General features: G+C 64.6%; 42 protein-coding genes (1 of these 42 running past the window's edge). 3 read left to right on the top strand and 39 right to left on the bottom strand.

Annotated elements, in window-relative coordinates:
• Positions 1 to 142: 142 nt before the first annotated feature.
• The 12 genes from RFM41_RS28715 to RFM41_RS28660 form a co-directional block, all read right to left on the bottom strand.
• Entirely contained in the window at positions 143 to 1,408 is a 1,266-nt protein-coding gene (locus RFM41_RS28715) for an ABC transporter substrate-binding protein (RefSeq protein WP_320252775.1), read from the bottom strand.
• A gap of 40 nt (positions 1,409 to 1,448) precedes the next feature.
• Positions 1,449 to 2,279 (bottom strand): carbohydrate ABC transporter permease, encoded by an 831-nt coding sequence (locus RFM41_RS28710; protein WP_320252774.1) that lies wholly within the window; start codon positions 2,277 to 2,279, stop codon positions 1,449 to 1,451.
• On the bottom strand, positions 2,276 to 3,196 hold the full coding sequence (locus RFM41_RS28705; protein WP_320252773.1) for a carbohydrate ABC transporter permease: 921 nt from the start codon (positions 3,194 to 3,196) through the stop codon (positions 2,276 to 2,278). The genes RFM41_RS28710 and RFM41_RS28705 overlap by 4 nt, the downstream gene beginning before the upstream one ends.
• A complete protein-coding gene (locus RFM41_RS28700; protein ID WP_320252772.1) occupies positions 3,189 to 4,346 on the bottom strand; it encodes an ABC transporter ATP-binding protein in 1,158 nt (385 codons plus the stop codon). Before RFM41_RS28700 ends, RFM41_RS28705 begins: the two co-directional genes overlap by 8 nt.
• Positions 4,346 to 5,179, bottom strand: a complete 834-nt coding sequence (locus RFM41_RS28695; RefSeq protein WP_320252771.1) for a metallophosphoesterase family protein — start codon at positions 5,177 to 5,179, stop codon at positions 4,346 to 4,348. Before RFM41_RS28695 ends, RFM41_RS28700 begins: the two co-directional genes overlap by 1 nt.
• A 208-nt stretch (positions 5,180 to 5,387) precedes the next feature.
• A complete protein-coding gene (locus tag RFM41_RS28690; RefSeq protein ID WP_040984089.1) occupies positions 5,388 to 5,795 on the bottom strand; it encodes a carboxymuconolactone decarboxylase family protein in 408 nt (135 codons plus the stop codon).
• A gap of 243 nt (positions 5,796 to 6,038) precedes the next feature.
• Positions 6,039 to 7,535, bottom strand: a complete 1,497-nt coding sequence (locus RFM41_RS28685) for a sugar ABC transporter ATP-binding protein (RefSeq protein ID WP_320252770.1) — start codon at positions 7,533 to 7,535, stop codon at positions 6,039 to 6,041.
• The gene (locus RFM41_RS28680; protein WP_320252769.1) at positions 7,535 to 8,590 is read right to left on the bottom strand and encodes an SMP-30/gluconolactonase/LRE family protein; all 1,056 of its coding nucleotides are present in this window, start codon (positions 8,588 to 8,590) and stop codon (positions 7,535 to 7,537) included. Before RFM41_RS28680 ends, RFM41_RS28685 begins: the two co-directional genes overlap by 1 nt.
• Positions 8,587 to 10,710: an ABC transporter permease gene (locus RFM41_RS28675; protein WP_320252768.1), complete on the bottom strand. Its 2,124-nt coding sequence runs from the start codon at positions 10,708 to 10,710 to the stop codon at positions 8,587 to 8,589. Before RFM41_RS28675 ends, RFM41_RS28680 begins: the two co-directional genes overlap by 4 nt.
• 81 nt (positions 10,711 to 10,791) lie before the next feature.
• Positions 10,792 to 11,817: a sugar ABC transporter substrate-binding protein gene (locus RFM41_RS28670; RefSeq protein WP_320252767.1), complete on the bottom strand. Its 1,026-nt coding sequence runs from the start codon at positions 11,815 to 11,817 to the stop codon at positions 10,792 to 10,794.
• Between the two features lie 88 nt (positions 11,818 to 11,905).
• Complete coding sequence (locus RFM41_RS28665; protein WP_320252766.1) at positions 11,906 to 12,892, bottom strand: ABC transporter permease; 987 nt, start codon at positions 12,890 to 12,892, stop codon at positions 11,906 to 11,908.
• 281 nt (positions 12,893 to 13,173) lie between these two features.
• The gene (locus tag RFM41_RS28660) at positions 13,174 to 14,616 is read right to left on the bottom strand and encodes an MFS transporter (RefSeq protein WP_320252779.1); all 1,443 of its coding nucleotides are present in this window, start codon (positions 14,614 to 14,616) and stop codon (positions 13,174 to 13,176) included.
• Positions 14,617 to 14,728: 112 nt separating this feature from the next.
• On the opposite strand from RFM41_RS28660, the gene RFM41_RS28655 reads away from it, so the two are divergent.
• Positions 14,729 to 15,730, top strand: a complete 1,002-nt coding sequence (locus RFM41_RS28655) for an ornithine cyclodeaminase family protein (RefSeq protein WP_320252765.1) — start codon at positions 14,729 to 14,731, stop codon at positions 15,728 to 15,730.
• Positions 15,727 to 17,223 carry an HAL/PAL/TAL family ammonia-lyase gene (locus RFM41_RS28650; protein WP_320252764.1) on the top strand — a complete coding sequence of 499 codons (1,497 nt, stop codon included), beginning with the start codon at positions 15,727 to 15,729 and terminating at the stop codon, positions 17,221 to 17,223. Before RFM41_RS28655 ends, RFM41_RS28650 begins: the two co-directional genes overlap by 4 nt.
• An 18-nt stretch (positions 17,224 to 17,241) precedes the next feature.
• Here RFM41_RS28650 and RFM41_RS28645 read toward each other — a convergent pair whose 3' ends face one another.
• From RFM41_RS28645 to RFM41_RS28580, 14 genes are all read right to left on the bottom strand, one after another.
• Positions 17,242 to 18,045, bottom strand: a complete 804-nt coding sequence (locus RFM41_RS28645) for a 3-methyl-2-oxobutanoate hydroxymethyltransferase (protein ID WP_320252763.1) — start codon at positions 18,043 to 18,045, stop codon at positions 17,242 to 17,244.
• 27 nt (positions 18,046 to 18,072) lie between these two features.
• Positions 18,073 to 18,387, bottom strand: coding sequence for a MocE family 2Fe-2S type ferredoxin (locus RFM41_RS28640; protein ID WP_320252762.1), 315 nt, complete (start codon positions 18,385 to 18,387; stop codon positions 18,073 to 18,075).
• A gap of 28 nt (positions 18,388 to 18,415) precedes the next feature.
• Complete coding sequence (locus RFM41_RS28635; protein ID WP_320252778.1) at positions 18,416 to 19,501, bottom strand: fatty acid desaturase family protein; 1,086 nt, start codon at positions 19,499 to 19,501, stop codon at positions 18,416 to 18,418.
• An 82-nt stretch (positions 19,502 to 19,583) separates the two neighbouring features.
• Positions 19,584 to 20,765 carry an aldose 1-epimerase family protein gene (locus RFM41_RS28630; RefSeq protein WP_320252761.1) on the bottom strand — a complete coding sequence of 394 codons (1,182 nt, stop codon included), beginning with the start codon at positions 20,763 to 20,765 and terminating at the stop codon, positions 19,584 to 19,586.
• A 4-nt stretch (positions 20,766 to 20,769) separates the two neighbouring features.
• Positions 20,770 to 21,546, bottom strand: a complete 777-nt coding sequence (locus RFM41_RS28625; RefSeq protein WP_320252760.1) for an ATP-binding cassette domain-containing protein — start codon at positions 21,544 to 21,546, stop codon at positions 20,770 to 20,772.
• Between the two features lie 2 nt (positions 21,547 to 21,548).
• Positions 21,549 to 22,553 (bottom strand): ABC transporter permease, encoded by a 1,005-nt coding sequence (locus tag RFM41_RS28620; RefSeq protein ID WP_430708740.1) that lies wholly within the window; start codon positions 22,551 to 22,553, stop codon positions 21,549 to 21,551.
• 62 nt (positions 22,554 to 22,615) lie between these two features.
• A complete protein-coding gene (locus RFM41_RS28615) occupies positions 22,616 to 23,560 on the bottom strand; it encodes a sugar ABC transporter substrate-binding protein (RefSeq protein ID WP_320252758.1) in 945 nt (314 codons plus the stop codon).
• Positions 23,561 to 23,628: 68 nt separating this feature from the next.
• The gene (locus RFM41_RS28610; protein ID WP_320252757.1) at positions 23,629 to 24,543 is read right to left on the bottom strand and encodes a sugar phosphate isomerase/epimerase family protein; all 915 of its coding nucleotides are present in this window, start codon (positions 24,541 to 24,543) and stop codon (positions 23,629 to 23,631) included.
• Between the two features lie 26 nt (positions 24,544 to 24,569).
• Positions 24,570 to 25,658, bottom strand: coding sequence for a Gfo/Idh/MocA family protein (locus RFM41_RS28605; RefSeq protein WP_320252756.1), 1,089 nt, complete (start codon positions 25,656 to 25,658; stop codon positions 24,570 to 24,572).
• A 35-nt stretch (positions 25,659 to 25,693) separates the two neighbouring features.
• Positions 25,694 to 26,755: an ABC transporter ATP-binding protein gene (locus RFM41_RS28600; protein ID WP_320252755.1), complete on the bottom strand. Its 1,062-nt coding sequence runs from the start codon at positions 26,753 to 26,755 to the stop codon at positions 25,694 to 25,696.
• Positions 26,756 to 26,758: 3 nt separating this feature from the next.
• Positions 26,759 to 27,844 (bottom strand): ABC transporter ATP-binding protein, encoded by a 1,086-nt coding sequence (locus RFM41_RS28595; RefSeq protein ID WP_320252754.1) that lies wholly within the window; start codon positions 27,842 to 27,844, stop codon positions 26,759 to 26,761.
• On the bottom strand, positions 27,841 to 28,797 hold the full coding sequence (locus RFM41_RS28590) for a carbohydrate ABC transporter permease (RefSeq protein WP_320252753.1): 957 nt from the start codon (positions 28,795 to 28,797) through the stop codon (positions 27,841 to 27,843). The genes RFM41_RS28595 and RFM41_RS28590 overlap by 4 nt, the downstream gene beginning before the upstream one ends.
• Positions 28,794 to 29,654: a carbohydrate ABC transporter permease gene (locus tag RFM41_RS28585; protein ID WP_320252752.1), complete on the bottom strand. Its 861-nt coding sequence runs from the start codon at positions 29,652 to 29,654 to the stop codon at positions 28,794 to 28,796. The genes RFM41_RS28590 and RFM41_RS28585 overlap by 4 nt, the downstream gene beginning before the upstream one ends.
• An 81-nt stretch (positions 29,655 to 29,735) precedes the next feature.
• A complete protein-coding gene (locus RFM41_RS28580) occupies positions 29,736 to 31,349 on the bottom strand; it encodes an extracellular solute-binding protein (protein WP_320252751.1) in 1,614 nt (537 codons plus the stop codon).
• Positions 31,350 to 31,701: 352 nt separating this feature from the next.
• On the opposite strand from RFM41_RS28580, the gene RFM41_RS28575 reads away from it, so the two are divergent.
• Entirely contained in the window at positions 31,702 to 32,730 is a 1,029-nt protein-coding gene (locus tag RFM41_RS28575; RefSeq protein WP_073985445.1) for a LacI family DNA-binding transcriptional regulator, read from the top strand.
• Between the two features lie 44 nt (positions 32,731 to 32,774).
• Here the strand turns inward: RFM41_RS28575 and RFM41_RS28570 are convergent, their stop codons facing one another.
• The 13 genes from RFM41_RS28570 to RFM41_RS28510 all read right to left on the bottom strand — a co-directional run.
• Complete coding sequence (locus RFM41_RS28570) at positions 32,775 to 33,788, bottom strand: aliphatic sulfonate ABC transporter substrate-binding protein (protein ID WP_320252750.1); 1,014 nt, start codon at positions 33,786 to 33,788, stop codon at positions 32,775 to 32,777.
• Positions 33,789 to 33,814: 26 nt separating this feature from the next.
• Entirely contained in the window at positions 33,815 to 34,714 is a 900-nt protein-coding gene (locus RFM41_RS28565) for an ABC transporter permease (RefSeq protein ID WP_320252749.1), read from the bottom strand.
• 12 nt (positions 34,715 to 34,726) lie between these two features.
• Positions 34,727 to 35,563 carry an ABC transporter ATP-binding protein gene (locus tag RFM41_RS28560; RefSeq protein ID WP_320252748.1) on the bottom strand — a complete coding sequence of 279 codons (837 nt, stop codon included), beginning with the start codon at positions 35,561 to 35,563 and terminating at the stop codon, positions 34,727 to 34,729.
• Between the two features lie 11 nt (positions 35,564 to 35,574).
• Positions 35,575 to 35,898, bottom strand: a complete 324-nt coding sequence (locus RFM41_RS28555) for a 4Fe-4S dicluster domain-containing protein (protein ID WP_320252747.1) — start codon at positions 35,896 to 35,898, stop codon at positions 35,575 to 35,577.
• The gene (locus tag RFM41_RS28550) at positions 35,895 to 37,538 is read right to left on the bottom strand and encodes an FAD-binding protein (protein ID WP_320252746.1); all 1,644 of its coding nucleotides are present in this window, start codon (positions 37,536 to 37,538) and stop codon (positions 35,895 to 35,897) included. Before RFM41_RS28550 ends, RFM41_RS28555 begins: the two co-directional genes overlap by 4 nt.
• Positions 37,539 to 37,568: 30 nt before the next feature.
• Positions 37,569 to 38,165 carry a thioredoxin family protein gene (locus RFM41_RS28545; RefSeq protein ID WP_320252745.1) on the bottom strand — a complete coding sequence of 199 codons (597 nt, stop codon included), beginning with the start codon at positions 38,163 to 38,165 and terminating at the stop codon, positions 37,569 to 37,571.
• A 257-nt stretch (positions 38,166 to 38,422) separates the two neighbouring features.
• Complete coding sequence (locus RFM41_RS28540) at positions 38,423 to 39,487, bottom strand: ABC transporter ATP-binding protein (RefSeq protein ID WP_320252744.1); 1,065 nt, start codon at positions 39,485 to 39,487, stop codon at positions 38,423 to 38,425.
• Positions 39,487 to 40,275: an ABC transporter permease gene (locus tag RFM41_RS28535; RefSeq protein ID WP_320252743.1), complete on the bottom strand. Its 789-nt coding sequence runs from the start codon at positions 40,273 to 40,275 to the stop codon at positions 39,487 to 39,489. The genes RFM41_RS28540 and RFM41_RS28535 overlap by 1 nt, the downstream gene beginning before the upstream one ends.
• Positions 40,275 to 41,144, bottom strand: coding sequence for an ABC transporter permease (locus tag RFM41_RS28530; RefSeq protein WP_320252742.1), 870 nt, complete (start codon positions 41,142 to 41,144; stop codon positions 40,275 to 40,277). Before RFM41_RS28530 ends, RFM41_RS28535 begins: the two co-directional genes overlap by 1 nt.
• 26 nt (positions 41,145 to 41,170) lie before the next feature.
• Positions 41,171 to 42,235 carry an ABC transporter substrate-binding protein gene (locus RFM41_RS28525; protein WP_320252741.1) on the bottom strand — a complete coding sequence of 355 codons (1,065 nt, stop codon included), beginning with the start codon at positions 42,233 to 42,235 and terminating at the stop codon, positions 41,171 to 41,173.
• A gap of 38 nt (positions 42,236 to 42,273) precedes the next feature.
• On the bottom strand, positions 42,274 to 43,248 hold the full coding sequence (locus RFM41_RS28520) for a PfkB family carbohydrate kinase (RefSeq protein WP_320252740.1): 975 nt from the start codon (positions 43,246 to 43,248) through the stop codon (positions 42,274 to 42,276).
• Positions 43,245 to 44,279 (bottom strand): ADP-ribosylglycohydrolase family protein, encoded by a 1,035-nt coding sequence (locus tag RFM41_RS28515; RefSeq protein WP_320252739.1) that lies wholly within the window; start codon positions 44,277 to 44,279, stop codon positions 43,245 to 43,247. Before RFM41_RS28515 ends, RFM41_RS28520 begins: the two co-directional genes overlap by 4 nt.
• 2 nt (positions 44,280 to 44,281) lie before the next feature.
• On the bottom strand, positions 44,282 to 44,962 hold the 3' portion of the coding sequence (locus RFM41_RS28510) for a GntR family transcriptional regulator (protein ID WP_320252738.1). It continues 45 nt past the right edge of the window; 681 of the gene's 726 nt are visible here — the last part of the coding sequence; its start codon lies off the right edge, out of view — the gene reads right to left on this strand; its stop codon occupies positions 44,282 to 44,284.

Below are 44,962 nucleotides of genomic sequence, written 5' to 3'. Positions count from 1 at the left end.
CCAGGGCCCATCACCTTTACCCACGGCCTCAGACGCTTCAATGCCATCACAGACGGCTTCCTTCTAGCCTCACAAAATCAACCCGAAGCAAATGTGTGCGCACGCTAGCCCCCAGGGGAGAAGGGAAAACCCCGCGCAACCCTTACTGCGTCGGCAGCATGCCTTCGACGTCGCTCGCGGCGTCGGCGAGCGCTTCCTTCGGCGCCGCCGACTGGTCGACGATGCGCGACAGGTTGTCGACGATCGTCTGCGTCACCTTGACCCCGTTGGTGCCGGGGAAAGCATACCACGGAACCATCAGCGGCATCTGGCTGAGGCCGGCCTGGAACAGCGGGTTCTTCTTGTAGAAATCGCCGAGATAGTCGGAAGATTTCGCGGCCAGCTCGTTGTTCGGCACATAGCCGGTGCCTGGCACCACCACCGACGCGCCATATGGGCCGGCGGCGAACTTGGCGAACTTCCAGGCGGCTTCCTGCTTCGCGGCGTCCTTGGTCAGGATGACGACCGCATTGCCGCCGGTCGGCAGACGGCCGTTGACCGGATCGATCAGCGGGATCTTGGCCGTGCGCAACGTGAACTTGTCGCCGACATTCTTGATCGTGTTGACCAGCGCGCCCGTGGTCTGGAATTCGAAGCCGACCTTGCCGGCCGCGAAGGCCTGCTCGCCCGCCGGCTTGGTGAACACCGGCATGCCGCCTTCCTTCACCATCCGCTCGATGAGCTCGACGGCCTTCTCGCCTTCCGGACCGTTGAAGGCGACCTTGCTCTCGTCGCCGTTCAGCATCTTGCCGCCGGCGCCGAACAGGAGCGCCGAGAACATCCAGTCATCGCCCTGCCAGCGGAAGTCGATGCCGTCGACACCGTTGCCGAGCGCCTTGATCTTGCCGCCGAGCGCGATGACCTCATCCCAGGTCTTGGGCGGATTGTCCGGATCGCCGCCGGCGGCCTTCACCAGGTCGGCGTTGTAATACATGATCGGGTTGGAGGTGGCGAAGGCCAGGCCGATCTGCTTGCCGTTCACCTGCGCGAGCTTCAGAATCGTGTCGGAGAAGCCCTGCTCGGCCATGTTGCCGTCCTTCTTCACCAGCGGCCCGAGGTCGACGGCGACGTCGCGCTCGTTGAGCATGCGCAGGCGGTTGAGGCCGATGAAGGTGATGTCGGGCATCTCGTCGGTGCCGGCCTGGCGCAGGATGGTCTGGATGCCTTCCTCATAGGTCGCCGACGGGCTGGCGAACTGGATCTTGATATCGGGATTTTCTTCCATGAACTTCTTCGAGATCGTGTCCATCACGTTCTTGAAGAAGCCGGGCATCGGATAGTGGACGGTCAGAGTCGTTTCGGCACTTGCCGGTAGTGCGAAGGTCAGCGAGACCGCCGCCGCGGCGAAGATCCTCGATATATGCTTCATTGCTCGTGCTCCTTGTTGGCCCAGTTGGTTGTTGGCAAATTCAGCCTTTGAGACCGGTCATGGTGATGCCTTCGACGAAGCGCTTCTGCGCGAGCAGGAAGGCGACGACGAGAGGAAGGGTGATGATCAGCGTGGCGGCCATCAGCGCGCCGTAGTCGTCGCCCGCCTCCGCGGCCCGGAAATACATCAGGCCGAGCGGCGGCGTGGCGTAGGCCTGCTTGCTGATGACGATCAGCGGCCAGTAGAGATCGTTCCAGTGCGCGACGACGGAAAAGATTGCGAAGGCGGTGACGGCCGGCCATGCGTTGGGGACGATGACGCGCGCGACGATGCCGAGCTCCGACATTCCGTCGAGCCGCGCCGCGTGGATAAGGTCGTCCGGCATGGCGCGGAAGAACTGCAGGAACATGAAGATCGCGAACACCGAAATCGTGAACGGCGCGACCAGCGCGGTGTAGCTGTTGAGCAGCGACACGCGGTCGAACGCGACATAGAGCGGCAGCGCCGTCGCATGGATGGGAACCAGAAGGCCGAGCATGACCATCACCATCATCATCCGTGCCGCCCGGAACTTCAGCTTGGCCATCGCGTAGGCGCAGGGGATCGCCACCGCGACCTGGAAGAAGAAGATCAGCCCGCACACGACGACGCCGTTCCACAGCAGCGTTGCCATCGGCACCTTGTCCAGCGCCTTGGCGAAATTCTCGGCGAAGTAGAAGTGCTGCGGGATGAGCGAAAGCGCCGCGGTGAAGATGTCGCTCTGCGTCTTGCCGGCGGTCGAGATCATGAAGATGTAGGGCGCCAAAATCATCAACGCGCCGAGCGAAAGCAGCGCAAAGCGGACGATGCGGCCGACCGGGATGCCCGTCATGTGTAATGCACCCGCCGGTCGAGGACGCGGAACTGCAGGAACATCAGCACCACGAGGATCGCCAGGAAGACCACCGTCATTGCCGACGCATAGCCGACGCGCATATAGACGAAGCCCTCCTGGTAGATGGTGAAGAGCAACACTTCCGACGCCTTGTTCGGGCCTCCGTCGGTCAGCATCTTCACGGTCTCGAAAACCTTCACCGCATTGGTGATGCTGATGGTGACGACGAACAGCGTCGTCGGCCCAAGCATTGGCCAGGTGACGAGGAAGAACCGGTCGAGCGCCGATTTCGCGCCGTCGACTTCAGCTGCGGCATAGAGCTCGCGCGGGATCGCCGTCAGGCCGGCCAGGAACAGCACCATGTTGAAGCCGACCGACTGCCACACGCCGATGATCGACAGGCTGTAGAGGACGGTGTTCGAGGCGCCGAGCCAGTTCGGGCCGGGAATGCCGGCAAGCGAAAGCAGCGCGTTGAGCGGCCCGATGGTGGGGTGGAAGATGTACTGCCAGACGGTCGCCATGGCGACAATCAGCGAGGCCACCGGCAGGAAGTAGACGGTGCGGAAGAAGGCCCGCGCGCGCAATTCGCCTTCGATCAAAAGCGCGACGCCCAAGCCCAGCGCAATCGAGACCGGAGCGACCATCGCCGTGTAGAGGGTCGTGTTCCACAGCGATTTGCGGAAGGTGCGGTCGGTGAAAAGATGCGCGTAGTTCTCGAAGCCGACGATCCGGAATTTGCCGTAGCCGAGCTCGAAATCGGTGAAGCCGAGGAAGATGACGGCAATCACCGGCAACAGCACGAACAGGAACAGGAGCACGATCGCCGGCGCCGCCAGCAGCCAGGCGGTCCGGTCCTCGCTGCGCCGATGAAGCGCCTCGGCCGGGATGTTGTCCGCCATCGTGACGCTAGACATAGGCCGGCTCCTGCCGCGCTCCTGCCGCCGCGGCCGTACGCAGCCGCCGTCCTTCCGGCCCAAACACCATCGCCTGTTCGGATGGCAGAAGGATACCCACCGGCATTCCTGCGATCAGGTCCCTCGCCTCATACGGCGCGAGCTTAGCGACGATGGCGTCGCCGCTTGCTTGAAGCCGGCAATGGGCGATGACTTCCGACCCGAGGAATTCGAGCCGCTCGATACGCCCGGCAATGCCGCTGCGCCCATCAGGCGCCAGCTTCACAAATTCGGGCCGGATGCCGAGGCTGACCGGCCCGTTCGCCACTTTCTCCATCAAGGCAAGTCGGATGCCCTCGAAACCAGCACGACCGTTTTCAGCCTGCGCCGGGATGATGTTGATCCTCGGCTGGCCGACGAACCGCGCGACCTCGATATGGGCGGGGTCGTTGTAGATGGTTTCCGGCGCGGCAAGCTGAAGCAGATTGCCGCCGATCATGACGGCCACGCGGTCGGCCATGGAAAGCGCCTCGGCCTGGTCGTGCGTGACATAGAGCGTCGGCACGCCCGCGCGCCGGTGCAGTTCGACGATCTCGCCACGCGCATGGACGCGCAGATTGGCGTCCAGGTTGGAAAGCGGCTCGTCCATGAGGAAGATGCTGGGATGGCGCACCATCGCACGCGCCAGCGCCACGCGCTGCCTCTGCCCGCCCGACATCTGCCCGGGCTTGCGGTCGAGCAGATGGTCGATCTTCAGCAAGGCGGCCATCTCGCGCACATCCTGCGCGATGCCGACGCGTATCGCTTTTTGGCCCGGCAGAAGCGAACCGATCAGCGGCAGGCGCTGCGTGCGGCCCAGCCTCTTCATGGCGAGCGGGACGGCGATGTTCTGGCCGGCCGTCAGATGCGGATAGAGCGCGTAGGACTGGAACACCATGGCGATGTTGCGGTCGGCCGCGGCGACGTTCGACATGTCCTTGCCGCCGACCAGGATCTCGCCGGCATCGGCATGGTCGAGCCCGGCCAGGATGCGCAGCAAGGTGCTTTTGCCGCAGCCCGAAGGTCCGACCAGGGCGATGAATTCGCCAGGTTCGGCATCGAGGCTGACGCCATTCAGGACGGCGTTGCCGGCAAAGGCCTTGCTCAGGCCGCGAAGCGACAGCGCGCCCATCACCCGGCCTTCCTGCGGACTTTGTGGGCCTCGTGCGGATAGACCTCCTCGACCACGTCATCGAGAACGTGAAGGCTCATGCCGGGAACAGCGACGATCTCGCTCGCGACCGTGTCGCTGAACTCGTGCACGACGGCGCCGATCATCTGTTCGCCCGGCATCTTGCGCTCCATCGTGTCGACGATGAAGGCGGCGGACGGGCCCCAGACCAGCGAGGTGTGGGCGTATTTGCCCTTCCACGCCCAATGCAGGTGGCCGCTTGCATGCAGGGCCACGTCGTGGGCGGCGATCAGATCGTAGAGACGCCGACGCTGCGCCGGTCGGATGCTCCAATAGCCGGTGTCGCCTTCGTCCGGATCGTCGACAAAAAGCGGCTTGTGGGCAAACATCGCGACGCGGCGGCCGCCACGGCTTTCCAGTGTTTCCCGCAGCCATTCGAACTGGGCTTCCTCGGTGGCATCGTTGAAGCCCATCACCTGGCTGTCGAGGCCGACGAGCCGCCAGTTGCCCGCATCCTCGAACCAATGGTCAGGGCCGGCCAGGCGGCGCCAGCGCTCCAGCCGGGCGGCATCGACCGGCTGCAGCGAACCCGGCAGGTGGCCGACGTCATGATTGCCGGGCACCAGCAGCATGGGTTTGGATATCTCCCGCATCAGCCCCATGCAGAAGGTGATGTCGTCATCCCTGTCGGCGCCGTCGACGGTAAGGTCCCCGGTGTGGATGATGAGATCGGCGCCGCTTTGCTCGATCCAGGCGGCCAAGGGTTCCCAATTGCCGTTGAAATGCGGCTTGCTGGGGCTGAAATGGGTATCGGTGATCTGGACGATTTTCATGACGGCTCCGCCGCGAGAGCCGCGCCGGAAACCACGGGCGAACGACTTCGCGTGCGGCTTCCTTAGTGCCGTTACATGTCACTTCCTTAACAGCGCCGGGCAAAATTCTCGATCACGGGCACAAGCCTGTGAAATGCGAAAATGATCGCCGCCGGTCGATATTTTTTTGCTGGCGGCGACACGGAAAACGCCGTGGCGCCCACCCGACTCACTTCACCTCGAATTGCGGATCGAGCGGGATCTGCATGGCGGTGACGAGATGATTGGTCTGGCCGGCCAGGCCGATGATCGACACAAGCTCGCCATGCTGCGCGTCGGTCATGCCCTTGGCCCGCGCTGCTGCCGTATGGGAGTGGATGCAATAGGAACAACCGTTGGCGGTCGAGACGGCGATATAGATCATTTCCTTGGTCAGCGGATCGATGGCGCTGTCCGCGACCATCACCGCCTTGAGCTGCTCCCACACCCGCTTCAGCGACGCCGGATCATTGGCGAGCCCCCGCCAGAAATTGTTGACGAAATCAGATTTCCGCGTCGCACGGATATCGTCGAACACGGCCTTCACCGCCGGGATCTTTTCGACCTCTGCGTCGCTGAGCAGTTTTGTGGTGGCCATGGTGTAGTCCTTTCGTTTGAACTGTCGGTCGAATTCGTTGAATCAAGCGTTGCACGTAGACGGCCAACCCGTTTGCCCGATTCAGTTTTTAGCCCAAAACAACACACGGTCGCGAAGGCTGGCCGAACCACCTCGGCATCGTCATTCCAGGGTCTGCGCGCGTCGCTTCGCTCGTTGCTCCGCCCGTGGATGACGACGTCGCGGAGGCTTCGGCCAATTGTCAAGGTGTCCACCAGCCACAGCCTAGTGAACCGCCGCGTACATAATCTTCTCTTCCGTCGCCTCCGCCGGCGAGAACTCCTCGACGATGCGGCCTTGGCGACAGACCAAGATGCGGTCGGACAGGTTCATGATTTCGGGCAAGTAGGACGAGATGACGACGACGGCGAGGCCCTCGTCGGCCAGCCGGTTGATGATCTGGTGGATCTCGGCGATGGCGCCGACATCGACGCCGCGCGTCGGCTCGTCGAAGATGACGATGCGCGGCTGCTGCACCAGCCCCTTGCCGATCACCACCTTCTGCTGGTTGCCGCCGGAGAGCTCGACCACGCGCGCATTGTCGTTGATCGCCTTGATGTTGAGCGTCTTCGTCCATTCGGCCGAAAGCTGCCGCATCTCCTGCTGGTTGATCACCCAGGCCTTTTCGCGACCCGCGGCGAGCAGCCCGCCGAACAGATTCTCGGCAATGCCCATCGTCTCGAAGATGCCTTCGCTCTTGCGGTCCTCGGTGACATAGACGATGCCGTCGGCCACCGCCTCGCTCGGCACGAGGTAGCGCACCGGCTTGTCGTCCAATTCGATCGCGCCACCGCGCAAAAAGTCGCGCTTGTAGATGCCCGACACGATCTTGAAGGTCTCGGTGCGGCCCGACCCGATCAGCCCGAACACGCCGGTGATCTGGCCCTCGAAGATCGAGAAGGAATTGTTGCGCACGATGTTGCTCATCGAGATGTCCTGCACGGACAGCACCTTCTTGCCGGCCTTGCGCAATTTCGTCTCGTCGCGCTGGCGATAGATCTGCCCCGTCAGCGAGCGCCCGACCATGGCGGCGACGATCCTGTCGCGGTCGAAGGCGAACGTATCGTCGGTGATCACCAATTCGCCATCGCGCAGGATGGTGATACGGTCGGCGATCATCAGCGCCTCTTCCAGCGCGTGGCTGATGAAGACGATCGACACGCCGCGCGCCTTCAGTCGGCGGATCAGCGCGAAGAAATGGCGTTTCTCCTCCGGCGTCAGCGTCGCGGTGGGTTCGTCGAAGATGATGATCTCGGCATTGTGGTGGACGGCGCGCGCGATCTCGACCATCTGCCGCTTGGCCGCACCCAGCGTCGCCACCATCGCGTTCGGATCGACCGGAAAATTCAGCGACTGCAGGAATTGCTGCGCAGAAATGTAGGTGCCGCGCAGCCGGTTGAGGAATTTCTCGGTGCCGAGATAAAGATTCTGCGCCACCGTCATCGACGGCACCAGGCTGGTCTCCTGGAACACCATGGCGATGCCGGCTTCCAGCGCGGCATGCGGCGAGGCGTAGGCCGTCTCGACGCCCTTGTGGAACATCTTGCCGGAAGTGGCATCGACGACGCCGGCGATGATCTTGGTCAGCGTCGACTTGCCGGCGCCGTTCTCGCCCAGCAGCGCGTGGATCTCACCCTTCCTCAGATCGAACGTGACGTTCTTTACCGCCGGCACGCCGCGATAGGCCTTGGTGACGTTTTCCAGACGGACGATCGGTTCCATCAGAAACCTCCCGAAGCAAGGTCGACGGCAAGCACGCAATCGCCGCCCCGCGAGGCGACGAACAGGCGGGCGTCCTGTTCGGCCACGCTGCAGATACCGTGGCGCGTGCCGTTGGCGCGGCTGTGCAGGCTGAACTGCGGCTGCAGGGCCCGGTCGAGCCTGACCACGAGCCCATAGGAGCGGCTGGGCGACCACGGCTTGTGGATGCCCATGGTGCGGATGCCGCCGCATTGCAGCGGCTCGAGGAAGCTGCGGTTGGAAGCCAGCGCCGGCGCGATCCAGTAGGCAGGCGGCACCTGGTCGATCATGTCCTGGCGATAATGCGTTTCCTGCAGCACGAATTCGATCAGCCGGTTGCGCGGCGCAAAGAGGGTCAGCCACGCTCCGCCGTCGCCGGCCGGCGACAGCCGCGAAGGGTAGCCCGGCAGATGCGCCAGTATCGTCGACCGGTTCCCGTTCGAGCCGTCGAAGCGGACCAGTTGGTGGCGCCAGCTCTCGCTCACCAGCACGTCGGCGCCGACCGGGTGAAGCCCATAGGGAAAGGCGATGTCGCCGGCGATATTCTGAAACCCGATGCCTCCCGGCCCGCACCGCCACAGCCCCCCGGACGCGCCCTTCTTCATCAGGTCGGCCGCCCATTGCGAAGGCAGGTGCTGTGCCGAACCATTGGCCAACCACAGCGTGCCGTCGTCCGCATAGGCAAGCGCCGTGATGCAGCGGATCTCGGCGGGCAAAGAGACTTCCTTGCCGGCGATCAGCAGTCTGCCGCTCTCCAGCCCGACCGTCAGGTCGCCCACTGGCGATAGCGCCAGCGCGGTGACGGGAGATTGAAAGGTCTCGACCACGGTCGGTTCGGAACCGGCCGCGATCGCATGGATCGCATTGCCGCTGGAGACAAGCAGCCGGCCGTCGGATACCAGCAGATTGTCCGGTTCGGTCAGCCCGGCGAAGGCAGGCAGGTCGTCCAGCCGCGTGTTGGGACGGAAGGCGCCGTCGAGCGGCGGTATGGTGACCGCCTTGCCGCGAAAGACATCCAGGATCGGATCGAGGATCATGGCTTCGCCCCCCAATAGGAAGCGGGGCTCGTCCAGTTCGGGTCCGCGCCCTCGATCTTGTAGCGACCGATGCGGTTGTTCAGGATGCCGCCGACGAACAGATAGCCCTTGTGCTCGCGCATCGAGGTCACCATCGGATGCGCATTGCCCGAAAGATCGCCGAGCGTCTCGACGATGCCGCCCTTCTCGTTGAACTTCACCACGCCGCCGGTGTTGATGTTGGGGAACAGCCATTCGTCCTGCGGCAGGCGGCGCGTCATGCGCTTGCGCATGTCGGGATGGCGCAGCGACAGGTCGAAGCTCGGCGTGCGCATGCCGAGCCAGGCCATCCAGTAATTGCCGTCGGAAGCCCGGTTGATGTTGTCGGGATAGCCAGGCATGTCGCGGATGACGCACTCGGCCGTTCCCGCCTTCGGCCCTTCCAACCAGTAGCGGTGCACACGGCAGGCCCAGCTTTCGGCGAAGAACAGCGACTTGCCGTCATGCGCCATGCACACGCCGTTGGTGTAGCGATAGCCGTCGAGCAGCGTCTTGGTCGAACCGTCCTTCGGGTCGTAGACCAGAAGGCGGCCCGTGGCCCGGTTCTCGATCGAGTCCAGCGCCCAATCATGGGCGTCGTAGCGCTTCGTGGAATCGGTAAAATAGATGCGGCCGTCGGGCGCGATGTCGCAATCGTTCGGGTCGCGCAGGCGCGCATCGTCGACGATCGAGGTCCAGGAACGCGCCGTCTCGGCCGACAGGCGTTTAACGTCCCGCTCCGGCGAGACCGAGTAGAGGCCCATGGCGCCAACACAGCTGATCAGATTGCCGTCCCGGTCGAAAGCGAGCCCCAGCGGAAAGCCGCCGATATGGGCAAAGACCTCGGAGCGCTTGTAGTCAGGTGCGAAGAAGCGGACGATCTCGCCGTGGCGGGTGCCGCAATAAAGATGGTCGTCGCGGTCGAGAATGACGTCCTCGGGTCCTTCCAGCTCGCCCAACCCGATATGGTCCGCGGCCGAGAGCCGGTTGTCGAGCTCGTAGGACGTGCCGGAGCCGGGCGCTGCCGATTGCGTCTCGCCCATCTTGAGATAGACCGGCGCGACATAGACCTCGTTCAGCACCTTGTGACGGTTCTTCAGCCAGCGGATATCGATGGTGACGGCGACAGCCAAGAGGATGCCGAGCACCATCTGGTTGGTGCCGGTGCCGTAGCCCAGCCGGATCAGGCCGTTGGTCATGGTGAGCACGATGACGGCGCCCATCAGTCCCTTGACCACCGAGCCGCGCCCGCCGCCCAGGCTGACGCCGCCGACCACCGCCGCTGTCAGCGCCATGATCTCGAGATTGAGGCCCGTGCCCGGCCCGGCCCCGCTCAACCGGCAGGCGATGAGGAAGCCGCCGATCGAGGCGCAGAAGCCGGAAAAGACATAGGTCATGAACACGGTGCGGCGCACGCGGATGCCGGCATTGTGCGCCGAGCGCCGTGAGCCGCCGACCGCCAGAACATGCCAGCCCGGACGTGAGCGCGTCAGCGCGATATGCGTGACGATGGCAAGGATGATCGCCAGCCAGACGGAGACCGACAGGCCCCAGAAGGTGCCGTCGCCGATGAAGTCGAGCACATCGGAGGAGGCCTGGGAAAGCTGCACGTCGGCGGCATAGGTGGTGACGAGGATATCGAACAGCGCCCGCCCGAAGATGAAGGTGACCAGCGTGGTGAGGAAGGCGCGCAGCCTGAGATACCCGACCAGGTAGCCGTTGATGGCGCCGAAGACGAGCCCGGCCGCGAGTGCAGCAGCCAACGCCAGCCAGATCGACTGGTCGAGGATGAAGAAGACGTAGACGGCGGAGAAGCAGGACAGCGCGAAGATCGAGCCGACCGAAAGATCGATGCCGCCACCCAGCATCACCACCGTCATGCCGATGACGACCAGGGAGAACTCGCCGAGCTGGCGGGTCGATTCCTGCAGCGAGGTGAGCTTGAAGAAGCCCGGAATGATCGAGCCGAACACGCCGAGCGTCGCCACCAGCGCCAGGAAAGGTATGGCGTTGTCGGTCCAGCGTTTGGTCAGGATCTCGCCGACCAGATGGTCGGGCACGAGATTGTAGCGCCAGGCCTGGAGGCGTTCACGAAAGGTCATCGGCTGCTGCTGCCATTGAAACGGGAAAGAGGTGGCCGGAACGATCCGGCCACCCCGTGGGATGCTCTTGGGCTGCGCGGCTTATTTCGCCGCCGCTTCGGCCTGCAGCGCCTTCAGGTCCCAGCAACTGTCGGGCTTGAGGTCGGCCTTGGTCGTCGCCTTCTCCAGCGTGTAGATGTAGGTGTGCGAGGTGCCGGCCGGCTGGCCGCTCTGCAGCAGGAACTTGATGATGGCGTTCATGTCGCCCGACTGGCGGGCAAGGTCGGTCATCACCACAGCGCCGTAGGTGCCGTCTTGCAGCTTGTCGCAATCGGCTGCCTTCTCGCCGCCGCCGGTGGTGACCAGGAACACCTTGCCGTCGAGCTTGGCGTCGCGGATCGCGGCCGAGGCGCCGGTGGCGTCGCCGTCCCAGAAGTCGATGATCGAGCAGATATCCGGATGCTGCTGCAGCATCGTCGTCGTCACGTTGCGCGAGGTGGTCGCGTCCCAGTTCGAGTCGGGCTTTGCCACCACCTGGAAGTCGGGATGCTTCTCAAGCACCTTCATGATGCCGGCATACTGGTAGAGGCTCGACGAGTTCGCCTGGTCGCCCTGCACCAGCCCGATCTTCTTGGACGAATTCTCGCCGCAGCCCTTGATCGCGGCTTCGGCCTCGAGCTGTCCGAGCCTGTCCCAGTCGCTGCCGACGAAGGCATCGGCCGGGAAGTTGGCCGGATTGTCGACCAGCATCACATAGGTGCCGGCGGCCTGCGCCTTCTTCATCAGCTTGGAATAGGAGTTGAGGTCGGGTGCATGGATGATCAGAACGTCGGGCCGCGTGTCCGAAGCGATGGCGTCGGTGATCGCCTGCGCGCCGGCATCCACCACCCAGTTCGGATCGCGGGTCTCGAACGTGCCGCCCCAGGCCTCGACTTCCTTCTTCAGATAATGCGCCCAGCCCTGCGCCAGGTCGAAGCCCATCGCCAGAGGCACCAGCATGACGCGCTTGCCGTTGAGCGATTTGGCATAGGCGGCGGGGCCCGGATCGTCGGCGGCCATGCTCGGCGCCACGAAGGCGGTAACGGCGAGCGCCGTGGCGGCGGCCATCAATGTTCTGATTAGTTTCATGTCACGTCCTCTGGTTCGGTTTTCATTGCCGGGTGATCGTCGCGATCGCTCCGGGTACCCCCAGAGCAGATGGGCCAGCCCATCTGCTCTAAATGTCGCCTTGCTGCGCGGTCTGCTCGTCGCGCGGATTGATGATGCCGTCGACGATGATGGCGCCTAACAGGATCGCCGCCTTGATCAGGTTCTGGTAGAGCAGCGGAATGTCGATGATGGTCATGGCGTTGAGCAGGATGCCGATCAGCGCCGCCCCCACCAGCACGTTGCGCACCCCGCCCCTGCCGCCCGAAAGACCGATGCCGCCGATCACCGCCACCAGCACGATGTCGTAGAGCAGCGTCGAGTTGACGATGCGGGTGTTGATCGAATGCAGGCTGGCCGCCGTCAAAAGCCCGGCGATCAGCGCCACGACAGCCGAGAGCACGTAGCGCAGCACCAGCATGGGCCGCACCGGAACGCCTATGTTGCGGGCGGCGACCGGATTGTCGCCGGCGAAATAGATGAAGCGGCCCCATTTGGTATAGCGCAGAAACAGGAAGACCAGGAAGGCCAGCCCGGCGAAGACGAACACCTCGACCGGAATGTCGAGGAAGCGGACGCCGCCGAGCAGCTCGACCCAGTGCCCCCCGGGCACCGGCACGGCATCCTGCGTGATCAGTTGCGAGCGCACATAGCCGAACACGAAGGAGCCGGTGGCCAAGGTCACGAAGATCGCCGGCACGTCGGCATAGGCGACGAGGAAGCCGTTGAGCAGGCCGATGGCTAAAACGCCCGCCAATACATAGACAAAGGCGAGCCCGCCCGAGGTTCCGGTGTTGAGCAGTTGCAGGTACCAGGCGACCGACATCGCCATGATCGCCACGGCCGACAGGTCGATGCCGCGGCCGATGATGACGACCGCCATGCCGAGCGCCAGAATGCCAAGCACCGAGACGGAGCGGACGATGGCGACCAGATTGTCGGCGGTCAGAAACCCGGGCAGGCCGAGCGCAGCGGCGGCGAACAAAAGGATGGCGATGGCAAAGACGATGCCTTCCTGATTAAGGCGCCTCCAGTTCGGCCGGCCGATCGCATTCATCGCTTATGTCTTTCGCCCCGATGGCCAGGCCTTGCCGGCCTCCATCCCGCGCGAAAGCTAATCGGCTCAACAGCGGCTCGTCAAATGAATCCGCGTTCAATAACCGCGCCTGTCCGACTATTTTCCAAGTGGACGCATCGATTGCCGCAACTGGCGCAATAGCCGGAAACTCTTGCGCTTTTTGGCGGCTCGTTGCCGCGATCGCACGACGCGCGGAAGAACCCGTTCGAGCGCAGCAGGACCGGCGCAATTTGAGTCCGCAAAATGCGCCCGGCGCAACGTCAACTGTTCGTCGAATGGCCTGAAACCTCGGCGCCGGCATTGGCCGGCAGGACCAGGAAGCGCATTGCCGCGGCGAGACCTACCAGGCCGATCACGGCAAAGGTGATTCTGAAATCGAGAAGGTCGGGCTCGGCTTCGCCCCTGATGATTTGCGACAGGTTGAGGATTGCCGCGGCGATCGCCACGCCGAACAGCATCGCTATCTGCTGCAGCATGCTGGAGAGCGTCGCGGCCGAGCTCCGCTGCCGCGCGCCGATATCGGCGAAGGCAAGCGTGTTCAGCGCGGTGAACTGCATCGAGCGCGACAGACCCGCGACCAGCATCAGGGCAACGGTCAGCGCCAGCGGCGTCTGGGGCGAGATCGCCCCACAGGCCATGATCGCCAGCGAGGCGATCGCCCCGTTCACCACCATCACGGCGCGGAAGCCGAAACGCCTGAGCGTCGGCGTCGTCACGGTCTTCATGCCGAGATTGCCGAGGAAATAGGCCAGCACCAACAGGCCGGCATCGACTGGGCGCAGGCCGAAGCCGACCTGGAACAGCAGCGGTAGCAGGAAAGGCGTGGCGTTGATCGCGACGCGGAAGACCGTGCCCGCGGCAAGCGTCGAGATCGCGAAGGTCAGCACCTTGAAGGCTGAAAGGTCGAGCAGCGGATGCCGGGCCTGCAGGAGATGGCGAACGGCGGACCAGCCGATCACGATACCAATGCCGATGGAGCCTATTGTCGGCAGCAAGCTGTCCCCGGGATGCGCCAAGCGTTCGAGACCATAAAGCATCACGGCAAGGCCGAGCGAGGTGAGGAAAAAGCCCGGCCAATCGAATGGCTTCGCCTCGGAATCGCGGTCGCCCGGCACGAAGCGGGCGACCAGCGCAAGTCCGGTCAGCCCCAGCGGAGCGTTGATGAAGAAGTTCCAATGCCAGGAGAGATAGGTGGTGATGAAGCCGCCCAGCACCGGCCCGATTACCGGCGCGAACAGCGCCGGCCAGGTGATCAGCGCCGTGGCGTTGAGCAGTTCCGACTTCTCGGCGTTGCGCAGCACCAGGATGCGGCCCACCGGCGTCATCAGCGCGCTGCCGAGCCCCTGCACGATGCGGGCGGCGACGAACGCGGTCAGGCTCTGCGAAAAGCCGCAGGCGATCGAAGCTAGCGTGAACAGCGCGATCGCCACGAGGAAGATGGTGCGTGCGCCGAAGCGGTCGGCAAGCCAGGCCGACAGCGGCACGAACACCGCCATGGTCAGCATATAGGCGGTGATGCCGATGCTCATCGCCACCGCCGGCACGCCGAAGGACTGCCCCATCTGCGGCAGCGACGTCGAGATGATCGTGGAGTCCAGCAGCTGCATGAAGAAGGCGACCGCCACGATCAGCGCGACGCGCCGGGACTGCCGCGCGGAATGTGTCGACTGGGACACGGCCTCGTTGTCGGGAATGCTGGTCATGACGCGCTGGTTGAACAGCATAAGCCTGGCCCAGTCCAGTGCTTATCCAACAAACTTCCGTGCCGCCGTTTCGCCTGTTATGGATGAGCTCAGGGGTGGCCGAGGAAAATGCATGAAGCCCATCTATATCAACTACCTCAATGCCCTTGACATCGAAGCTTTAGCCATGACCGACGCCGAGATCATCGGCGCCGTCGAAGCCGGACTTGTCGCCCAAGGTAACGGCCAGACGGTGATCGAGCCGCGCGTCCATCTCGAGCCGGATCCCTCCTTCCACGGCCACTTCAACGTCCTGCGCGGCTATGTGGCGCCGCTCGACGCTGCCGGCGTGAAGATCGTCGGCGACTATGTCGACAACTACATGCACGGCCTGCCGTCGGAATTCGGCATCCTCAATCTTTTCGATCCGCGCACCGGCACGCCGCGCGCCATCCTCGACGCCACCGTCATCACCGACATGCGCACCGGCGCCGTCACCGCCATCGGCGCCAAGCATCTGGCGAAGAAGTCGTCCAGGGTGCTCGGCCATATCGGCGCGCGCGGCACCGCCTACTGGAATGTGCGCCTGCTCGACCATCTCTTCGATTTCGACGAGATCCGCGTCCATTCGCGCCGGCCCGAGAGCCGCGATAGCTTTGTCGCGAGGCTGGCGGCCGACCTCGGCAAACCGGTCATGGCCGTGGCTGACTGGAAAAGCTGCGTGGAAGGCGCGGACATCGTCGTCGAAGCCTCGCGGCTGCCGGAACCACAGCCGCTGCTCAAGACCGAATGGATCAAGCGTGGCGCGCTGGTGGTGCCCTACGGCACGATGAGCGCGGTTGAGCTGTCGCTCACCGACATCATGCAGAAGATCGTCGTCGACGACTGGGGCCAGTGCAAGGGCGGCAAGTTCGGCTCGCTGCGCGCCCATGTTGAGACGGGACGGCTGAGCGAGGCAACGCTGCACGCCGAGCTCGGCCAGATCGCCGCCGGCCTCAAGCCAGGCCGGCAAAGCGATGGCGAGACGATCCTGTTCTGGCATCGCGGCCTCTCGCTCTCCGACATCGCGCTCGGCAAGGCCATGCTCGCCAAGGCCGGCGAAAACGGCATTGGCCAGAGGCTGCGCTTCGCATGAGCCCGCTCGTTCTCACCGGCGCCGGTGTCAGCATCGAGGATGTGGTTGCCGCCGCGCGCAACGCCTGCAAGGTCGAGGTCATGCCGGCCGTCCTCGAAAAGCTCGACAAGGCTCGCCAGGTCCTCGATGCCGCCGCGGCCGGCGGGCAACAGATCTACGGGCTGAACAGGGGCCTCGGCGCCAATCTCGTCACCGCGGTAGAAGGCGACGCGAGCGCCTTCCAGCGCCAGCTGATCGAAGGCCGCAGCGCCGCTGTCGGCGAGGCCCTGCCCGTGCCGGCGGTACGGGCGGCGATGTTTGCCCGCCTTGCGATGCTCGCCGCCGGCGGCTCGGGCCTGTCACCGCGCGTGTTCACGGCGCTGGTCGAGGCGCTCAATGCCGGCGTGCATCCCGTGATGCCGTCGCTGGGCTCGATCGGCGCCGGCGATCTTCTGCTGATGGCGGCGATCGCCCGTGTGCTGATCGGCGATGGCGAGGCCGAATACCAGGGCCGCCGCATGCCCGCCGCCAAGGCGCTGATGATGGCGCGGCTTGCGCCCGTCGCCCTCTCGCCGAAGGACGGCCTTTCGCTGATCAATGCCTCGGCGGTTTCCACCGGGAACGGAGCGCTGGCGCTAGCCGATGCGCTGTCGGCGCTCGACCAGCAGCAGCAGGCCGGCGCGCTGACGATGGAAGGCATCGGCGCCAACCGCACCATCCTCGATCCGCGCCAGCATCAGGCGCGCCCGGGCGCCTGCCAGCAGCTTGCGGCGAAGGCCCTGCGCGACTTGCTGGCGCGCGATGAAGCGCCGGCGCCGACCACCATCCAGGACCCGCTGTCGATCCGCTGCATGCCCTCGATTCACGGTGCGCTGATCCAGGCGATCGACCATGCCAGGCTTGCCGTCGAGATCGAGCTCAACGCCGCAGCCGACAATCCGCTGGTGCTTGCCGAGGACGAGCTGGTCATGTCGACCGGCAACTTCCACACCGCGTCGCTGTCGCTTGCCTTCGAGACGCTTGGCCTGGCGATCGCGCAGTGCGCGGCGGCTTCGGCCGCCCGCTTCGTCCAGCTCACCGGCTCGACCCGCCACGGCCTGCCGAAATATCTGTCGCCTGTCGGCGGCGCCTCGGCGGGCTTCGTGCCGCTGCAGAAGACCGTGACGGCGATCCTGGCCGCGATCCGCCACAAGGCCAATCCGGTGATGCTCGATTTCCTGCCTGTCTCCGAAGGCGTCGAGGATCACGCCACGCAGACGCCGCTCGCCGTCGCCAAATGCGCGGAGATGATCGTGCTGTGGCGGCGGCTGATCGCCTTCGAGCTGATGGCGGCGGCGCAGGCCGTCGATTTGCGCGAAGGCACAACGCTCGCGCCGGCCACCGGCGCAATCCACGCGGCCGTGCGCTCGCATGTGGCGACGCTCAAGGAAGACAGACCGCTCGGCATTGATGCCGAAGCGCTTTACGCCGCTCTCGTCAGCGGAATCTGGCAAGGCCCTCCGGCGACCGGCTGAAGCTTTTCGACTCTTGGTTCAGGGCTTTGCGCCCACCTTCTTCATGAAGAGGGTGAGCTCACCCGGATCCATGTGCACGATGTGCCTGTCTTCCGGATAGGCGCCGCTGTTGACGTCGGCGACATATTCGGAGAACGCCGCGATGCGCTCCTGCTGCAGCCGGTCATACTCGGCGGCGAAATTGCGGTAGACTTTCGAGTGGCGCGGCATGTGACCACGATTGGTGCCGAGGATATCCTCGGCGAACAGATATTGCGCGTCGCAGCCCGTGCCCGCGCCCATCGACAGCATGATCAGCGAGGTGCGCTCGGAGATGGCCTTGGCCACCTCCACCGGCACCACCTCGATCTCGGCGCCGATCGCGCCGGCGGCCTCCAACTGCTTGACCGCCTCGAACACCTGCATGGCGGTGTCAGCTGTCTTGCCGACCGCCTTGAACCCACCGGTCCAGGTCGCGCGGGAAGGAATGAGGCCTACGTGACCAATCACCGGGATGGCGTCGTCGGCCATGCGCTTGATCGTGGCGTAGCCGGCGCTGCAATAGACGGCGTCGGCGCCGGCCTTGTAGAGCCGGAACGACCAGCGCACGAAATCGTCTGTAGTGCCGATCTCGAAGAAATTGTCGCCCGGCATGGTGAAGAGGCTGGGCGCGGCATCGCGATATTGCGGGTTGAGCACCAGCTCCGGCGGCACCGAGACGATGTCGATGCCGGCCCGCTCGGCGGCCTCCGCCTCCTCCAGCGTCAGCACACGCAGCATGGTCAATTGCCGCTTGCCTTTCATGGCGCGCAGATCGGCAACGGTCGGTCTCTTTCGGCTCATTGGTGCATCCTGTTTGTCTGGCGGCTTTCAGCCGATATCGATCATCACCTTACCGGCCTCGACCTTGACCGGATAGGTCTTGAGGTTGACGCAGACCGGCGCGCCCTTGGCCTGGCCGGTCTTGTAGTTGAAGCGGCCATTGTGCTTGGGGCATTCGATGATGTCGTCCATCACGAGCCCGTCCGCGAGATGCGCCTTTTCATGCGTGCAGAAGCCGTCTGTCGCGAAGAAGGCGTCGTCCGGCGAGCGGTAGATCGCGAAGGTGCGGCCGCCATGATCGAAGCGGATCACATCCTCCTCGTCCACGTCATCGACCGCGCATGCTTCGACCCACTCAGCCATCGTCTGCCTCCAATTTCCCGTGCGGCGCCTATTCGGCCGCTGCAGCCGCTATGTCGAGATCGTGGAACTCGCCGCGATAGGGCTTCGCCGTCGCCGGCAATTCGCGCTTGAGATAGTAGTCCTCGTATTTCAGTTGCCTGAGCAGCACCGGCCAGACCTCGCGATAGGCGTGCCACATCGACGGGTTCGCCACCGGCAGATCGTGCTTGATCAGCTCATGCAGCTTCGGCAGCGCGTGATAGGGCACCATAGGGAACATGTGGTGCTCCACATGGTAGTTCATGTTCCAGTAGATGAACCGGCTGATCGGGTTCATGTAGACGGTGCGGGTGTTCAGCCGATGGTCGGTGACGTTGTCGGCCAGCCCGATATGCTGCAACAGCCCCGTCAGCACCATGTGCCAGGTGCCGTAGAGGCGCGGCACGCCGATCAGCACCAGCGGTATCCATGATTTAAGCGCGATCGCTATAGCGATCGTCGCGGCGTAGACGACCATATGCCAGCGCGCCGCGGTCACCGCCTTGTGCTGCTCCATCTCCGGTATGTAGCTCTTCTCGTCGTCCGACAATGTGCCAAAGGCCTGGCGCACCAGCGTCGGCAGCGAATAGCGGAAGTCGAGGATGCCGGTGAAGGCCAAAGCCGCCTTGATGAGGTCCGGCGGCCGCATCACCGCGATCTCGGCGTCGCGGCCGACGATGATGGTGTCGGTGTGGTGGCGCGCATGGCTCCAGCGCCACTGCACCGGATTGCGCATCAGCATGAACGAGGCGATGTGATAGACGACATCGTTCATCCAGCGCGTGCGGAACGCCGTGCCGTGGCCGCATTCGTGCCAGCGCGAGTCGCTCGACGAGCCATAGAGCACGCCATAAACGAACAGGAACGGCACGACCCACCACGTGCCCCAGAACCAGACGATGCCGGCGGCCGAGCCCAGGATCGCAACGATCCAAATGATGGTGTCGCGGATCGCCGGCCCGTCGGAGCGCTGCATCAACTCCTTCATGGTCTTGCGCGCCACGTCGGTGTGATACCACTCAGCCGAGGCAAGTCCGGTCTCGATCGCCTTACGTGTGCTTTCGCCGACAAGGCTGTAGTCGCGCTTTTTCGCCATCGTCAAATCGGCCTCCAATCTTCACACAACGCTGGCAATCCGGTCCCCCGGCCGGAGGGCTTGCTATGGATAAATGTCACGCTCATGCCCTGCCCGCCAGTTTTGGGAACTCGCCGGAGGGCTGAGGATAATCCTGCTCCGGCTGGCGGGCGATGGCCGCGATCCGTCGTTCCGCATCGGCGACCGCATCCTTGCCGTCGAGGACCCGGAACACCGCGTCATAGGCGCGGGTCTCGCCGTGCTCAAGCCAGATCATCTCGCCACGCTCGCGCGCGGCAAGATTGCCGAGCACATGGTGCGTCGAGGGCTCGATGCCAAGCGCGTACTGCCCGGCCTGGAAATTCTGCCACTCGTAACAGCAAGGCAACTGGTCCTTGCGGGTGACGACCTCGAAGCCGAGGCCGAGACGGTCGTTGACGACGGCGACCGGCGCCTCGCCCTTGCCATCGGTGCCCAACTCATGCTGCCAGACCTGTTCGCTGAAGCCGAGTTGTGGCTTAGGCACCGTGCGGTAACCGACCTTCTGCGCCTCGTAGCGCTCGCCTTCATGCGCGGCCCATACCACGTCGCGGATCGGCGCCAGGTAGCGCGAGCCTTCGTCGAGCAGCGGATGCCCGACATTGACGTGGTAGAAATACATATGCGGCGTGCGGCGGAACCCGTGGTTGACGACGCGGTCCGATAGCCGGATCTCGCTGCCGCCGACATCGGCCTCGATGCGGCGGATGAGATGCAGATCCTCGCCGAACACGCTTGCCTGCTGGACGACGCCTTCCGCCCACAAAACGCAGCGGTCGCCGTCCCAGCTTTCACCATAGCCGGTGAGCCGCGCCGGGATGGTGCTGATGCGCCCGTGCAGCGAATGCGTCACCGTCTTGCGTCCGGGATAATTGTAGTTTTCGGCCGGCACCTCGTTGCGGCCGAGAATATGGTCGAGACCGCAGGTGACCAGCAGCCCGGAAAAGGACCGGCCCCAGGCGAAGCCGTCCTCGCCTTCATAGTCGTGCAGGCCCGGGTTGCGGAAACCGCTCGGCGAATGCCAGCCGATCGCCTGGCCCTTGTACTCGCAATCGGCGATGTCGAGCGCACGATCGACGAGCGCGGTGAAGCGCAGGCCCGAGCCGGTGCGGAACTCGAGCATGCGGATGCCGCGCTCGACCCCGTCGCCCAGCGTCATCAGTCGCACGCCGGCAAACTGCGACAGCATGCCGGAGCGTTCGGCGACCTGCCGGCGCGAAAGCGTCTGTCCAAAGAGCTTCACCATGCCGTCACTGCGCCCTTTTCATCAGGGCCGACAGATCGGCGCCGGTTATCAGGCTCTCCACGGTCAGGAGGTCGGTGTCGGCGACCGTCTGCTCGGCGACGATCTCGCCGCGGCGCATGACGATGATGCGATCGGCGACCTCGAAGACATGGTGGATATTGTGGGTGATCAAGAGCACCGAATGCCCGGCCGCCCGCATCTCTTTCACGAAGCGCAGCACGCCATGCGTTTCCTCGACGCCGAGATTGTTGGTCGGCTCGTCGAGGATGATCACCTTGGCGGCGAACTGCATGGCGCGCGAGATCGCGATCGACTGCCGCTCGCCGCCGGACAGCGTCGAGACCAAGGCATCGGCGTCGAGTTTCTTCGAGATGCCGACGCGCTTCAGCAGCGCCGAGGCGGCATCGCGCAGCCTGGCGAGGTCGAGCGGCGCGAACACCCCGAGCCATTTGAGATTGACCGGCTCGCGGCCGAGGAACAGGTTTCGCGCGATGCTGAGGTCGGGCGCCAGCGAAGTGTCCTGGTGGATGGTCTCGATGCCGAGGTCCATCGCCTCGCGCGTGGTGCGGATCGAGACCTTCTCGCCGCGCACATAGATATCGCCACGATCGATCGGGAAGACGCCGGAAATCGCCTTGATCAGCGTCGACTTGCCGGCGCCGTTGTCGCCGAGCAGCGCCACCACCTCGCCCTCCTTGAGCGTCAGCGAGGCATTCTTCAGCGCGCGCACGCTGCCGAAGGATTTCTGTAAGTTCTGCAACCGAAGCACTTCCTGCATCATCGTCAGCTCCTTGCGGCGTTTTTCTGCAGCAGCGCGTGCAGGATGAGCATGGCGAGGATGATGACCCCGACGAAGATGTTGTAGGCGAGGCCTGGCACGCCGACGAGCACGATGCCGTTGCGGATCGCGCGCAGCATCAGTGCGCCGACAATGGTGCCGAGGATCGTGCCGCGCCCGCCGGTAAGCGCCGTGCCGCCGACCACGACCATGGCGATCACCTCCAGCTCATAGCCGGTTCCCGCGACAGGCGAGGCCGCCGAGATGCGGAAGGCGCTGATCATGCCGGCGAGCCCGGCGAGCACCGAGGTCAGGATGAACAGCCAGATCTTGACCGCGTCGGCCGGCACGCCGCGCGCCACCGCCGCGTTGCGGTTGGAGCCGATGGCGCTGATCCAGTTGCCGAGCTTGGCGTAGCGCAGGATGTAGACCGCGAGCAGCGACAGCCCGATGAACCACCAGAGCGAGGTGTAGAAGCGAAACGCGCCGATGTTGAAGCTGCCGGCCAGCAGCGTGACGAAGAAGCCCGGCTGGTCCCAGGACTTCAGCGGAAAGCCCTGCGTGATGTAGAGCGCCGCACCCCGCACGATCAAAAGCATCGACAGTGTCACCAGGAAGGACGAGATGCCGATCTTGGTGACGATCACGCCGTTGATCGCGCCGATCGCAATGCACAGCACAAGTCCGGCCAGCAGCGCCACGCCGATATCGACCCCGGCATTCTGCACCAGCAGCATCACCACCACCGGGGCGAGGCCGAACACCGCACCGACCGACAGGTCGAATTCGCCGGCAGTCAAAAGCAGTGTCATGCCGAGCGCAATGATGCCGAGTTCCGGCAGGAATGCCATCATGTTGGAGATGTTGAGCGGCGACAGGAAATTTCCGTCGGCAACCGCGAACACCACCAGGAGCACGACGAGGATGACGAAGGAGGAGAATTGCGGTGAGCGCATGAGGCTCGACCTGCCTTTCGCGCGCCCGGCACCGTCTTCCGCTGTAACTGCCATAACTTGCTGAACCATGCTTTTCTGCATGGCGCCCGCCACTCAAGCGGCGGGCGCCGATTTCCTTACTTCTTGTCGTAGAGCTTCAGGATCGGCTCGACGCTGGAGGCCTCATAGAGGCCGAAGGTGTGGATGTCGTAGCCGATCGGCTCGCCCGAAGCGGCGAGCCCGAGCAGCGCGACCGGCATGAAGCCTTGCGCCGAGGGATATTGCCAGGCGGCGGCGTTGACGAAGCCATCCTTGACCGCCTGGGCCGTCTCCTTCGAATTGCCCCAGCCGACGACCGGGATCTTGCCGGCCGGAATGCCGGCGCCGTCGAACACCCGCTTGACGCTGGCCGCCACGGAATCGCCCAGCGCGATGATCGCCGGCGGATTGTTGGCGACCATATAGTCGGTCATCTTGGCGATGATGCCGGCCGGATCTGTGCCGCAATCGACCACGTCATATTTGATGCCGAGCGGATCGAAGACGCCGGCGATGCCCTCGGTTTCGAGCTGCTGGTAGCTCGCGCCGGGAACCTCGACCGGCAGGAACACCTTGTCGCCCTGCTTCACCATCTTGTGGTCGACGAGATATTTCGCCCAGATGGCGCCGGCTTCCTTGAGGTCGGCGCCGACATAGGCCTGACGTCCGGTCGCCGGATCGTCCGTGTTGAAGAACACGATCGGAATGCCGGCCGCCTTCGCCGCCTTCACCTCCTCGGTCCACAATCCAGGCTGCGCCGAAGTCGTGGCGATGCCGTCCGGCTTGGCCGCGAGCGCCGAGTTGAAAGCCTCTTTCTGCGCCGCCATGTCGCCGCCGCTGAAGGAGATCTTGCAGGTCACCTTGAGCTGGTCGCAGGCCTTGGTCGCGCCGGCATTCCAGTCGATCCAGAACGCGTCCGACGGGCCGCCATGCGACAGAAGGTAGAACGTCTTCTGGCCGTCCGCGGCCTGCGCCGCCGAGCAGAAGGCAACGCCCGCGAACACGGCCGCCGCGGCCGCCAGTTTCAATCCGAATTTCAACATCTCGTTTCCTCCACTCCCTATCTTGCGAATGCGGGTGCCGCGCCGGAGCGGGCGGCGCCCTGCGACCCTCAGAGGCCGTTGGCGCGCAGCTTCCCGTCGAGGAATTTCTTGGCGCGCGGCACGTCGTCTTCCGACAGATGCTCGATGATCATCGGGATGTTGGGATGCTTCTCGGCGAGGCGCTTGAGGTAGAGGTCGTAGTTCAGCGAGCCGAGGCCCGGCGCCGGCAATTCGATCTCGCCGACACCGCGGAAGGTGTGGCTTTCCATCGCGTCGGCATCGCCGATATCGGCGTGCTTTTCCGACTTGTCGTCGCCCGAGCGCTTGACGTCCTTGGCATGAGCAATCTTGATCTTGTCGGTCAGCGTGTCGAAGACCTGGTTCAGGATCTGGTCCATGCGGTCGATGTTGTGGGTCTCGAAATAGTTGGTTGGGTCCATCAGCAGGCCGAGACCGGGATGGTCGACCTGCGCGAACATCTTCACCGTCTCCTCGACCGAGCCGACGACGTTGTTGACGTAGGTTTCGAGCAGGAACACCGCGCCGTGGTCGTAAGCCGTCTGCGCAAGGTCGGCGATCACCTTGCGGCACTCTTCGAAACCTTCCTCGGTCTTGTTCTTCGGGTGATGCACCCAGTCGGACTCGGTGTTGTAGGTGCCGGTCTCCGAGATCACGTAAGGCGAGCCGAAATGGCGCGCGTTGCGGATGATCTCCTTGAGATAGCCGACGCGCTTCTCGCGCTCCGCCTTGTCGGGATGGATGATGTTCGTGTAGCCCGACACGCAGCAGATCGGCAGGTTGTGGTCGCGGAAGGTGTCGCGCACCTTCTTCGCCTTGTCCTTGGTGATCTGGCCGGCGGACAGATCGATATCCTTGAAGTGCAGGTCGAGCTGCACCGTGTTGAAGCCGAGACCGCGTATCTTCTTCGCCGTCTCCTCGAGGCCGTACGGGAAATAGCCCGTGAAAATGCCTGCCTGCATCATGATGTGAATTCCTCCTTGTAAGTGATTCAGTTTGTCGGGATTTCGGAGAGCTTGACCGTGCGGCCCGCCGCCATCGAGCGATAGCCTGCCTCGACCAGCGCCATGGTCTTGACGTTGTCGGCAACGGAGAGCGCCGGCGGCGTGCCGGTCTTCACCGCGTGCTGCAGCTGCTCCATGACGCCGATGAAGGCATGCGGGAACCACATCGTCTCCCAGCTCGGGCTAACCCATTGGCCGCCGGTCGTCTCGGCGGAGGCGTAGGTCAGCGTCGAGGCAGCACCGGTCGGCCAGCCGATCGTGCCCTTGGCGACGCCCTTGGTGCCGTCGACGCGCCAGTTGATATGCTGGTCGTCCTTGTAGCCCTCCTGGCGGGGACCGGACCAGACGTCCTCCAGTGAAACGGCAAGCACACCTGACGGGAAGCGCAGCGTCGACACGGTGATGCCGTCGGAATGGTCGAACTGGGTGCGCGGGTCCTTGCGCGTCAGCGTCGTAATCTCGTCCGGATCGCCGAACAGGAAGCGCAGCACGTCGAGATGATGCACGCTCATATTGGCGAGCGTCAGCCGGTCGTAGTCCTGAAGGAAGGTCTGCCAGTGCGGGATCGCATGCATGTCGATCTGCGCGAAGACGATGTCGCCGAGCGCGCCGCTGTCGATGATCTGCTTGAGCACGCGCATCGACTGGTCGTAACGCATGTTCTGGTTGACCGAGAGGATCTTGCCGGATTTGGCCGCCTCGTCGCGCAGCTTGACGGCTTCCTCGACCGACAGCGCCAGCGGCTTCTGCGCCAGGATAGCCTTGATGTGCTTCTGCTTCAGCGCGTGGCGGATCAGCGCCGGCTGCTGGTCCGGCGGAAAGGCCAGGTCGATGATGTCGACATTGGTATCCTCGATCAGCTGTTCCGGCGTGTCGTGAACGGTCGGGATGCCCCAGCGGGTGGCGACCTTCTCAGCATTCGCCTTGGTGCGCGAGGCGATCGCCACCACCGGAAAGCCTGCTTCCTTGTAGGCCGCCAGGTGGCACTCAGCCATGATCATGCCGGCGCCGACGCAACCGATCCGGTAATCCCTGGTGCGAACCTTGACGTCCGGCTCGAAGCTTTTTCCAGCCATCTCTTCCTCCCGAAATTTTGTCCATACGGCCGCCGTCACAGCGCGTCTCCGTCCTGGCCGAAATAATGCACGCGACCCGGCTCGCAGGATATCGCCACCATCGCATCCGGCCTGATGTCAGGCTGGCCGCGTAGCAGCGCCCTGAGCCGCACCTGCCCGGCTTCTAAAGTCACGACGGTGTAGCCGCCGAGCGGCTCGACCTCGAACACCCGCGCCGGACGAACTTCCGCCGTCTCATTGTCCGACCAGGGTCGGACCTTTATGTCCTCTGGTCTGAGCCCGATCTCGATCGCCTCGGCCGGCGCTTTGGCATCGGCAACGCGGATTGTCCCTTCCGCCGCCTCGACACCGCCGGCGCCGCGCACCGACGGCAGGATGTTCATCATCGGCGAGCCGAGCATGCGCGCCACATAGGCGCTCGCCGGCCGGTCGTAGATTTCCGCAGGCGCGCCGATCTGCCGGATCCGGCCGTTTTCGAGGATGGCCATACGGTCGGCGACAGACATCGCCTCCTCCTGGTCATGCGTGACATAGATCAGCGTCTTGCCGAGCTCGCGCTGGATGCGCTTCAATTCGACGCGCGTCTCCTCGCGCAGCCTGGCATCGAGCGCCGAGATCGGATCGTCCATCAGATAGGCAGCCGGGTCGCGCACCAGGGCGCGCGCGATTGCCACGCGCTGCCGCTCGCCGCCGGAAAGCTGCGCCGGCGGTTTGTGCAGGATGTGGCCGATGTGAAGTTTTTGCGCGACGTCGGCGAGCCGCTTCCCGATCTCGGCTTCGGCCACCTTCCGCTCGACCAGCGGGAAGCGGACATTGTCGCGCGCGCTCATGTGGGAGAACAGCGCGAGGTTCTGGAACACCATGGCGACATTGCGCTCGGCCGGCGAGACGCTGTTGACCGGCTTGCCGCCGATCAGGATCTCGCCCTCGTCCGGCACTTCCAGCCCAAGCACCAGGCGCAGGATCGTCGACTTGCCGGACAGCGGCGGCCCGAAGAAGCAGAAGAACTCGTTGTCGTTGACGGCGAAGGAGGCATCGTCGACGGCAAGTGTGTTGCCGTAGCGCTTCGTGACGTTGCGAAAGATGATGTCGGCCATGGCTCAGCCCGCCTTCACTGCAAGGCCGGTGGCGGCATCGAAGACGCGCACCGACGAGGCCGGCGGCGCGAAGACCGCCGTCTGCCCGACGGACAGCCCGACATCGTTCTCGAACACCGCCTTCACCGCGCTCTCGCCTTCGCCGAGATGGACGATGGTGCGCGCGCCGATCCGCTCGACGAAGCTCACCGGCATCGAGAGCCCGCGTTCGGCAAGCGTCACCTGCTCGGGCCGGAAACCATAGAGCACCTCGCCGCGCACCGCTCTCACGGCCGAAGCGAGTTCATCCGGCAAGGGCGGCGTGACGCCGAGCGGCCCGAGATCGATGACCAGCCCGCGATCGCTTGTCCCCGGCCTGCCCTTCAGCAGGTTCATGCCCGGCGCGCCGATGAAGCGGGCGACGAAGACATTGGCCGGGTTGTTGTAGACCTCGAGCGGCGTGCCGACCTGCTGCAGCACGCCGTGATCCATCACCGCGATGCGGTCGGCCATGGTCATGGCCTCGAGCTGGTCGTGTGTGACATAGACCATGGTCTGCCTGAACTGGCGTTGCAGCTGCTTGAGCTCGGTGCGCATCACCGCGCGGAAGGCGGCATCGACATTGGAGAGCGGCTCGTCGAGCAGGAAGATCGCCGGCTCCATGATCGCCGAACGGCCGATCGCCACGCGCTGCAGGATGTTGACGGAGAGCCGGTCCGCCTTGCGGTCGAGCAGCGGCGAAAGCTGCAGCATCTCGGCAATGGCGCCGACCCGGCGGTCGATCTCTGCCTTGGCGGCGCCGCGCATCCTCGGACCGTAGGCGAGGTTCTGCCGCACGGTCATATGGGTGAAGATCGCGTAGTTCTGGAAGACGAAGCCGACGCCGCGCCGTCCCATCGGCACGCCGGCCATGTCGCGCTCGCCGAACAGGATCTTGCCGCTGGTCGGCTCCTCCATGCCGGCGATCATGTTCATCGTCGTCGACTTGCCGCAGCCGGAAGGCCCCAGCAGCGCCATGAACTCGCCGTCGGCGATTTCGAGGTCCATCGTCTTCAGCGCGGCGAAGTCGCCGAACTTCTTGACCAGGTTCTGGAGGTGGATCGCGCTCATGCCGGCACCTCCCGGCCCTTCGCCATGCGCTTCATGGCGTAGACCGCGACGATCGAAAGCACGATCAGGATGGCTAAAGCGATGGCCGCCACATAGCCCCAGATCAGGTCCTGGGTGGTGACCTTGTAGATGTAGACGGAGATCGTCTCGGTGGCGACGCCGGGGCCGCCGCCGGTCATGATGTAGAGCGTGTCGAAGATCTTGAAGTTCTCGATCACCCTTATCGCCAAGGCGATGATGATGATCGTCTTCATCTTCGGCAGCACGATCGTGGTGAAGCGCTGCCAGGCATTGGCACCGAGCAGCGTCGCCGCCTTCATCTGGTCCTCCGGCACGCCGACCAGGCCGGCGAGCAGGATGAGGAACATCAGCGGCGTCCACTGCCAGATGTCGGCGATCATGACGGCGATCAGCGCCAGGGTCGGATCCGACAGCCAGGCGATGGTGACCGGCGCGCCGACGATGCGCGACAGAATGTCGTTCACCGGGCCGCCCGACTGGAACAGCATGAAGAACATGTAGCCGGCGACCGCGGGCACGACCATCATCGGCATCAAGAGAATCGAATAGAAGATGCGCTTGCCGGGAAAGTCGTCGGCAAACAGCGTCGCCAGCGCGAGACCCAGCAGGAACTCCGCCGGCACGCAGACCAGCATGACGATCGCGGTGCGCTGCAAGGCGCTCCAGAAGCGGCTGTCGGCCACGAGGTCCGTGTAGTTGGCAAAGCTGTTCCACATCTCCCAGGCGTTCCACCAACCGACGCCCGAAAGCGGCGACCAGTCGGTGACGCTGATGTAGAGCTGCATCAAGAGCGGAAAGGCCGAGATGAACAGGACCAGAATCTGGGCCGGCAGCGTCAGGCGGAAGCCCAGCCGCGCGCCCTCGTCAGGCGTGGCGGGCTTTGTCCGCGCGCCCATCTTGTCCTCCGAAACCGTCGCTGTCACCGCGCTCATTGCTTGAGCGCTCCGAAGGTCAGCCCGCGCACAAGGTGGCGCTGGATGGCGATGCCCATGATCACCGGCGGCACCGCCGCGATCAGGCCGAGCGCGGCCTTGGCGCCATAGAGCTGCCCGGTCATCGAGGAGGACAGCGACGCCATGTACACGGGGATAGTCACCCATTCGCGGGTGGTGAGCAGCAGCGCGATCAGATAGTCGGACCAGTTGAGGATGAAGACGAAGAGCGCCGCGCTCGCCAGCGGCGCGCGCATCATCGGCAGCGTGATGCGGGTGAAGACGCGCAACCGCGAGCAGCCCTCGACAAGCGCCGCCTCCTCGATCTCGCGCGGCATGTCGTCGAAGAAGGTCTTCATCAGCCAGAAGGCGAAGGGCAGCGTGACGATGCCGTAGATCAGCGCCAGCCCCCACCATGTGTCGTTGAGGTTGAGGAACGCCCACATGATCATCACCGGGATCATCACCGCCATCGGCGGAAACAGCCTGAGCTGGATCAGCGCCAGCGGCAGGTTCTGGCCGGAGCCGAAGCGTGACAGGCCGTAGGCCGCGGCGGTGCCCGCCGACATGGCGATCACCGTCCCGAACACCGCCGAAAGCAGCGACGACAGGATCGGCTTCACCGCCGTGTGGTCGAGCGCGACGATCAGGTCGTTGGTCGAATGGCCGAACACGAACTGGAAATTGGCGAGCGTCGGATGCCTTGGCCACCATGTCAGGTCGGCGCCCGTCGCCGACCATTCGCCGATCGGCTTGAACGCCATCGACACCATCCACAGGATCGGCACCAGCGTCACCGCCATCGCCGCGAGGATGGCGGCGTAGCGGAAGATCTCGAAAGGAACGGAACGCTTCATCTGGCTGCTTTGCTGGTGGCGTTGCGGGCGAAGGGGAGGAGCAGTCGCCCCTCCCCTCCTTTTCTGATCCAGGGAGGCGGATCAGCTGATCGGATCGAGAACGGTCGGCCAGGCCTCCTTGTTGGTCTTGATGGCTTCGAGAAGCTTGTCCTCGCCGATGCGACGCGCGATCTTCTTCCACTCGCGTTCGGTGTCAGCCATCGCCTGCTCCGGCGTCTTGGCCTTGGTCAGCGAGGCCACGAGGTTCTCGTCGAGCGCGTTGTGGAAGGCCGTGGCGCCGGGATAGTTGATGGTCGGCACCGTGCGCGCCACCGTCTCGCGCACCACATCCATGTGGTAGGCATGATAGGTCTGGCGTACGAGCGGATCGGCGAAGTCCGAAAGCCGGAACGGATCGAGATAGCCACCGGGATTGGCGCTCATCCAGGCATAGATGCGAGCGGAACCCAGCCACTGCAGCAAGAGATAGGCGGCCTCCGGATTCTTCGACTGCGACGACACCATGCCGGTCAGCGAGAACCAGAGCACCGAGCGGCTGATCAGCTTGCCGTCGATCTCGCGTCCGGGCGGCAGCATCGAGCCGATCTTGCCGGTGACGGCCGAATCCTTGTTGCCGGCATTGTCGAGGAATTTCGGCAGGTTGGAGAAGGCGCAGGTCATCGCAGCACCCCCCTTGGCGAAATTGCCATACTGCTCCGGCCAGCCCCACGAAATCGCGTCCGGCGAATGGTGGGCAAGCGACTCGACATATTCCTTGGTGGCGGCGATACCCTGTTCGGAATTGATCAGCGGCTTGCCGTCATCGCCGAACAGGAACTGGTTGGGCGAGGCCATCGAAACATAGCGCTGGTACCAGTTGGTGTAGCCCCAGCCCTGGTTGCGCAGGTCGGTCGAGCCGAACAGGCCCTTGTCCGGCCGCTGGAAAAAGGCCGCGACATCGCTGTGCTGCTTCCAGGTCTTCGGCGGGGCAAGGTCGTAGCCGTATTTGTCCTTGAAAGCCTTTTGCTCGGCGGCGTCGCCGAACAGGTCGGTGCGATAGACCCAGGTCTGGAAGTCGCCGTCCAGCGACACGCCATAGGTCGAGCCGCGGTATTTATTAAGCAGGGACACGCCTTTCGCACCGTCGACATAGCCTGTCTTGGGATCGTCCCACTCGGGCTTGTACTGGGCGACGAAGTCGTCGAGCTTGGCGATGCCACCGGTTTCGGCGAGATCGCCGAGCCGGTTCCATTCGGTCGAATAGATGTCGTAGGCCCCACCCTTGGTGGAGATGTCCTGCATCGTCTTGGTGAATTCCTGGCCGTTGGGCAGGCCGACGATCTCGATCTGGATGCCGGTTTCCTTTTCCCACAGATCCTTGATCGACGGCGCGCCGGCCGGGAAAGGCTTGGTCAGCTGGCCGATCGAGCCGTCGGACAGGCCGAGCACGATCTTCGCCGGCGCCTTGCCGGCCGCCTTCAGGGCCTTGGCCGCCTCGACAGCGCGCCCTTCCGGCGTGTCGGGGCCGTACTGATAGCGTTCCGCGCCGTCGAAACCGGTCGGCCCGCCGATCATGCCGGGGGCCAGCGCATCCGCCGCGAAGGCGCGGCCGGGACGAATGAACTGCGGTGCAATACCGGTCGCGGCGACGAACACCGCGGCCTTTCCTCCGGACGCCAAAAGGCGGCGCCGCGACATGCGGATCAAATGAGACATCGAATTCCTCCCTCGGGGCCTGTTCCTCCATGGCCCGCGTGAGGGATATTGACGACAGTGCGTGAAGCCTGTCAACATCATAAATACTCAAAACACGTCATAAGATCGCAAATGAGGGAGAAAATGCAGTCCACCGAACCCTTCACATCGCACCCATTGCTTGGATTTGAGGGGCTTTCGCCTCGATCCAACCGGCTTGGCCGGACCTTCGCCGCCTTATGTACCGCGCTGGCTTGCGCGCAAGCCAAGGGCGGTTACATCATTTCACATCAGAATCGCGGTCGCCGCGGAGGCGTTTTCCGGAACTGAGTGGAAGCTGCGTGATTTTGATGCTTGCGATGAGGTGCTCGACGTGCGGTCAACCCTGACAGACATAGCCCGGGAAGCCGGCGTTTCTCCGGCCACGGTCGACCGCGTGCTCAACAACCGGCCGGGCGTGCGCGCCCGCACGCGCGAGATCGTCATCGAGATGGCGCAGCGCCTGGGCTACATCGCCGAAACGTCGAACGGCGCGCCGCAGAGAGCCGTGCCGGGACAGACGGTCAGGCTCGATTTCGCGCTGCCCGCCGGTACCAACTCCTTCATCAAGCTCTTGCACCGCCACATCGAGGCGCAGGCTCTGACGCGGCCCGATCTCGACGTGCGCGTAACGACCATCGAAGGCTTCAATCCCGACCGCCTCGCCCGCCTGCTGCAGGACCTGCATGGCCAGACGCAAGGCGTCGGCGTCATCGCACTCGACCACCCGACAGTGCGCGAGGCGATCCGCTCGCTCTCGGCCAGCGACATCAAGGTCGTGACCATCGCCTCCGACATCCTGCATGTGCCGCGGGTCGCCTATATCGGCATCGACAACCGCGCCGCGGGCCGGCTGGCCGGCTATCTTCTCAACCGCTTCATGGGCGCCGGACGTCCGGGCAAGGTGGCGCTGTTCGCAGGCTCGCTCGCCTATCGCGGCCATGAGGAACGCGAGATGGGTTTCCGCCACATCGTCGCCGAGGAATCTCCCAACCTCGAGATCGTCGAGATGCGCGAAATGCTCGACGACCGCGAAAAGGCCTATTCCGAGGCCTCCGCTTTGCTCGAGCGCCATCCCGACCTTGCCGCGATCTACAATGTCGGCGCCGGCAACACCGGCATCGCCCGCGCGCTGAAGGAGCGCGGACGCGCGAAGGAGATCATCTTCCTCGGCCATGAGGTGACCGACGGCACCAAGGAGCTTTTGCTCGACGGCACGCTCGACGCGGTGATCGACCAGAACCCGCGCGTCGAGGCCAGGGAGGCGCTCAACATCCTCTCCCACTCCGTCAGGGGCTTGCCCTACGAGCTCCACCAGCCACGGCTGCAGGTGATTTTCCGCGAGAGCATTCCGGAGATTTGAGCGGCGCGCGCCGTGCCGGACGGCGCGGCCCTTGCCGCAGCCACCTACTGCACGGCGACTTGACTGGCCGCGGCGTCGACGAAGCTCCTGTCGATCCATTTGCCGTAGTCGATCGAGCCTTTCAGCAGCCCGGCGCCAGCCATGAACTTCTCCTCGCCTTTCAGCGCCGCGATCGCGTCATCGCTCAACCGTGGATCCTGGTGAAACTGGCCGTCGGCATAGGTCTTGCGCACCGATTTCTCCGACGACTTGGTCGCTTCAACAAAGGTCTTGATCGTCTCCTCGGGATGAGCGTCGGCCCAGCGCGAAATCTCGATGTCGACTTTCAGCAGCCGCTTGACCAGATCGGGGTACTTCGCCGCGAAGGCGCCGTTGACCGAGATGACGTTCGGCACGTTCCATTCAGGATGCGTGCCCGTGTCGAACAGCACCCTCGCCTCACCGGTGTCGACCAGCTTGGCGGCGGTCGAGTCGGTCTCGACGATGGCGTCGATGTCGCCGCGCAGCAGTGCCGGTCCGGATGCCTCGAAGGGCAGGTTGAGACCTTCGACGTCGGCGGTCGTCAGGCCGACGCTGTTCAGCGCCTTGCTGAAATTCGAATGCCTGACGGTGCCGGTGAGATAGGCGACCTTCTTGCCTTTGAGGTCCTGCAGCGTCTTCAGCGGCGAATCGTTCTTGACGATGACATAGGAGCCGCCCGACTTCAGATAGCTCGACAGTCCGATCAGCTTGACGTCGGCTCCCGAGGCCGCGACGCGAAGGGCAGGATTGTTGCCGGTATAGGTGAACTCGATCGCGCCTGTCGCCAGCGCCGTCGTCGCTTCGGAACCGCCGTTGAAGGTCACCAGCTCGACCTTGATGCCATCCTTGGCGAACTCCTTGTCCCACCATCCGTCCTTCTGGGCGAGGACGAATTTGAGGTGCCCGGGCGCGGTGCTGCCGATGCGGATCACCTCGGGCTTGTCCTGCGCGAAGGCAGGCATGCCCCCAATGCCGATGGCGGCGGAAACGACGCCCTTGAGGAGCAGCCGGCGAAATGCGTTGAACGCGACGGTCATGGTGAAATCCTTCCTGATTGAATGGCTTAAATGAGCGAGGTCTCGGACTGGCCCTTCCATGCGGTGGCCCAGCGCTCGAACCAGACCAGCAAGTAGTTGACGGTCAGCCCGATGACCGTGAGCGTCAGGATGCCGGCATACATGTCGGCGGTCTCCATCATCAGCTGCGAATTCTGGATCAGGAAACCGAGGCCGGACTTGGCGGCCAGCATCTCGGCCCCGATCACCGCGAACAGCGACGACTTCACCGCGAGTCGCGCGCCGGCGACGATCGAAGGAATGCTGGCCGGCAGGATCACCTTGCGGAACAGGTCGAAGTCGGAGGTGCCCATCGAGCGCGCAGCCTTGATCAGCAGCGGATCGACCGATTTGACGCCGCTGATCGTGTTGACGAGGAGGAAGAACACCGAGGAGTAGAAGGTGATCGCCACCTTCGATTCCTCGCCGATGCCGAGCAGAAGGATAAAGACCGGCAGCAGCGCGAATTGCGAGGTGTTGCGCAACGTTTGCACCAGCAGGTCGGACACCTTTTCGAACAGCGAATAACGCCCCATCAGAAGGCCGAGCGGGATTGCCACCACCACGCCGAGCGCAAAGCCGATCGCCGCGCGCTGCAGGCTGATGCCGATATGTTCGATCAGCACGCCCGAGGCGAGCAGATCCCACCAGGCGACCAGCACCTCGCTCAGCGGCGGAAAGAAGATGCGGTTCAGCCAGCCAAGCCGCGGCGCGATCTCCCAGGTGAGGAGGAACAGGCCAAGCAGCGGCAGGCCGTAGATGAAAGTGCCGAGCCCGGTCACGCGCCAGCGGCGCCCGATGCCGTGGGCCTCGCTGCGAGCCGTGATGGCCGCAACCTTGGCCGATGCCGTGCGAGCGGGGGCGCGAAAGCCGACAACGGGACCAAGCTTTTCGGTCAGATAGGCCATGGCTCCAACTCCTCAGTGGCTATAGGCCGGCGACAGGGTCCAATCCTTCTGCGCCTTGTTGACCTCGTCGCGCAGCACCTCCCAGACACGGGCCCGGTAGTCGTTGAAGGCGGTGCTGGCACGGATGTCGCCGCCGCGCGGGCGTGGCAGGTCGATGTCGATGATCTCCTTCACCGTGCCCGGGCGCGCCGTCATCACGACCACGCGGTCGGCAAGGAAGATCGCTTCGTCGATCGAGTGGGTGACGAAGATCACCGTCGTCTTGATCTCGCCCCAGATCCTGAGCAGCTCGCCCTGCAGGAGTTCGCGCGTCTGCTGGTCGAGTGCGGCGAACGGCTCATCCATCAACAGCACCTCCGGATCGCTGGCCAGGGCGCGCGCGATCGCCACGCGTTGCTGCATGCCGCCGGAAAGCTGGTTGGGGAAACGGTCCTCGAAGCCGGCCAGGCCGAACAACGACAACAGGCGGCGTGCGGTGGCGGTTCGCTCCGTCTTGCCGACGCCGCGCACCTCCAAGGCATATTCGATGTTGGCCAGCGCGGTACGCCAGGGAAACAAGGCATATTGCTGGAACACATAGCCGGTTTTGGGGTCCGGTTTGGTGATGCGCCTGCCGTCGAGCTGAACGCCGCCGCTCGTCGCCTGGGTCAATCCGCCAATAATGTCAAGCAGCACCGATTTGCCCGAGCCGCTCGGCCCGACCAGCGTGATGAACTCGCCCCTGCGGATGGAAAGATCGACACCGTCGAGCACGGTCACGCGGTCGGTCGCCTCGCCATCGACGGTGACGAACTGGCCCGGCTTGAGCTGGAAGGTTTTCCTGATATCGCTGACGACGATGCGGTCCATGGTTTTCGCCTCTATTGCGCCACGCGGATACGATGCGTCGGGTCGAATTCCGAGCCGCCGGCCTTGCCGCGCTTCCAGCCGAGCGCGCGGGCGTAGCCGCCGAACAGACGGCGCTCCTCGACCTCCGCTTCGGTAATGCCGGTCGGCCCTTCGGCGGCCTCGGCCACGTAGAGCGCGTCGGTCGGGCAGTAGATCTCGCAGAGGAAGCAGGTCTGGCAATCGTCCTGGCGGGCAATCACCGGCACGCCATGCGTGGCGTCGAAGACATTGGTCGGGCACACCTTGACGCAGATGTCGCATTCGACGCAGCGCGTGGCCGAGACGATCTCGATCATGACACCAGCTCCCACGATTCCGGCTCTTTGAAGCGCTCGGGCGCGCCGTCGATGCGGAAATCGTCGACGCCGGTGATCACCAGCCGGTGCGCGAAGGCCTGGCTCTTGCCCGGCAGGTCGGTGCGCCTATGCATACCGCGGCTCTCGGCGCGGCTTAGGGCCGCTGCGACCGACCATCGTCCGGCGGCGGCGATCGAGGCCGCCTCGCGGGTGCGGATCCGGTCCGCTCCCTCGCCTTGCAGATGGTCGCGGACATCGCGCCAGACGCTCTCCAACCGCTCGCTGCTTTTTCCCAGACCTTCGCCGCTGCGAAAGAAATTTCTGTCGAGTGGCGTCACCTCCTTGCGCACCGCTTCGATGACTTCACTTGCCTCGATGTCGGCTCGCGGCGATGCCGCCGGCCTCAAGCCGGCTTGGCCAAGCGAGCGGACCTCGCGACGAAATGCCTTGCCGCCGCCGCGGCGCTTCGCATGGATGGACGCCCCCTTGCCGGCCCACCAGCCGCTGGCCAGCGCCCAGGAGGAATTGACGGCGCCGCCGCCCGAAACTGCGCCGGTGATGATCTCTCGGCTGGCAGCGTCGCCCGCGACATAGAGCCCAGGCACGCCGGTGGCGCAATCGTCGGAGACGATGTCGATGCCGCCGGTGCCGCGCACCGTGCCTTCCGCGCGCAGCGTGATACGGAACAGTTCGGCGAAGGGATCGACGCCGGCGCGGTCATAGGGCACGAAGCAGTTTGGCTGTCCCTGCCGCAGCCAGTCCTGCAGCGCCGGCTCGGCCTGGTCGAGCCGTGCATAGACCGGTCCTTCGATCAGCGCGCGCGCCACCTCGTTCTCGCGCTCGCCGATACCGTTGCGCAATGGCTCGCCAGTCGGCCCGAGGATCGGCAAGCCGTCCTCGCGATAAAACGATGCCCAGCGAAATGGCAGGCCCTTGTTCAGCGAGGAACCATGGGGCGCCAGCGTGTACTTGCCTGTGAACTCCATACCGGACAGGCTGGCACCGGCTTCCGCCGCCATCAGATAGCCGTCGCCGGTCAGGCCGGTGCCGCCCAGTATCCGCTCGCGGAAAGCGCAGCCGCCGGTCGCCAGCACCACGGCGTTGGCGTCGACGCGCCAGTCATGACCCGCTTGCCGGGCAAGACCAGCCGCGCCGACGATGGCATCGCCATCCGAGAGCAACTCGAGCGCGGGGTGGTGGTCGAGCACGGTGACGCCGGCCATCAGCACACATCGGCGCATGAAGCGCATGTAGTCGGGGCCGCGCAAATTGGCGATGTAGAGCCGCCCATCATCCTCGCTGGGGAACGGATAGCCCCATTCCGAAAGCTTCAGGAGGTTTTGATAGGCAGTATCGACGCAGCGCAGCATCCAGCGCTGGTCGGCCAGTTCACCGGTGCGCTGCCAGCGTCGCTCGATCACCGCATGCCGGTTCTCGCCCGGTGGCACGCACCACGTTCCGGTGTTCGATGGCGCCGTGGCGCCGCTGGTGCCGAGATAACCTTTGTCGGCCAGCACCACCTTGGCGCCGCTTTCTGCCGCCGCGACCGCTGCCCATGCTGCCGACGGACCGCCGCCAAGCACCAGCACGTCGGCCTGTAAATGCAGGCTGTCGGAAGCGGATCGTTGTGGCTGGGGCATGGCTACTCGGCAATGAAGGCAGGATCTGCTTCAGGCGGCACGAGCAGCGCCGGAGAACCACACAGGTTCGTTGCCGGCGCTCCACTTGATGTTGCAACCGATCGACGGCACCTGGCTCGCGGCGGGCTTGCCGCCCTCAAGCACCGTATCCGCCGCCGCGCGCAGATCGGCGCCCGTCACCGGCCTGCCATTACCCGGCCGCGCATCGTCGAACTGGCCATGATAGGCGAGCCTGCGATCGACCCCGAAGAGGAAAAAATCGGGCGTGCAGGCCGCGCCATAGGCTTTCGCCGTCTGCTGCGATGCGTCCTTGAGATAAGGGAAGGAATAGCCGAATTTTTCGACCTCCTCGCCGATGCGGGCCAGCGTCTCCTCGGGATGCGCCTCATGGTCATTGGCGTTGATCGCCAGCACTTGCAGGCCCTTGGCGGCATAGTCCCTGGCGAAAGCCGCGAACGCCTCGCGGATCAGCACCACGAAGGGGCAGCGATTGGAAATGAAGGCGACAAGCAGCGCCGGCTTGGCATCGAAATCGCCGAGGCCGTGCAGTACGCCCTGCGCGTCGGGCAGGATGAAGTCGGCGGCCCGTGTGCCGAGCTCGATTGGATTGGATTCGGTTTTCGGCATGGAAGCTCTCCTGGTCTCGCTCACGGCGCCAAGCATTCGCAGTTAGTCTATGAATTTAGTAGAATTATAGGCCGCTACGTCACTTCAGGGTCAACCGTGAGTGGTAGAATTTCCTGCCAATGTTCGGGTAGCGTCGGCAAATCTGTTCGGTCGCGGAGCCTGCTGGAGAAAACACCCGATGGCAGCAGCCCTTGCGGCGCGGAGCGCCAGGCACGGCGCCATGAACGCCGGCCGCTGGCAAGATGCCCGTGCCGGCTTTAAGCGGCGATCAGCACCGTGCTGTCCGGCGACCAGCTGAGCACGACGGGCTGACCTTCGGCCAGGCGCTCGGCACCTGTGTTCTGGACGATCACCTTCAGCGTCTGGCCGTCACGGTCGACGAAATAGGTGCTGTTGTTGCCTGCGAAAATGCGTTTCGAGACCTGCCCTTTGAGCGTGTTGGCATTGGCCGGATCGGGCTTTGCCGCACTGGTCGAAATCCGGATGCGCTCGGGCCGGACCGCGCAGCTCGCCTTGGCGCCGGCCGGCACCGATGCGCCTGTCGAAGCCGCGATCGTCGTGCCGTCGGGCAGCTTGATCCCGTTGCCGGTCGCATCGCCGCGAAAGATGTTGGCGTCGCCCAGGAAGGTCGCGGCGAACTCGCTTTGCGGCCTGTCGTAGATCTCCTCCGGCGGTCCCTCCTGCACCAGCCTGCCGTCGCGCAATATGCCGATGCGGTCGCTCATCGTCAGCGCCTCTTCCTGGTCATGCGTGACGAAGATGGTGGTGATGCCGATCTCGCGCTGGATGCGCTTCAGCTCGATCTGCATGTCGACGCGCAGCGCTTTGTCAAGCGCGCCAAGCGGCTCGTCGAGCAGAAGCACGCGCGGCTTGGTGACGATGGCGCGCGCCAAGGCAACGCGCTGACGCTGGCCGCCGGAGAGCTGGTGTGGCTTGCGTCCGCCGAGCTTGCCGAGCTGCACGAGATCGAGCGCGCGCTGCACTTCCGCGGTGATCGTCGCCTTGGCCTCGCCGCGCACCGATAGCCCGAAGGCGACATTGTCGGCGACGCTCATATTGGGGAACAGCGCATAGTTCTGGAACACCATGCCGATGCGCCGCCTCTCGACCGGCACGCGCTCGACGCTTTCGCCGCCGATGGCGATGCGCCCGGCATCGGGGAAATCGAAGCCGGCGATCTGCCTGAGCAGCGTGGTCTTGCCGCTGCCGGACGGGCCAAGCAGCGCGTAGAAGCCGCCATCGGCGAAATCGATCGAGACATCGTCCAGCGCCTTATGCGCGCCGAAGCTGCGGGAGACGTTCGCGACCTGGACGCCAGCCATTATTTCTCTCCGCCGAATTTGAAGAAGCGCGCCGTGAGCAGCATCAGCGCCATCGACACCACGATGATGATCGTCGAAACCGCGTTGATCTCGGGCGTGAAACCCTTGCGGATCGCGGCATAGATTTCGACCGGCAGCGTCGTCTGGCCGGGCGTCGACAGGAAGTAGGAGACCACGAACTGGTCGAACGACACGGCGAAGGCGAACAGCCCGCCGGCGATCACACCGGGCATGATCCAGGGCAGCGTGACGCGCATCGTCAATTGCCACTGGTTGGCGCCAAGCGAACGCGCCGCCTCTTCCAACTCCGGCGCGAAGGTCTGCAGCCGGGCCGACACGACGACGATCACATAAGGCAGCGCCAGCGCGACATGGCCGAGCAGGATGGCGATAAGCCCGCGGCCGATGCCGACGCCGAAGAAGAAGATCAGCATCGCCGTGCCGGTGATCAGCCACGGAATGGCGATCGGAGGAAAGAGCAGCGCCTGCAGGAATTTCTTGCCGCGGAACTCGTAGCGGTAGAGCGCGAGCGAAGCCATCGAACCCAGCACGGTTGAGATCAAAGTGGTGATGACGGCGATCTCGATGCTGTTCCAGGTCGCCGCGATCAGTTGGTCGTTCTGCCAGAGCGAGGCGTACCAGTCCGTCGTCCACTCGAACGGCAATTGGTAGAAGGGCGAGGCGTTGAAGGACATCGCCGCCATGATGATGATCGGCAGATAGAGGAAGCCGAGCAAAAGCACGATATAGAAGCGCCCGAGCCATTCGAGGATGCGCGTCGTCGCCATCAGCCGGCCCTCCGCAGGACGGGTGCGGCCAGCGCCAGGATGATCAGCACCACCGCGAGCAGGATGAAGGAGAGCGCGGCGCCCAGCGGCCAGTTGAACACGGCGACGAACTGGTCCTCGATGACAGTGCCGTAGAAGGTGCCGGTGCGACCGCCGAGGATGCGCGGCTCCATGAAGGAGCCGACCACCGGCACGAAGATCAGCGCCGCACCCGCGATCAGGCCAGGCATCGACAGCGGGATGATCACCCGCCACAGCACCTGCCGCCGTGACGCGCCGAGCGAGCGCCCGGCCTCGATCAGCGAGTCGTCGATGGCCTGCAGCGTCAGGTAGCAGGTCAGCACCATGTAAGGCACATAGGAGTGCACCAGGCCGATGATGACGGCCGGGTAGGAATACATCAGATCGATGTTGATCTTGAACGGCAGCACCGCGTTGAGCGCCGTGTCGAGGATGCCGCCTTCGCGCAGCACCATCGCCCAGGAGAAGATGCGCACCAGCCCGTTCGACCAGAACGGCAGGATGACGAGCAGGAAGATCGCCTCTCGGCTGCGCCCCTTCAGCACCTTGGCCAGCACATAGGCCGCCGGGTAGCCGATGACGGCGCACCACAGCGTCACTTCGAGGCCGAGCCGCAGCGATGAAAGCAAGAGCCGCGAATAGAGGCTTTGCGAAAAGAAGGCCGCGTAATTGCCGAGCGTGAACGACCACTCTTTGCCCGCCAGTGGCAGGTCGGTCATGAACGAGAAGAACACCATGGCCGACAACGGCAGGAAGATCGCCACCGTCAGCCACAGATAGGCGGGAAGGAGAAGCGGCAGCGCCGGCCTCAGTCCGCGGCGCGAACCGATCGCAAGCTGGTCGGCCATCTGCCTCTCCTCCCCGAAAGACGTGATTACTTCACGTTGACCTTCAGCTCCTGCCACAGCGCCAGGTACTTCTCGCGCTGCTCATCGGTGATCGGCGCCTGGAACTGGATGCGCTTGGCGACGTCGGGGTTGCCCATGACCTTGCGGTTGAACGAATCCTCAGGCAGGGCATCGACCGCCTTGGTGTTGGCCGACACCGGCGCGCCGACCTTGGTGACCCATTCGACATAGAATTTCGGGTCGATCATATAGTTGATGAAGGCTTCGGCGCTGGCGACGTTCTTGGAGCCGACAGGGATCGAGAAGGCATCGAGCCAGGCGACGGCACCCTCCTGCGGGATGACCAGCGAGACCGGCAGCTTGAAATGCGTCTTGGCGCGATCGGCCGAGCCGCTCCAATAGGTGCCGATGTCGATCTGGTTGGAGGCGACCATCTGGTTCCAGTCGTTCTCCGAGCTCCAGAAGGTCTTGATCTGCGGCATCAGCGAGGTGAGCTTCGTCCTGACCGCATCCATATCCTTGATGTCGTTGATGTTCTGACCCGAAGCGATCGCGCCGAACTGCACCGCTTCGACGGCGTCGTCGCGGATGATGACGCGGCCCTTATGCGCCGGATCCCACATCTCGGCGATGCTCGTCGGAGGCTTGTCGAAGGACTTTTCGTTGATGGCCAGGGCCGTCAGGCCCCACACCCACGGCACGCCATAGACCTTGCCGTCATGGTTGAGCATCGGCGAGCCCGCCTTGTCCTTGGCGATGTCGGCATAGTTGGAGAGCTTGGACGTGTCGATCGGCTGGATCAGCTTGCCGGCCATCGCCTGGTCGTTGAAGGCAGCGTTGATCATGACGACGTCGTAGAGGCCGGGATTGGTGCGGATCTTGGTCAGCATCTCCTGTTCGGAGTTGAAGAAGTCGTTGACCACCTTGAAGCCGGTCGCCTTCTCGAAATTGGCGACCGCCCATGGCTCGTCCGCGCCGTAGCCCTTCCAGTTGAGCACATGCACTTCCTCGGCGGCTTGTGCTGCCAGCGTGAAGGCGGAGACGAAGACGGCGGTCGCCGTGAGCAGTGCGGTCAGTCTGGGCATGCGCATGGTATTTCCTCTCATTGTTTGCCCGATTGACGGGCTTGTTAAGTTGCAGTCGCTTCCGCCCGGCCGAGCGCGGTTGTCGGTTCGCCGCGCTGGGTCAGGAACTCCTGGATTTCCGCGTCGGTCGGCGCCGAAGACCCGCCATGGCGCGTGACGGAAAGAGCCGCGGCGGCGTTGGCATAGCGTGCCGCTTCGAAGGGCTGCATCCCGCGCGACAATCCGCTGACGAAGGCGCCGATATGCGTGTCGCCGGCCCCGTTGGTATCGACGGGCGTGACCTTGAAGCCGGGTACGGTCCGCGTTCCGCCATTGGCGAGGCGAACAAGGCAGCCCCCGGCGCCGGCGCGGATGATGACGCCTTCGGCCCTGCGGCAATGCTCGGCGAGCAACCGGATGGCGACGGTCTGGGCATCGCCGGCGCCGGCAATCTCGGCGGCTTCGTTGGTGTTGCAGCTCAGCCAGGTCGTACGCGCCAGAACCCTGTCCAGGATTGGTCGCGGAATATCGGCGATCACCGGCGTCGGATCGAAGACGAAAGGAATGCCGGCCGGCAGCGCCTCGATCCAGTCGGCAAGCACATCGCGGCTGCCGGGATAGCTCAGCGTATAGCCGGAAGTGAAAACCCAGTCGTTCGCAAGGACTTGGACCGGCGCCATCATGTCGAGCGTGAGCCGGCTCTCGACCCCTGGCCAAGACACGAAGGTGCGCTCCGCGTCACCGCTGATCATGGCGACGCAATTGCCGCTATCCATGAGAGGCGACGGCGGCGTCAGCGTCTCGATATCTTCCGTCGCGAAAGCGGCGCGCAGGAAATCACCGTCCGGCCCGGTGCCGAGTTGGCCGCCAAAGACAACCCTCATGCCGGTGCGGCTTGCCGCGACCATCATGTTGAAGCCGCCGCCGGCGACCCGCGCGTAGCTCGTCGCGGTCTTTTCGGTGCCGGCCGCCGGCAAGGCGTCGATGCGGTAGACGTAGTCGACCACAGCGCTGCCGACATGGACGAGTCGCCCGCTCACGCCGCGTCCTCCTTGCCCGGGCCGGCCTTGGAGCGGCGTGCGGCGACAAGATCCGCAGCAAGCCGGCGAACCTCCGCAATGTCGATGCCATACAGTTCGGCGATGCGATCCTGCGGCAACTTCGACAGGCCGGCGCAGGCGCCTGCCATGCCGGCGGCGATGGCCCCAATCGTGTCCGTGTCGCCGCCGAGATTGGCGGCGATGACGGCGGTCCGCCATGCATCGCCTTGCGCGACCTCCAGCACCGCGAAAGCGGCCGGTACCGATTCCTGGCTGGCGACGCCGGTGCCGACAAGGTCGACGATCAGCTTGATGGCTTCCTTCTCCGCCTTGCCGCGGACAAGCTCCTGCGCCCAGGCGATGCGGGCCGCCATGTCGCCGCCGGTGACCCAATGGCCGAGCGCAGCGCCCAGTCTCGCGGCTGCGACCGCATGGCCGGAAGCGGCGCGCCAATCGCCACCCGAGACACCGAGACTGACAGCGGCAGCGACCGCGGCAGCCGATGCGATGGCGATCGAGGTGTTGTGCGTGGCCCGGCAGGTTTCCGCCACCTTGGCGACCAGCGCGTCGAGCGGCTCGGTCGGCATCATGATGCCGACCGGCGCGATGCGCATCGCAGCGCCATTGGTGTCGCCGCCGCGCCCGGCATCCTCGGCCGGCACGCCGTTGTTGATCGCGTCGATGGCGCGCTTGGTCGATGGGCCAAGCAGGTCGTAGCTGCCGCGCGCCTTGACGTCGCGCTCCCAATCGAGCAGCGCGTTGACCCAGCGCGCATGGTCGAAGCGCTCGCCGGACTCGACGAGGATGCGGCCAAGCAGCAGCGCCTGCTCGGTATCGTCGGTGATCGCGCCGGCCGGCAGCCCTTTCGACACTGGGTGGTCGGCGGCGGGCGCGACGAAACCCTCGACATGGCCGTAGAGCGCGGCGATGCGAGCCGGCGACAGAAGCTGCGTCGGCATGCCCAGCGCATCGCCAAGCGCCCCGCCGATCAGCGCGCCCATTACCCGATCCATCAAGGCAGCGTCCGCCATGCTCAGAACTCCAGGTGAAGCGCGAAATGCGCGGGGTTGAGCAGGCTGGTGACGAATTCGATGGCGCGCCCATCGGCGGCGCGCGTCAGGCGGCGCGTGCGCAGGAACGGCGTGCCTGGCGCGCAGTCGAGGATCGCCGCGTCGGCGGCGCTCAGCATCTCGATGTCGACCCATTCCTCGCCATGATCGGGAACAAGCCCTGCCCCGCGCAGCGTCTGGTGCAGCGTGCCCTCGCGCAGGCCACGCAAAGGTATGTCTTCCAGTTCGGGCGACAGCGGCAGTCGGCTGCGCTCGATCGAGATGGCATGGCCGTCATCGGCATTGGTGCGGGCACGGTCGACGGCGATGAAGGACGCACTCTCGACGCCGAGCCTGGCGGCCAGCTCCGCATCCTCGATGATCTCAAGCCGCAATGTGCGGGTCTCGGCATTGGCGCCCGCATTGGCGAGCGCGCGCGACCATCCGATCGCATCGTCCACCGGCATGCCGTCGAAGGTGACGAAGGAACCGATACCGACCTTGGTGGTGATGAGTCCGCGGCTGGAGAGCTCTTCCAACCCTTTGCGCACCGTGTTGCGGCTGACGGAGAAGCGCTGGACGAGCTCGTTTTCGCTTTGGAGACGGTCGCCGAAACCAAGCAGGCCGGAGCGTATCTCGTGCTCCAGAACCGTCGCGATCTGCTC

It is taken from the genome of Mesorhizobium vachelliae (assembly GCF_033977325.1).
Classification (GTDB): Bacteria; Pseudomonadota; Alphaproteobacteria; order Rhizobiales; family Rhizobiaceae; genus Mesorhizobium; species Mesorhizobium vachelliae.
The sequence above is the reverse complement of the archived record's forward strand: the minus strand, read 5'-3'. Positions and strand labels throughout refer to the sequence as shown.

Bases quoted from the DNA above. Each gene is read 5' to 3' on its own strand.
- RFM41_RS28690 (WP_040984089.1), bottom strand. From the start codon at position 5,795: ATGGCCACCACAAAACTGCTCAGCGACGCAGAGGTCGAAAAGATCCCG.
- RFM41_RS28570 (WP_320252750.1), bottom strand. From the start codon at position 33,788: ATGACCGTCGCGTTCAACGCATTTCGCCGGCTGCTCCTCAAGGGCGTC.
- RFM41_RS28715 (WP_320252775.1), bottom strand. From the start codon at position 1,408: ATGAAGCATATATCGAGGATCTTCGCCGCGGCGGCGGTCTCGCTGACC.
- RFM41_RS28555 (WP_320252747.1), bottom strand. From the start codon at position 35,898: ATGATCGAGATCGTCTCGGCCACGCGCTGCGTCGAATGCGACATCTGC.
- RFM41_RS28595 (WP_320252754.1), bottom strand. From the start codon at position 27,844: ATGAGCGCGATCCACCTCCAGAACCTGGTCAAGAAGTTCGGCGACTTC.
- RFM41_RS28515 (WP_320252739.1), bottom strand. From the start codon at position 44,279: ATGGCGGACGCTGCCTTGATGGATCGGGTAATGGGCGCGCTGATCGGC.
- RFM41_RS28670 (WP_320252767.1), bottom strand. From the start codon at position 11,817: ATGAAACTAATCAGAACATTGATGGCCGCCGCCACGGCGCTCGCCGTT.
- RFM41_RS28705 (WP_320252773.1), bottom strand. From the start codon at position 3,196: ATGTCTAGCGTCACGATGGCGGACAACATCCCGGCCGAGGCGCTTCAT.
- RFM41_RS28615 (WP_320252758.1), bottom strand. From the start codon at position 23,560: ATGTTGAAATTCGGATTGAAACTGGCGGCCGCGGCGGCCGTGTTCGCG.
- RFM41_RS28550 (WP_320252746.1), bottom strand. From the start codon at position 37,538: ATGCCCCAGCCACAACGATCCGCTTCCGACAGCCTGCATTTACAGGCC.
- RFM41_RS28625 (WP_320252760.1), bottom strand. From the start codon at position 21,546: ATGATGCAGGAAGTGCTTCGGTTGCAGAACTTACAGAAATCCTTCGGC.
- RFM41_RS28660 (WP_320252779.1), bottom strand. From the start codon at position 14,616: ATGACCAGCATTCCCGACAACGAGGCCGTGTCCCAGTCGACACATTCC.
- RFM41_RS28530 (WP_320252742.1), bottom strand. From the start codon at position 41,144: ATGGCCGACCAGCTTGCGATCGGTTCGCGCCGCGGACTGAGGCCGGCG.
- RFM41_RS28655 (WP_320252765.1), top strand. From the start codon at position 14,729: ATGAAGCCCATCTATATCAACTACCTCAATGCCCTTGACATCGAAGCT.
- RFM41_RS28580 (WP_320252751.1), bottom strand. From the start codon at position 31,349: ATGTCTCATTTGATCCGCATGTCGCGGCGCCGCCTTTTGGCGTCCGGA.
- RFM41_RS28565 (WP_320252749.1), bottom strand. From the start codon at position 34,714: ATGGCCTATCTGACCGAAAAGCTTGGTCCCGTTGTCGGCTTTCGCGCC.
- RFM41_RS28540 (WP_320252744.1), bottom strand. From the start codon at position 39,487: ATGGCTGGCGTCCAGGTCGCGAACGTCTCCCGCAGCTTCGGCGCGCAT.
- RFM41_RS28545 (WP_320252745.1), bottom strand. From the start codon at position 38,165: ATGCCGAAAACCGAATCCAATCCAATCGAGCTCGGCACACGGGCCGCC.
- RFM41_RS28675 (WP_320252768.1), bottom strand. From the start codon at position 10,710: ATGACCTTTCGTGAACGCCTCCAGGCCTGGCGCTACAATCTCGTGCCC.
- RFM41_RS28600 (WP_320252755.1), bottom strand. From the start codon at position 26,755: ATGGCCGACATCATCTTTCGCAACGTCACGAAGCGCTACGGCAACACA.
- RFM41_RS28680 (WP_320252769.1), bottom strand. From the start codon at position 8,590: ATGATCCTCGATCCGATCCTGGATGTCTTTCGCGGCAAGGCGGTCACC.
- RFM41_RS28630 (WP_320252761.1), bottom strand. From the start codon at position 20,765: ATGGTGAAGCTCTTTGGACAGACGCTTTCGCGCCGGCAGGTCGCCGAA.
- RFM41_RS28695 (WP_320252771.1), bottom strand. From the start codon at position 5,179: ATGAAAATCGTCCAGATCACCGATACCCATTTCAGCCCCAGCAAGCCG.
- RFM41_RS28700 (WP_320252772.1), bottom strand. From the start codon at position 4,346: ATGGGCGCGCTGTCGCTTCGCGGCCTGAGCAAGGCCTTTGCCGGCAAC.
- RFM41_RS28640 (WP_320252762.1), bottom strand. From the start codon at position 18,387: ATGGCTGAGTGGGTCGAAGCATGCGCGGTCGATGACGTGGACGAGGAG.
- RFM41_RS28650 (WP_320252764.1), top strand. From the start codon at position 15,727: ATGAGCCCGCTCGTTCTCACCGGCGCCGGTGTCAGCATCGAGGATGTG.
- RFM41_RS28605 (WP_320252756.1), bottom strand. From the start codon at position 25,658: ATGGCTGGAAAAAGCTTCGAGCCGGACGTCAAGGTTCGCACCAGGGAT.
- RFM41_RS28710 (WP_320252774.1), bottom strand. From the start codon at position 2,279: ATGACGGGCATCCCGGTCGGCCGCATCGTCCGCTTTGCGCTGCTTTCG.
- RFM41_RS28590 (WP_320252753.1), bottom strand. From the start codon at position 28,797: ATGAGCGCGGTGACAGCGACGGTTTCGGAGGACAAGATGGGCGCGCGG.
- RFM41_RS28610 (WP_320252757.1), bottom strand. From the start codon at position 24,543: ATGATGCAGGCAGGCATTTTCACGGGCTATTTCCCGTACGGCCTCGAG.
- RFM41_RS28560 (WP_320252748.1), bottom strand. From the start codon at position 35,563: ATGGACCGCATCGTCGTCAGCGATATCAGGAAAACCTTCCAGCTCAAG.
- RFM41_RS28645 (WP_320252763.1), bottom strand. From the start codon at position 18,045: ATGAGCCGAAAGAGACCGACCGTTGCCGATCTGCGCGCCATGAAAGGC.
- RFM41_RS28535 (WP_320252743.1), bottom strand. From the start codon at position 40,275: ATGGCGACGACGCGCATCCTCGAATGGCTCGGGCGCTTCTATATCGTG.
- RFM41_RS28525 (WP_320252741.1), bottom strand. From the start codon at position 42,235: ATGCGCATGCCCAGACTGACCGCACTGCTCACGGCGACCGCCGTCTTC.
- RFM41_RS28620 (WP_430708740.1), bottom strand. From the start codon at position 22,553: ATGGCAGTTACAGCGGAAGACGGTGCCGGGCGCGCGAAAGGCAGGTCG.
- RFM41_RS28635 (WP_320252778.1), bottom strand. From the start codon at position 19,501: ATGGCGAAAAAGCGCGACTACAGCCTTGTCGGCGAAAGCACACGTAAG.
- RFM41_RS28685 (WP_320252770.1), bottom strand. From the start codon at position 7,535: ATGGAACCGATCGTCCGTCTGGAAAACGTCACCAAGGCCTATCGCGGC.
- RFM41_RS28585 (WP_320252752.1), bottom strand. From the start codon at position 29,654: ATGAAGCGTTCCGTTCCTTTCGAGATCTTCCGCTACGCCGCCATCCTC.
- RFM41_RS28665 (WP_320252766.1), bottom strand. From the start codon at position 12,892: ATGAATGCGATCGGCCGGCCGAACTGGAGGCGCCTTAATCAGGAAGGC.